At 65.8% G+C, this 57,505-nt stretch carries 48 protein-coding genes and 1 pseudogene (1 of these 49 cut by a window edge); 20 read left to right on the top strand and 29 right to left on the bottom strand.

Annotated elements, in window-relative coordinates; translation table 11 throughout:
• Positions 1-170 precede the first annotated feature (170 nt).
• Complete coding sequence (locus IV113_RS09760; protein ID WP_291083751.1) at positions 171-452, top strand: AraC family ligand binding domain-containing protein; 282 nt, start codon at positions 171-173, stop codon at positions 450-452.
• Between the two features lie 88 nt (positions 453-540).
• Positions 541-1,575, top strand: coding sequence for an endonuclease/exonuclease/phosphatase family protein (locus IV113_RS09765; protein WP_291083756.1), 1,035 nt, complete (start codon positions 541-543; stop codon positions 1,573-1,575).
• A 6-nt stretch (positions 1,576-1,581) separates the two neighbouring features.
• On the opposite strand, the gene IV113_RS09770 is transcribed toward IV113_RS09765, so the two are convergent.
• The 4 genes from IV113_RS09770 to IV113_RS09785 all read right to left on the bottom strand — a co-directional run bounded on the left by IV113_RS09770 (position 1,582) and on the right by IV113_RS09785 (position 6,772).
• Complete coding sequence (locus IV113_RS09770; RefSeq protein ID WP_291083759.1) at positions 1,582-2,793, bottom strand: tetratricopeptide repeat protein; 1,212 nt, start codon at positions 2,791-2,793, stop codon at positions 1,582-1,584.
• A gap of 69 nt (positions 2,794-2,862) precedes the next feature.
• Positions 2,863-4,410, bottom strand: a complete 1,548-nt coding sequence (locus IV113_RS09775; protein WP_291083761.1) for an ATP-binding protein — start codon at positions 4,408-4,410, stop codon at positions 2,863-2,865.
• The gene (locus IV113_RS09780; protein WP_291083763.1) at positions 4,407-5,927 is read right to left on the bottom strand and encodes an ATPase domain-containing protein; all 1,521 of its coding nucleotides are present in this window, start codon (positions 5,925-5,927) and stop codon (positions 4,407-4,409) included. Before IV113_RS09780 ends, IV113_RS09775 begins: the two co-directional genes overlap by 4 nt.
• 80 nt (positions 5,928-6,007) lie before the next feature.
• Positions 6,008-6,772, bottom strand: a complete 765-nt coding sequence (locus IV113_RS09785; RefSeq protein ID WP_291083766.1) for an enoyl-CoA hydratase — start codon at positions 6,770-6,772, stop codon at positions 6,008-6,010.
• Between the two features lie 183 nt (positions 6,773-6,955).
• On the opposite strand from IV113_RS09785, the gene IV113_RS09790 reads away from it, so the two are divergent.
• Complete coding sequence (locus tag IV113_RS09790; RefSeq protein ID WP_291083769.1) at positions 6,956-9,211, top strand: patatin-like phospholipase family protein; 2,256 nt, start codon at positions 6,956-6,958, stop codon at positions 9,209-9,211.
• 7 nt (positions 9,212-9,218) lie between these two features.
• Here IV113_RS09790 and IV113_RS09795 read toward each other — a convergent pair whose 3' ends face one another.
• The 12 genes from IV113_RS09795 to IV113_RS09850 form a co-directional block, all read right to left on the bottom strand.
• A complete protein-coding gene (locus IV113_RS09795) occupies positions 9,219-10,040 on the bottom strand; it encodes a thioesterase family protein (protein WP_291083772.1) in 822 nt (273 codons plus the stop codon).
• Between the two features lie 55 nt (positions 10,041-10,095).
• Positions 10,096-11,301 carry an acetyl-CoA C-acyltransferase gene (locus tag IV113_RS09800; RefSeq protein WP_291083775.1) on the bottom strand — a complete coding sequence of 402 codons (1,206 nt, stop codon included), beginning with the start codon at positions 11,299-11,301 and terminating at the stop codon, positions 10,096-10,098.
• A 25-nt stretch (positions 11,302-11,326) separates the two neighbouring features.
• Positions 11,327-11,761, bottom strand: a complete 435-nt coding sequence (locus IV113_RS09805) for an endonuclease domain-containing protein (protein ID WP_291083778.1) — start codon at positions 11,759-11,761, stop codon at positions 11,327-11,329.
• A 4-nt stretch (positions 11,762-11,765) separates the two neighbouring features.
• On the bottom strand, positions 11,766-14,165 hold the full coding sequence (locus IV113_RS09810; protein ID WP_291083781.1) for a 3-hydroxyacyl-CoA dehydrogenase/enoyl-CoA hydratase family protein: 2,400 nt from the start codon (positions 14,163-14,165) through the stop codon (positions 11,766-11,768).
• Positions 14,166-14,291: 126 nt separating this feature from the next.
• Positions 14,292-14,732, bottom strand: coding sequence for a DUF2147 domain-containing protein (locus IV113_RS09815; RefSeq protein ID WP_291083784.1), 441 nt, complete (start codon positions 14,730-14,732; stop codon positions 14,292-14,294).
• Positions 14,733-14,766: 34 nt separating this feature from the next.
• Positions 14,767-16,563: an acyl-CoA dehydrogenase C-terminal domain-containing protein gene (locus IV113_RS09820; protein WP_291083787.1), complete on the bottom strand. Its 1,797-nt coding sequence runs from the start codon at positions 16,561-16,563 to the stop codon at positions 14,767-14,769.
• Between the two features lie 43 nt (positions 16,564-16,606).
• Positions 16,607-17,311: a TetR/AcrR family transcriptional regulator gene (locus tag IV113_RS09825; RefSeq protein ID WP_291083790.1), complete on the bottom strand. Its 705-nt coding sequence runs from the start codon at positions 17,309-17,311 to the stop codon at positions 16,607-16,609.
• 186 nt (positions 17,312-17,497) lie between these two features.
• Entirely contained in the window at positions 17,498-18,190 is a 693-nt protein-coding gene (gene slmA, locus IV113_RS09830) for a nucleoid occlusion factor SlmA (protein ID WP_291083793.1), read from the bottom strand.
• A gap of 178 nt (positions 18,191-18,368) precedes the next feature.
• Positions 18,369-19,268 (bottom strand): acetylglutamate kinase, encoded by a 900-nt coding sequence (gene argB, locus IV113_RS09835; protein ID WP_291083796.1) that lies wholly within the window; start codon positions 19,266-19,268, stop codon positions 18,369-18,371.
• A 332-nt stretch (positions 19,269-19,600) separates the two neighbouring features.
• Positions 19,601-20,710, bottom strand: a complete 1,110-nt coding sequence (locus IV113_RS09840) for a M14 family metallopeptidase (RefSeq protein WP_291083799.1) — start codon at positions 20,708-20,710, stop codon at positions 19,601-19,603.
• Positions 20,707-21,924 carry a M20 aminoacylase family protein gene (locus IV113_RS09845; protein ID WP_291083802.1) on the bottom strand — a complete coding sequence of 406 codons (1,218 nt, stop codon included), beginning with the start codon at positions 21,922-21,924 and terminating at the stop codon, positions 20,707-20,709. The genes IV113_RS09840 and IV113_RS09845 overlap by 4 nt, the downstream gene beginning before the upstream one ends.
• Before the next feature lie 165 nt (positions 21,925-22,089).
• On the bottom strand, positions 22,090-23,241 hold the full coding sequence (locus tag IV113_RS09850) for an ABC transporter substrate-binding protein (protein WP_291083805.1): 1,152 nt from the start codon (positions 23,239-23,241) through the stop codon (positions 22,090-22,092).
• A 97-nt stretch (positions 23,242-23,338) separates the two neighbouring features.
• Between IV113_RS09850 and IV113_RS09855 the strand changes: the two genes are divergently transcribed.
• From IV113_RS09855 to IV113_RS09865, 3 genes are read left to right on the top strand one after another with little or no spacing between them, the layout of a single operon-like run.
• Positions 23,339-25,381 carry a molybdopterin oxidoreductase family protein gene (locus IV113_RS09855; protein WP_291083808.1) on the top strand — a complete coding sequence of 681 codons (2,043 nt, stop codon included), beginning with the start codon at positions 23,339-23,341 and terminating at the stop codon, positions 25,379-25,381.
• Between the two features lie 40 nt (positions 25,382-25,421).
• On the top strand, positions 25,422-26,480 hold the full coding sequence (locus tag IV113_RS09860; RefSeq protein WP_291084168.1) for an aminopeptidase: 1,059 nt from the start codon (positions 25,422-25,424) through the stop codon (positions 26,478-26,480).
• Between the two features lie 20 nt (positions 26,481-26,500).
• Positions 26,501-26,824, top strand: a complete 324-nt coding sequence (locus IV113_RS09865; RefSeq protein WP_291083811.1) for a polyhydroxyalkanoic acid system family protein — start codon at positions 26,501-26,503, stop codon at positions 26,822-26,824.
• A gap of 3 nt (positions 26,825-26,827) precedes the next feature.
• Here the strand turns inward: IV113_RS09865 and IV113_RS09870 are convergent, their stop codons facing one another.
• Positions 26,828-27,082 carry an acyl-CoA-binding protein gene (locus tag IV113_RS09870; RefSeq protein WP_291083813.1) on the bottom strand — a complete coding sequence of 85 codons (255 nt, stop codon included), beginning with the start codon at positions 27,080-27,082 and terminating at the stop codon, positions 26,828-26,830.
• A gap of 290 nt (positions 27,083-27,372) precedes the next feature.
• Here IV113_RS09870 and IV113_RS09875 point away from each other — a divergent pair, with 290 nt between their 5' ends.
• Complete coding sequence (locus tag IV113_RS09875; RefSeq protein ID WP_291084171.1) at positions 27,373-28,806, top strand: wax ester/triacylglycerol synthase family O-acyltransferase; 1,434 nt, start codon at positions 27,373-27,375, stop codon at positions 28,804-28,806.
• Positions 28,807-28,864: 58 nt separating this feature from the next.
• Here the strand turns inward: IV113_RS09875 and IV113_RS09880 are convergent, their stop codons facing one another.
• On the bottom strand, positions 28,865-29,635 hold the full coding sequence (locus IV113_RS09880) for a type III pantothenate kinase (protein WP_291083815.1): 771 nt from the start codon (positions 29,633-29,635) through the stop codon (positions 28,865-28,867).
• Between the two features lie 53 nt (positions 29,636-29,688).
• Positions 29,689-30,357, bottom strand: coding sequence for a helix-turn-helix transcriptional regulator (locus IV113_RS09885; protein ID WP_291083817.1), 669 nt, complete (start codon positions 30,355-30,357; stop codon positions 29,689-29,691).
• A gap of 183 nt (positions 30,358-30,540) precedes the next feature.
• On the opposite strand from IV113_RS09885, the gene IV113_RS09890 reads away from it, so the two are divergent.
• Positions 30,541-31,782: a HAMP domain-containing sensor histidine kinase gene (locus IV113_RS09890; protein ID WP_291083819.1), complete on the top strand. Its 1,242-nt coding sequence runs from the start codon at positions 30,541-30,543 to the stop codon at positions 31,780-31,782.
• Complete coding sequence (locus IV113_RS09895) at positions 31,782-32,768, top strand: response regulator (RefSeq protein WP_291083822.1); 987 nt, start codon at positions 31,782-31,784, stop codon at positions 32,766-32,768. The genes IV113_RS09890 and IV113_RS09895 overlap by 1 nt, the downstream gene beginning before the upstream one ends.
• On the opposite strand, the gene cqsA is transcribed toward IV113_RS09895, so the two are convergent.
• The 3 genes and pseudogenes from cqsA to IV113_RS09910 all read right to left on the bottom strand — a co-directional run.
• Entirely contained in the window at positions 32,756-34,003 is a 1,248-nt protein-coding gene (gene cqsA / locus IV113_RS09900) for an alpha-hydroxyketone-type quorum-sensing autoinducer synthase (RefSeq protein ID WP_291083824.1), read from the bottom strand. The two genes, IV113_RS09895 and cqsA, sit on opposite strands and share 13 nt — an antisense overlap.
• A 176-nt stretch (positions 34,004-34,179) precedes the next feature.
• The gene (locus tag IV113_RS09905) at positions 34,180-34,599 is read right to left on the bottom strand and encodes a rhodanese-like domain-containing protein (protein WP_291084174.1); all 420 of its coding nucleotides are present in this window, start codon (positions 34,597-34,599) and stop codon (positions 34,180-34,182) included.
• A 204-nt stretch (positions 34,600-34,803) separates the two neighbouring features.
• Positions 34,804-35,370 (bottom strand): annotated as a pseudogene (locus tag IV113_RS09910) (MBL fold metallo-hydrolase); the annotation flags it as partial.
• A gap of 228 nt (positions 35,371-35,598) precedes the next feature.
• On the opposite strand from IV113_RS09910, the gene IV113_RS09915 reads away from it, so the two are divergent.
• From IV113_RS09915 to IV113_RS09940, 6 genes are all read left to right on the top strand, one after another.
• On the top strand, positions 35,599-36,717 hold the full coding sequence (locus tag IV113_RS09915) for a TRAP transporter substrate-binding protein (RefSeq protein ID WP_291083827.1): 1,119 nt from the start codon (positions 35,599-35,601) through the stop codon (positions 36,715-36,717).
• Positions 36,718-36,776: 59 nt separating this feature from the next.
• The gene (locus IV113_RS09920; protein WP_291083830.1) at positions 36,777-37,397 is read left to right on the top strand and encodes a TRAP transporter small permease subunit; all 621 of its coding nucleotides are present in this window, start codon (positions 36,777-36,779) and stop codon (positions 37,395-37,397) included.
• A complete protein-coding gene (locus IV113_RS09925) occupies positions 37,394-39,403 on the top strand; it encodes a TRAP transporter large permease subunit (protein WP_291083832.1) in 2,010 nt (669 codons plus the stop codon). Before IV113_RS09920 ends, IV113_RS09925 begins: the two co-directional genes overlap by 4 nt.
• A gap of 137 nt (positions 39,404-39,540) precedes the next feature.
• On the top strand, positions 39,541-40,431 hold the full coding sequence (locus IV113_RS09930; RefSeq protein ID WP_291083835.1) for a PPK2 family polyphosphate kinase: 891 nt from the start codon (positions 39,541-39,543) through the stop codon (positions 40,429-40,431).
• Positions 40,432-40,472: 41 nt separating this feature from the next.
• Positions 40,473-43,766 carry a fused isobutyryl-CoA mutase/GTPase IcmF gene (gene icmF, locus IV113_RS09935; protein ID WP_291083838.1) on the top strand — a complete coding sequence of 1,098 codons (3,294 nt, stop codon included), beginning with the start codon at positions 40,473-40,475 and terminating at the stop codon, positions 43,764-43,766.
• Between the two features lie 31 nt (positions 43,767-43,797).
• The gene (locus tag IV113_RS09940) at positions 43,798-44,679 is read left to right on the top strand and encodes a diacylglycerol kinase family protein (RefSeq protein ID WP_291083841.1); all 882 of its coding nucleotides are present in this window, start codon (positions 43,798-43,800) and stop codon (positions 44,677-44,679) included.
• A 5-nt stretch (positions 44,680-44,684) separates the two neighbouring features.
• Here IV113_RS09940 and IV113_RS09945 read toward each other — a convergent pair whose 3' ends face one another.
• Together IV113_RS09945 and IV113_RS09950 are read right to left on the bottom strand one after the other, a co-directional pair.
• Positions 44,685-45,767 carry a DUF6352 family protein gene (locus tag IV113_RS09945; protein ID WP_291083844.1) on the bottom strand — a complete coding sequence of 361 codons (1,083 nt, stop codon included), beginning with the start codon at positions 45,765-45,767 and terminating at the stop codon, positions 44,685-44,687.
• 102 nt (positions 45,768-45,869) lie between these two features.
• The gene (locus IV113_RS09950; RefSeq protein ID WP_291083847.1) at positions 45,870-46,946 is read right to left on the bottom strand and encodes a right-handed parallel beta-helix repeat-containing protein; all 1,077 of its coding nucleotides are present in this window, start codon (positions 46,944-46,946) and stop codon (positions 45,870-45,872) included.
• Between the two features lie 526 nt (positions 46,947-47,472).
• Between IV113_RS09950 and rocF the strand changes: the two genes are divergently transcribed.
• On the top strand, positions 47,473-48,408 hold the full coding sequence (gene rocF, locus IV113_RS09955) for an arginase (protein WP_291083850.1): 936 nt from the start codon (positions 47,473-47,475) through the stop codon (positions 48,406-48,408).
• Between the two features lie 83 nt (positions 48,409-48,491).
• On the opposite strand, the gene IV113_RS09960 is transcribed toward rocF, so the two are convergent.
• Both IV113_RS09960 and IV113_RS09965 read right to left on the bottom strand, forming a co-directional pair.
• On the bottom strand, positions 48,492-48,791 hold the full coding sequence (locus tag IV113_RS09960; protein WP_291083853.1) for an antibiotic biosynthesis monooxygenase family protein: 300 nt from the start codon (positions 48,789-48,791) through the stop codon (positions 48,492-48,494).
• Positions 48,736-50,436 (bottom strand): choline dehydrogenase, encoded by a 1,701-nt coding sequence (locus IV113_RS09965; protein WP_291083856.1) that lies wholly within the window; start codon positions 50,434-50,436, stop codon positions 48,736-48,738. Before IV113_RS09965 ends, IV113_RS09960 begins: the two co-directional genes overlap by 56 nt.
• 189 nt (positions 50,437-50,625) lie before the next feature.
• Here IV113_RS09965 and IV113_RS09970 point away from each other — a divergent pair, with 189 nt between their 5' ends.
• Entirely contained in the window at positions 50,626-51,477 is an 852-nt protein-coding gene (locus IV113_RS09970; RefSeq protein WP_291083859.1) for a 3-hydroxybutyryl-CoA dehydrogenase, read from the top strand.
• Positions 51,478-51,597: 120 nt separating this feature from the next.
• On the opposite strand, the gene IV113_RS09975 is transcribed toward IV113_RS09970, so the two are convergent.
• Complete coding sequence (locus IV113_RS09975; RefSeq protein WP_291083863.1) at positions 51,598-52,551, bottom strand: pyridoxamine 5'-phosphate oxidase family protein; 954 nt, start codon at positions 52,549-52,551, stop codon at positions 51,598-51,600.
• Entirely contained in the window at positions 52,548-53,171 is a 624-nt protein-coding gene (locus IV113_RS09980) for a glutathione S-transferase (protein ID WP_291083866.1), read from the bottom strand. The genes IV113_RS09975 and IV113_RS09980 overlap by 4 nt, the downstream gene beginning before the upstream one ends.
• Positions 53,172-53,272: 101 nt before the next feature.
• Between IV113_RS09980 and IV113_RS09985 the strand changes: the two genes are divergently transcribed.
• Together IV113_RS09985 and gorA are read left to right on the top strand one after the other, a co-directional pair.
• Positions 53,273-54,178 carry a LysR family transcriptional regulator gene (locus tag IV113_RS09985; protein WP_291083868.1) on the top strand — a complete coding sequence of 302 codons (906 nt, stop codon included), beginning with the start codon at positions 53,273-53,275 and terminating at the stop codon, positions 54,176-54,178.
• Positions 54,175-55,590, top strand: a complete 1,416-nt coding sequence (gene gorA, locus IV113_RS09990) for a glutathione-disulfide reductase (RefSeq protein ID WP_291083871.1) — start codon at positions 54,175-54,177, stop codon at positions 55,588-55,590. The genes IV113_RS09985 and gorA overlap by 4 nt, the downstream gene beginning before the upstream one ends.
• Positions 55,591-55,647: 57 nt before the next feature.
• Here the strand turns inward: gorA and IV113_RS09995 are convergent, their stop codons facing one another.
• A complete protein-coding gene (locus IV113_RS09995; protein WP_291083874.1) occupies positions 55,648-56,889 on the bottom strand; it encodes an MgtC/SapB family protein in 1,242 nt (413 codons plus the stop codon).
• 41 nt (positions 56,890-56,930) lie between these two features.
• Here IV113_RS09995 and IV113_RS10000 point away from each other — a divergent pair, with 41 nt between their 5' ends.
• Positions 56,931-57,505: the beginning of an AMP nucleosidase gene (locus IV113_RS10000; RefSeq protein WP_291083877.1), read on the top strand. It continues 928 nt past the right edge of the window; 575 of the gene's 1,503 nt are visible here — the first part of the coding sequence; it begins with the start codon at positions 56,931-56,933; the stop codon falls past the right edge of the window.

The following is a 57,505-nucleotide window of genomic DNA, read 5'->3' on the forward strand; positions in this document are numbered from 1 at the left end:
CGCGGCCTTCGGCTTCGGTGCGGGTGGCGCGCTGCGTGGTGGGTTCGATGATCAGTAACATGTAGGACATGGCGGTCTCCAGGACGAATGTGTTGAAGCAGGCTGAGCATCCTAGCGGGATCGTCAACCCTGCGCTTGACCTGCGCCCAGGCTTGCGGAGAATCCGGCACATGAACACCACCACCTTCGAGAGTTTCCGCCAACAACGCCTCGCCGAGGGTTTCGACGAGGTGCTGGAGCGCGAATGGGCGCCTCTCACCGCGCTTGACACCCACAGCCACCCATTTGCCGCCAACGCGCTGATCGCGCGCGGCGAGATGTGGCTCACAGTGGAAGGGAACACGCGCCACCTGCTGGCGGGCGACACCTTCGAACTCGCCGCCCATGTGCCGCACGCCGAGCGCTACGGTGCTGAAGGCGCGGCCTACTGGGTGGCACGGCGCAACGCCTGAACCGCCCGGCGCCTTCCCTCATTTGAGGGAGGCATTGGTCACATGGCGGGCGCACAGTGGGTGTCTTGGCCATTGCCGGAGAGACACCATGAATCTGCGCCAGCTCAGCATCGCGTCGTTCAACCTCTACAACCTGAACGAGCCCGGCCTTCCGATGTACACCGACAAGACAGGCTGGACCCAGGCCGAGTACGACCGCAAGATCGGTTGGACCGCGCACCAGCTCCAGTCGCTGGACGCCGACGTGTTCGGTCTTCAGGAAATGTGGAACCCGGTGTCGGTGCAGCGCGCGCTGGAGTCGGCCCAGGTGGCGGCCGACTACGACCTGCTGGCGCCGCCCGGCTCCAATGGCAAGCGCATCGACTGTGGCGCTCTGGTGCGCAGGGGCCTGCTCACGGGCCAGCCCGAATGGATCACGAAGTTTCCAGACGGCTTCGTGCTGCGCTCCACCGGCGACGACCCCCAGACGCCCACCATCAGTGTGAACATCCAGGGCTTCTCAAGGCCGGTGCTGCACTTCACCATCCAGCCGCGCAGCCCGGGCCCCGAGGTGCACGTGTACGTGTGCCACTTCAAGTCCAAAGGGCCGACGCAGGTCTTCAACGAGAAGTGGTTCAAGGCCGACCCGGCGCTCTACGGCAAACACGCCACCGGCCTGGGCGCGGCCATCTCCACCATCCGGCGCACGGCCGAGGCCACGGCGCTGCGTTTCCTGTTGTCCGAACACATGAAGGGCAACGACACGCCGGTGATCGTGCTGGGCGACATCAACGACGGCCAGCACAGCAACACCGCGAACATCCTCACCGAGCAGCCGCGCTACCTGGTGGGCGAGAGCAAGGGCGGCGGTGACACATCGCTCTACACCGCGCAGACCCTGCAGGAATACCGCGACACGCGCGACGTGTACTACACCCACGTGCACCAGGACATCCGCGAGTCGCTCGACCACATCCTCGTGAGCCAGGAGTTCTACGACAACAGCAAGAAGCGCCAGTGGCTGTTTGATGGTCTGGTGATCAACAACGACCACCTGAACTTCGACGACCACAAGGCCCTGGGCACCGGCGACCACGGTGTGATCCGGGCGACGTTCAGGTACAGCCCGGCGAAGGTGGTTTGAGCGGCTTCAGGCGCTGGCCACTGGCTCCAGCAACACATACAAACCCATCACCGGCTGGCGCTGGTCTTCGCGCAGCGGCGCCTGCCAGGTCTGGCGCACGCGAAAGCCGCTGAGCGCGGCCAGACGATCGATGTAGGCCGGTGAATGGGCGTAGCGCAAGCTGGGCAGCAACTTGAGTTCGCTGCCATCGGTGGAGAGTTCGACCGAAAACGCAAAACACCCGCCGGGCTGCAGGCGCTCACGCACCGCCTCGAACACCGCGTCGAGCGCGCCCACGTAGATGAACACGTCGGCCGCGATCACGAGGTCGACCGGCTCTGTGCTCTCGCGCAGGAAGGCCAGCAGATCGCCGTGCACCACGCGTCGGTAGGCACCGCTGGCCTGCGCCTGCGCCACCATGGCCCCAGACAAGTCCACGCCCTCCACCGCCCCGGCCTGCGCCTGGATGAGCCGGCCGCACAGGCCGGTGCCGCAGCCCAGGTCCAGCACACGCTCGAAGCGCTGGCCGCTGGTGCGCAGCGGCGCCAGCAGGGTGGTGTGCGCCTGGTAGTTCAGCTGCTCGACCAGGTGGGACTGAAAGTCGTCCGCGTATTCGTCGAACAAGGCTTCCACGTACAGGGCTGGTGGATGGGCCGGCGCTGCACCGCCCTGCACGGACGAGAGGTAAAAACGGTTGAGCGTTTCGTCGGCACCGTGGGCCAGTGCCTGCTCGTAACTGCGCGCGGCTTCGGTGTGGCGCCCGGTGTCGCGCATCAGGCTGCCGCGCTGGCTCCAGGCTTCGCCCAGGGTGGGCTCGATGGCGACGGCCTGGTCGAGCGCGTGCAGGGCCTCGACGGGCTGCTGCAGGCGCATGCGGCACATGGCCAGCGACAGCCACAGTTGCCCGGTGTTCGCGCCCAGCCGAATGCCGTGTTGCAGGGCAAGCGCTGCCTCGCCCCAATGAGACAGTGCCTCGTGCGAGAGCCCGAGGGCCACCCAGGCGTCGCGGTTGGTGGGGTCGACAGTCGTGGCCTGGGTGAGCGTGTCCACGGCCTCGGGCCATTGACTCAACCGGCACTGCGTCACCCCGAGGTTGGCGAGGATGGAGGGGCGCCCTGGCACCAGGGCCAGCGCGGCCTGGTAGCGGGCGGCAGCGTCTTGCAGCCGGCCCGCCTCGAACAAGGCATTGCCTTCAACGAAAAGGGCCTTGGCTTGTTCAATGGGGTCGGTGGTGCTCATGGCGCGACACCTTACACCACCGCCCTCACCTGCTCTACTGCTGGATGGCAGTCTCGAACCGGGGTCGGGTCAGTCGGTACTTTTCAGCAGCTGTGCCAGTTCGTGGATGTCGGCCGGCTTGAGGAGATGGTGGTCGAAGCCAGCCGCCATGATGCGTTCCCTGTCGGTCGACTGGCCCCATCCCGTCAGCGCGACCAGAACGGCCCCGGCAATGGCATCGTTTGCACGGATGGCCCCGGCCAGCTCGTACCCATCCATGGTGGGCATGCCGATGTCGATGAAGGCCATGGTGGGCGGGCTGGCCGCCATGGCGATCAACGCATCCTGGCCGCCGTACGCGACCGAGGCGCTGGCGCCCATCAGACCCAGCAACTGGGCCAGCGAATCGGCAGCATCGCGGTTGTCGTCCACCACGACAATCCTGTGTCCCTTGCCTGCATCAGCCGTGACGGGAAGAGAGGTCAGTGCGTCTTGAGTGACTGCCCCGGCCACCCGCGGAAGCTCAACCGTCATCGTCGTGCCTGCACCTGTGCCCGGGCTCGAAGCGCTGACACGGCCGCCGTGCAGCTCCACGAGGCTGCGAACCAAGGTCAGGCCGATGCCCAGACCACCCTGGGCGGCACGTGAGGTGTCGCTGACCTGAACAAACATGTCGAACACGGTGTCGACCATGGCCTCCGGGATGCCGATGCCCGAGTCGGCCACTTGCACTTGCACGTTCTGCGCATCCGACCTCAGCGAAACGCTGATGCGTCCTTGGGGTGGGGTGAATTTCGAAGCGTTGTTGATCAGGTTGGCGAACACCTGCGTCAGACGGACTGCGTCGCCGTTGACGGTGCAAGGAACCGGGGGCATGTCCAGAACCAGTTCTTGCCCAGCTGCATCCAGCAGGGGTTTGCTCACATCCACGGCATCGAGCACCACGCGGTCCAGGGCAACGGCGGCCAGCCGAAGCTCGATCTTGCCGCGCGTGATGCGCGAAACCTCCATGAGATCGTCGATGAGACGCACCATGTGGCTCAGTTGCCTGTCCATCACGGCGTACAGCGATCGAGCCTTGTCCGGCCCCGGCTGCATGGTCGACAGGATGGTCAGGGCGGAGCGCAATGGCGCCAGCGGGTTGCGCAGCTCGTGCGCCAATGTGGCGAGGAACTCCGTCTTGCGCTGATCCGCCTCGTGAAGGCCCTCCAGTGTGGCCCGCAGCTGATACTGCCGCTTTCGTGCAGCGAGTGCGGTCCGCACCGAACTCACCAGCGACGAGGCCCGCATGGGCCGCTCGAGCACGGTGAGGTTGGCCAACTGTTCCACCGCTTCGGTGATCGCCATCGAATCCACACCCGTGCGCGCCACCACAATCACCGGCAGGTCCGACCACGGCGGCTGTGATCGCAAAGCCTGCATCACGCGGCCGAATCCCGGATCGTTCAGAACTTCTTCCGCAATGACCACCGCACCCGCGCCCACCGACATTTCAGTGGCGAGCCCCGGTGCATCCGCGCACGACTCGGCAACGATGTCCGAGCGCGCCAGCAGGCGGATGGCCATCACGGCGTCCTTCGCGGTGACCATCCTGAGCAGCACGCGCAACTCACTGGACTGCGCTTGCTCTTCCGTCATGAAGGTGCCGTGTCCGGTTTGTTTTCCGAACCTCCCAGAGGCACAGGCACACCCGTGAGAACGCCGCGGAACTGCCGCAAGGCGGGCCCCAGCGAGATGCCGTCAGCACCGAGCCTGAAGCTGCGGATGGTGCGCTCGTGCTGGCCCGTGCGCTTTTTCATCACGGAGATGGCTTGTCGCACTTCGCCCTCCGCCTCGAAGTACCGCAGCAGCACGACCGCATCGGCAAGATAGCTCGCATCCACCGGCGTGACCGACTGCGTGCCGAAGAGGCCCTGGTGGGCCGCGATCAGGATCGAGGCCACGCCCGACTGGCCGAGGAAGGTCAGCAGTTCGTGCAACTGGACGATCAGAAAGCGCTCATCAGGCATCGCATTGAGATACCCATTGAGGCTGTCGATCACGACCACCTGGGCATGGTGTTCCGTGACGGCCTGCCGGATCTCATAAACGAATTCACCGGGCGACAGTGCGGCGGGATCGACCTGGCGCAACCGGATGTGACCGGATTCGATGTGCTTCGCCAACGGCATGCCCATTCCTTCCGAACGGGCGCACAGGGTGGCGATGCTTTCGTCGAAGATGAACAGCGCTGCACACTCCCCCCGCTGCGCCGCCGCCAGCGCGAACTGCACCGCGACGATGGACTTCCCCGTGCCGGGCGCACCCACCAGCAGCGTGCTGGTCCCGCGCTCGATGCCACCGCCAATCAAGTCGTCGAGTTCTTTCACCCCGCTGGGCAGCTTTTCCCGGTTCACGGGTTCAACGTGTTCCGCCGCCACGAGGCGGGGGAACACGACCAGACCACCGCGTGCAATCTTGTAGTCGTGGTAACCACCCCGGAACGGCTGGCCCCGGTACTTGAGAACGATGAGGCGGCGCCGGGAGCCGCCATAGTCGGGATTGATCTGCTCCAGCCGCAGCACGGCGTGAGAAATGCTTTGAACCTGGAGGTCGTGCTCCACCGCGGTCATGTCGTCCAGCAGCAGCACGGTGCAATGGCGTCCGGCAAAGAACTGCTTGAGTGCGAGGATCTGACGCCGGTAACGCAGTGAGCTGCCGGCCAGCAGCCGCAGCTCCGACAGCGAATCAAAAACCACCCGCGTCGGGTTGATCCGGTTCACGTCCGCGAGGATGCGCTCGGTGGTCTCACCGAGCTCCACTTCGGACGGATGAAAAATCGTGTACTGCTCGTCGGGCGACAGTGCGTTTGTGCCCGGCAGCACTTCGCGGAGTTCGATGCCGGCGAGGTTCCATCCATGCGATTGCGCAACACCCTGAAGCTCTTCGGCGGTCTCCGAGAGGGTGATGTACAGCACACGTTCCCCCCGGCGCACACCCTCGGTCAAAAACTGCATCGCGAAGGTTGTCTTGCCGGCGCCGGGGTTGCCTTCAACCAGGTAGAGGCGGCCGCGTGTGAGTCCGCCCCCCAGCACATCGTCCAGGCCTGGGACGCCTGTCTGGAGCAGCGACGAGGTGTCGTCGCGGGCGGTAGAGGCACGTGTCAGGGTACTCATTCGCGCTCCGTTTCAAAGGAAGACGCACTATATCGTCTCAACCCTGGCCGGCTCGCTCTCGGCGTTTGACGGTCTCACGCTCACACCTTCGAAAAATCCGGCTTGCGCCGTTCCATGAACGCGCCAAACGCCTCCTTGGCGGCCGGCTCGCCGAGCATGCGACCGAAGCTCGCCCCTTCTTCGGCCATCACCTCCATCACCTGCTTGAGCTGGCCCTTCTTCATCAGGCGCTTGGTCTCGATCAGCGCGGTGATGGGCTTGGCGGCCATCTTGCGCGCCGCGGTCTGCGCGTAGCCGGCCACCTCCAGCGGCGGCAGCACGCGGTTGACCAGACCCACCTCGAGCGCGGCTTCCGCCATGAAGGGTTCGCCCAGCAGCAGAGCCTCGGCGGCACGGTGGTAGCCCAGCATCTGCGGCACCAGCAGGCTGCTGGCCGCTTCGGGGCACAGGCCCAGGTTCACGAAGGGCATGGAGAAGGCGGCGTTGTCGCCCGCGTAGACCAGGTCGCAATGGAACAGCATCGTGGTGCCCACGCCCACGGCCGGGCCGCACACGGCGGCGATCAGCGGCTTGGGGAACTGCGCGATGCCCCGCAGGAAGCGGAACACCGGTGAATCGGTGGTGGCGGGCGGGTTGTTGAGGAAATCGGCGATGTCGTTGCCGGCGCTGAAGATCGCCTCGTTGCCCTGCAACACGACGCAGCGCACGGTCGCGTCGTCCTGCGCGGCCTGCAGGGCGTCGGCCAGCGCGCCGTACATGGCGGCGGTGATGGAGTTCTTCTTGTCGGGGCGGTTGAACGTGAGGGTGCAGACGCCGGCTTCGGTGTGGACGAGGATGTCGCTCATGGTGGTCTCTCGGTGGGCAATGGGAAGCCGCAAATTACCACGAACGGGCGTGCTTTTCTGGGTCGTGCTCCCGAGGTCTGACGGGTGCGTGACAGCGTGTATCGGCGCAGGCTTTCAGCAGGTGCCCGCCTACACTTGGCCGCATCCCGGCGCCTGCGCGCCGCTTCCGCACACAGGTGTTTCATGCGCTCCCGTTCCATCCTTCTGATCCTCGCCACGGTGGCGACCCTGCTCGTGCCACTGCCTGCGGCCGCCCAGGGCAGCGGCGCCGGCGATCGCCCTCGCGTGGCCCTGGTGCTCTCGGGCGGCGGGGCGCGCGGCTTTGCGCATGTGGGCGTGCTCAAGGCGCTGGAGGCCGCGCGGGTGCCGGTGGACATGATCGTGGGCACCTCGATGGGCGCGATCATCGGCGGGCTCTACGCCAGCGGCATGAAGGCGGACGATCTGGAGCGCGAGATCGTCGCGGTGGATTGGGGCGGCCTCTTCAACAGCCGCGAACCGCGCCAGTTGCTCTCGCAACGCCGCAAGGAGGAAGACTTCGAGCTCTCGCCGGTGCTGCAGCTGGGCTTTCGCGACGGCGAGTTCCGACTGCCCACCGGCGCGGTGTCGAGCCGTTCACTGGAAATGCTGCTGCGGCGCTACACGCTCACAACCCGGCACCTGGAATCGTTCGACCAGTTGCCCACCCCGTTTCGCGCCGTGGCCACCGACATGGAGACCGGTCTGGCGGTGGTGATGGACCGGGGCGACCTGGCCGCGGCGCTGCGCGCCAGCATGTCGGTGCCCGGCGTGTTCTCACCCCTGTCGATCAACGACCGCATCCTGGGCGACGGCGGGCTGGTGAACAACCTGCCGGTGGACGTGGCGCGCGCCATGGGCGCCGAGGTGATCATCGCGGTGAACATCGGCACACCGCTGGCCGGGCGCGACACGCTGGGCACAGTGCTGGGTGTGACGACGCAGATGGTCAACATCCTGACCGAGCAGAACGTGCAGGCCAGCATCGCCACGCTCACGCCGAAAGACTTGCTGCTCGCGCCGCAGCTCGGCAAGCTCACCTCAAGCGACTTCGACAAGGCGGTTGAACTGGTGAAGATCGGCAACGAGTACGCACTGACCGTGAGCGAGGCGCTCGCGCGCTTCGCGGTGGACGAGCCGCGCTACGCGGGCTGGGTGAAGTCGCGCAGCGCGCAGGCGCTGGCCAACGCCGACCGGGTGGGACGGATCGGTGCCATCCGTTTTGAAGGCGTGAGCGAAGAGCGCGCACAGCGTCTGGCCAGGGCACTGGACACCGAGCCTGGCCAGAGGGTGGATGTGCCCAAACTCGAAGCCGACCTGCAGAAGCTCTCGGTCAGCGGCGACTACGAGCGCATCGACTACACGCTGAGCCGGCGCGAGGACAACGGCACGGAAGACCTGACGATCAAGCTGCGCGAAAACGCCTGGGGCCCGAACTACCTGCGTGTGGGCCTGGACCTGCGCACCGACTTCCAGGGTGAGGGTGCTTTCAACCTGCGCATCAGCCACAACCGGCACTGGCTCAACGAGAGCGGGGCCGAGTGGCGCAACCGCGTGCAACTCGGCGAGACGGTGGGCCTGTATTCCGAGATTTACCAGCCACTGGGGGTGAACAGCGAACGCTTCGTGGCAGCCTACGTGGACGCCAACATCAACAAGGTCGAGCTGTTCAGCGACGAAGGCGACGCGCTCGCGCTGGTGCAACGCCAGGGTGTGAAGGTCGGTGCCGACCTGGGCTGGCCCATCGGCCTGCGCGGCACCATTGGCGAAGCACGGCTGGGGGTGGTGGCCAGTGCGCGGCGGGCCAAGCCCGAACTGCTGTCCTCGGCAATCCCCGCCGGTGTGGGCACGGTACGCTGGACCGAGCGCGGCCTGCGCGCCGCCGTGATGGCCGATCAGCTGGACTTCGCCAATTTCCCTTCACGCGGCTACCGCGGCCAGGCCGAGCTCTCGTGGGGGCGGCGCCAGGTGGACGGTGGCGAGACCAGCGACTTCACCCGGTTGGAGAGTTCGTTCACCGCGGTGAAGAGCTGGGGCGTGCACACGTTCAACGTCGGCGGTCGCATGGCCTACACCAACCAGATCCCGCTGGCCGCCATCGACGAGTACTCGCTCGGTGGCTTCCAGAACCTCTCGGGCTACCGCACGGCGCAGGTGGCGGGCAACTACCTGCTGTTCGGCCGGCTCACCTACTACCAGCGCCTGCCCTACTCGGTGGGTGTGGCGCGTGCCTTGTTCGTGGGGGGCTCGCTGGAAGCCGGCAACGCCTGGACCGAGCGCAGCGACATCACGCTGCGGCAGTTGCGTGGCGCCGGCAGCCTGTTCGTGGGGGCGGACACCGGCATTGGTCCGCTGTATCTCAGCATCGTGAGCGCGCCGCGTGGCTACACCGGGCTCTACCTGTTTCTGGGTCGCCCCTGAACAGGCTTCATTCCTTGTAGTAGACGATCTGGTGCGTGGTGGCCAGCAACACGCCGGCCTCGTTCCAGAGCTGCGCGGTCTGGTCGAAGAAGCCGTTGCGGAACGCCTGGCCGCGCGCCTGCGCGAGCAGCCAGCCCGAACCGGTGGCGGTGTGCTCGGCCGAGCCGGCGTGGAAGTACACCGTCATCGACACCGTGCCCGTGGGCACCGGCTTGGCACGGCGCAACCAGATGCGCGGGTAGAACACGTCGGCCAATGCGCAGAGGCTCGTGAAGTCGAGCGAGCGCTGGGGTTCGTCGCGCACCCACATCTGGATCAGGCTGCTGTCGCCCTGGCCTTCCCAGACCGTGGGCAGCGCACCGGTGATGGGGTGCATGGCATAGCGCTTCACCCACGCCACCGGGCTGTCCAGCGTCATGCGCGGCACGGCGGCGGGCGCGGGCACGGCGGGCATGGGCTCGTCGTCCACGCTCCAGGTCTCGCGCCGCACGGCGGTGACGGCCGTGGCGGTGAGCACGGTGGCCGGCGCGCCGTTCGCATCGGGCTGGGTGATCTCCATCACCCAGTGCTGGGTGGAGCGGTTGGTGCGCACGGGATGCGCCGTCACGGTGAACGCACCATCGGCCAGCGCGGCTGCGTAGTTCACCGTGAGCGCAATCGGCTCGCCGAGCCGCTCGGGGTGCTGCATCACCGACTGCATCACCGTGGCCGCGGTGACGCCACCGAACGGCCCCACCATGTTGCCGTAGGCGGGCGAGGTGGCGCCGCTGTACTGGTGGGCGCCAGTGGACTGCAGCGCGACGGCTTGATCGAGAACGTGTGTGGTCATGCGACGAGTTTGCAGGATGGCGCGTGAACGCTCCGTCCTGCTTGCGACAGCACGCTCACACCCGTTCGAAAATACCCGCGGCGCCCTGCCCCATGCCGACGCACATCGTGACCATGCCGTACTTCTTGTTGTGGCGCCTGAGCGCGTGCACCACGGTGGCCGCGCGGATGGCGCCGGTGGCACCCAGCGGGTGGCCCAGTGCGATGGCACCGCCCATGGGGTTGACCTTGCTCGGATCCAGGCCCAGCGTGTTCATGACCGCGAGCGACTGCGCGGCAAAAGCCTCGTTGAGTTCGAACCAGTCGATGTCGTCCTGCTTCAGGCCGGCGTATTTCAGCGCAGCGGGAATCGCTTCGATAGGGCCAACACCCATGATGTGCGGCGGCACACCGCGCGAGGCGTAGCTGACGAAGCGCGCCAGGGGCGTGAGGTTGTAGCGCTTCAGAGCGGCCTCACTCACCAGAATCAGCGCGCCAGCACCGTCACTGGTCTGTGAGCTGTTGCCGGCGGTGACCGAGCCGCGCGCGGCAAACACGGTGCGCAGCTTGGCCAGGCCTTCCAGCGAGGTGTCGGGCCGCGCGCCTTCGTCCAGGCTCACGGTGCGCTTGGTGGTGCTCACCTCTGCGCTCTCCAGATCGACGCTGCGCTCGGTCACTTCCACCGGCGTGATCTCGTCGGTGAACTCGCCGTTCTTCATGGCCAGCACGGCGCGCTGATGCGACTGCACGGCAAACGCGTCCTGCGCATCGCGCGACACCTTCCACTGCTGCGCCACCTTCTCGGCCGTGAGGCCCATGCCGTAGGCGATGCCGTAGCTCTCCACGTCGTCGGTGTTGGTGAAGATGGTGGGCGAGAGGCTGGGCGAGTTGCCCATCATGGGCACCATGCTCATGCTCTCGGTGCCGGCGGCGATCATCACGTCGGCCTCGCCCACGCGGATGCGATCCGCCGCCATCTGCAGGGCCGAGAGACCGGAGGCGCAGAAGCGGTTGACGGTGATGCCCCCCACGCTGTGCGGCAGGCCGGCCAGGATGGCACCGATGCGCGCCACGTTCAGGCCCTGCTGCGCTTCGGGCATGGCGCAGCCGCAGATGATGTCTTCAATGGCCTTGGGGTCGAGCGTGGGCACCTGCGACAGTGCCGAGCGCAGCGCGAGGGCCAGCAGGTCGTCCGGGCGCAGGTGCTTGAACGAGCCCTTGTGCGAACGGCCGATGGGGGTGCGGGTGGCGGCGACGATGTAGGCGTCTTGAACTTGTTTCATGGCGAGGTGCTTTCGGTATTCGGTATTACTCCCTCTCCCGCGCGCGGGAGAGGGTTGGGGTGAGGGCCTGCAACGTCTGCCAGATCTTCTCCAGCACGGCAGGGGTTTCGTTCATGACTTCGTGGTTCCAGAACCGGATCACGCTCAAACCCTGGGTTTCAATCAGCGCGGTTCGCGCTTGGTCGTAAGTCTGTTGTTCGCTGTGCTGACCGCCATCGATCTCAATGACCAACCCCGCTTCAAGACAAACGAAATCGAGGATGTACGGGCCGAGTGGGCGCTGGCGACGAAACTTGAAGTCCTGAAAACGACGACCCCGGAGTTGTTGCCATAGAAGGGCTTCGGGTTCGGTGGTTCGACCACGCAGCTCTCGCGCTTTTGCCTTGGCGTCCACCCTCACCCCAACCCTCTCCCGCACGCGGGAGAGGGGGTAAGTCACGTCGGCCTCGGCGGGTTTCATGCGATCAGTTCCGCACTGGCTTGCCGGTGTTCAACATCCCCAGAATCCGCTCCTGCGTCTTCGGATGCACGATCAACGAGCAGAAGGCCTGGCGCTCCAGCGTCATCAGGTAGTCCTCGTTCACCAGCGTGCCTGGCTCCACGTCACCACCCGTCACCACGTTTGCGATCAGAGAAGCGATGTGGAAGTCGTGCTGGCTGATGAAGCCGCCGTCGCGCATGTTGATCAGGCTGCCCAGAATGGTGGCCTTGCCGTCGCGGCCGGCCACCGGGAACAGGCGCTTGTGCGGCGCGCGGTAGCCACCGTTGAACAAAGCCTTGGCTTCGTTGATGGCCACAAACAGCAGCTCATCCTTGTGCGGCACGATCACGTCGGAGTGCAGCACGTAACCGAGCTGGCGCGATTCCAGCGCGCTGGTGCCCACCTTGGCCATGGCCGCGGCGGTGAAGCCTTCGGTGAGGAAGGGCAGCAGGTCCTTGCCCGTCGAGGCCTCGGCGTTTTCGGCCGCGCGGCGCGCAATGTAGGTCAGGCCGCCGGCACCGGGCACCAAACCAACACCCACTTCCACCAAGCCGATGTAGCTCTCCATGTGCACCACGCGGCGCGCGCTGTACACGGCCAGCTCGCAGCCACCACCCAGCGCCAGGCCGCGCACGGCGGAGACCACCGGCACGTTGGCGTAGCGCAGGCGCAGCATGGTCTGCTGCATGAAGCCTTCGGCGTCTTCGATGGCGCTCACGCCCACGGCCATGAAGGCCGGCAGCATGGCCTGCAGGTCGGCGCCGGCGCTGAAGGGCTCGTCGCCCGACCAGATCACCAGGCCCTGGTATTCCCGTTCGGCCAGGTCCACGGCGGCCATCAGACCTTCGCACACCTCGGGGCTGATGGCGTGCATCTTGGTCTTGATGCTGGCGATCAACACCTGCTCGTCCAGTGTCCACACGCGGATCGAATCGTTCTCTTCAATCGTGCTGCCCGCGGTCTCGAACTTCGGGCCGGCTTCGCCGAGCAGCAGCTCGGGGAAGTTCTGGCGCTGGTACACCGGCAATTGCAGACGGGCCTGAAACTCGCTCTTGGTCGGGTTCCACGAACCTTGCGCGGTGTGCACACCGCCGGCCTCGGCCACCGGGCCCTTGAACACCCACTCGGGCAGCGGCGCTTTGGAGAGCGCCTTGCCGGCGTCGATGTCTTCCTGGACCATCTTCGCCACTTCCAGCCAGCCAGCCTCTTGCCACAGCTCGAACGGGCCCTGCTTCATGCCGAAGCCCCAGCGCATGGCCTGGTCCACGTCGCGTGCGGTCTCGGCGATGGTCGCCAGGTGCACAGCGGCATAGTGGAAGCTGTTGCGCAGAATCGCCCAGAGGAACTGACCTTGCGGACCTTCGGCATTGCGCAGCAGTTTCAGGCGCTCTGCGGCCGGGCGCTTGAGCATGCGACCATAGACCTCGTCGGCCTTCTCGCCGCCGGGCACGTATTCGCCGCTGGCGAGATCGAAGCGTAGGATGTCGCGCCCGACCTTCTTGTAGAAACCGGCCTTGGCCTTCTGACCCAGGTTGCCGGCGTCGATCAGCGCCTTGAGCACAGGCGGCGTGCCGAAGCTGCCGTAGAACGGGTCGGTCTCCAGGCTCAGGTTGTCCTGCAGCGTCTTGACCACGTGGGCCATGGTGTCCAGGCCCACCACGTCGGCGGTGCGGAAGGTGCCGCTGCTGGCGCGGCCCAGCCGCTTGCCGGTGAGGTCGTCGACCACGTCGTAGGTCAAGCCGAAGTTTTCCACCTCTTTCATCGTGGCCAGCATGCCGGCGATGCCGATCCGGTTCGCGATGAAGTTGGGCGTGTCCTTGGCGCGCACCACGCCCTTGCCCAGGCCGCTGGTCACGAAGCTTTCCAGATCGTTCAGGATCTGCGGCTCGGTGGTGGGCGTGGCAATCAGCTCCACCAGCGTCATGTAGCGCGGCGGGTTGAAGAAGTGGATGCCGCAGAAGCGCGGCTTGATCGCCTCAGGCAGCACCTCGGAGAGTTTGGTGATCGACAGACCCGAGGTGTTGGACGCGACGATGGCGTGCGGCGCAATGAAGGGCGCGATCTTCGTGTACAGGTCGAGCTTCCAGTCCATGCGCTCGGCGATGGCCTCGATGATCAGGTCGCAGTCCTTCAACTGATCCATGTGCTCTTCGTAGTTGGCCTGACCAATCAGGTCGGCATCGGCCACCACGCCCAGCGGTGAGGGCTTGAGCTTCTTCAGGTTCTCGATCGCGCGGGTCACGATGCCGTTCTTCGGGCCTTCCTTGGCAGGCAGGTCGAACAGCACAACCGGCACCTTGACGTTGACCAGGTGCGCGGCGATCTGCGCGCCCATCACGCCTGCGCCGAGCACGGCGACTTTCTTCACTTGAAATCGGTTCATTCGTTGAGTTCCTTTACGCGCCATGCAACGCGCGAGGGGTGTTGATCGAGGGATACCGCGGAACCGGCTTTGCCGGGCCGCAGGTGTCGCCCCCTTGAGGGGGTCGCGCGAAGCGCGGCAGGGGTGTCATTCCACCCTTATCCAGACCTGGGTGCGGTAGAACGGGCCGATGTAGCCGCGCATTTCCAGCTTCTTGCCGTCTTCGACGGGTTTGAGGCGCGTGCGGTAGACCTTGCCGTTGTTCGGGTCGACGATGTCGCCACCGTCGTACACGGTCTTGTCGTCGGCGCTCTGCTTGAGGTTGCGCAGAATGGTCATGCCCAGCACGGGCTTGTCCTTGCGCTCGTCGGTGCACTTGTCGCACACCGCGTCCTGTTTGCTGGTCGGGTCGAGCAGCTTTTCGATCGTGCCGCTGTAGACGCCGTTGTTTTCCTTGATGCGCACCAGGGACTTCTCTTTCTTCGAGTCGTCGTCAATCGTTTTCCACAGGCCCACGGGCGACATCTGCGCGAACGCGGACAGCGATGCCAGCGACAGGGCGAGGGTGCTCACAACGGTCTTGATCATGGAAGTCTCCTGGTGGTTGTTGGGAATCGCGTGTTTACGCCAGGGCGGCGTCGGTGTCCATCAGCACTTTTGAACCCGAGCGCGCGGTGCGCATCAGCGTCGCGGTCTCGGGGAACAGCTTGGCGAAATAGAAGCGCGCGGTCTGCAGCTTGGCCACGTAGAACGGGTCGGTGTTGCCGGCCGCGATCTCGCGCAGCGCCACCTGCGCCATGCGGGCCCAGAAGTAGCCGAACACCAGGTGACCGGCCACGCGCAGGTAGTCGACCGCTGCAGCGCCCACCTCGTCTGCGTTCTGCAAGCCCTTGAATCCGATCTCGGTGGTGAACTTGGTGATCTGCTCACCGAGGATGGCCAGCGGGTTGATGAACTCGGCCATCTTTTCGTTGACGCCCTCTTCCATCACCAGCGCCCCCACCAGCTTGCCGAATTTCTTCAGCGTGGCGCCGTTGTTGCCCAGCACCTTGCGGCCCAGCAGGTCCAGGCTCTGGATGGTGTTGGTGCCTTCGTAAATCATGTTGATGCGGGCATCGCGCACGAACTGCTCCATGCCCCATTCCTTGATGTAGCCGTGGCCGCCAAACACCTGCTGGCACTGCGTGGCCGCGTTGTAGCCGTTGTCGGTCAGGAAGGCCTTGGTGATGGGCGTGAGCAGCGAGAGCATCTCGTCGCTGTCCTTGCGCACCTTCTCGTCCGGGTGGTGGTGCGCCTTCTCCAGCAGCACCGAGCAGAAGATGGCCAGCGCGCGGCCACCTTCGGCGTAGGCCTTGGCGGTGAGCAGCATGCGGCGCACGTCGGGGTGCACGATGATGGGGTCGGCCGCCTTGTCCTTGGCCTTGGGGCCGGTCAGGCTGCGCATCTGAATGCGGTCTTTCGCATAGGCCAGCGCGTTCTGGTAGGCCACCTCGGTCAGGCCCAGCGACTGGTTGCCCACGCCCAGGCGGGCGGCGTTCATCATCACGAACATGGCCTGCATGCCCTTGTTGGGCTGGCCCACCAGGGTGCCGATGGCGCCGTCGATGACGATCTGCGCGGTGGCGTTGCCATGGATGCCCATCTTGTGTTCCAGGCCCCCGCAGTAGATGCCGTTGCGCTCGCCGACCGAGCCGTCGGCCTTGGCGTGGAACTTGGGCACGATGAACAGGCTCACGCCCTTGATGCCGGGGGGCGCGTCGGGCAGGCGGGCCAGCACCAGGTGGATGATGTTGTCGGCCATGTCGTGCTCACCGGCGCTGATGAAGATCTTGTTGCCGGTGATCTTGTAGGTGCCGTCGGCCTGCGGCTCGGCCTTGGTGCGCATGAGGCCCAGGTCGGTGCCGCAGTGCGGTTCGGTCAGGCACATGGTGCCGGTCCATTCGCCGCTGGTCATCTTGTGCAGGTAGGCGGCCTTCTGCTCGTCGGTGCCGTAGGTGTGCAGCGCGGCGTAGGCGCCGTGCGTCAGACCGGGGTACATGGCCCAGGCCTGGTTGGCCGAGTTCATCATTTCGTACATGCACTGGTTCACCACCAGCGGCAGGCCCTGGCCGCCGAACTCGGGGTCGCAACTCAGCGCCGCCCAGCCACCGTCCACATAGGTCTTGTAGGCTTCCTTGAAGCCCTTGGGCGTGGTGACTTCGTGCGTCTTCTGGTCGAGCTTGCAGCCTTCGGTGTCGCCGCTGATGTTCAGCGGAAAGATCACCTGGGATGCGAACTTGCCGCCCTCTTCCAGCACCGCGTTGATGGTGTCGGCGTCGATCTCGGTGTGTGCCGGAATGGACTTGAGGTCGTCGGTGACTTTGAGCACTTCGTGCATCACAAACTGCATGTCTCGCAGGGGCGGGTTGTAAACGGGCATGGGGAAACTCCTGTGCTGGGTTTGTGAAAAGGCGAAAAGGAAATCAGCCCTGCGTGCGTGCGGAGGCTGGGGTTTTGGTGGTCTTGCGCGCGATTGGCGCGGGGGCGCTCCCGAAGCGGGTCACGATGTTCTCGAACGCGCGCACGGCGCGGCTGGCCGAGTCGGGGCTGCGCAGGAAGCGGGCCTCGTAGTGCAACGCCAGGATCAGCGCGTGGATCTCGAACGCCATCTGCGCCGCGTCGGTGTCGGGTGCGAGGTGGCCTTCTTCGATGGAGATCTCGACCGCGCGGCGCATGGCGGAAAGCCAGGTGTTGACCGAACTCGCCAGCGCGTCGCGCACCGGGCCGGGCCGGTCGTCGAACTCGACCGCGCCGCTGATGTAGATGCAGCCCGAATCGATCTCGACCGAGGTGCGCTTCATCCAGTTGTCGAACAGCATGCGCAGGCGCGGCAGGCCACGCGGTGCGTTGATGGCGGGGTAGAACACCTCTTCCTCGAAACGCGCGTGGTACTCGCGAACCACCGAAATCTGCAGTTCCTCGCGCGATCCGAAGTGGGCGAACACGCCCGACTTGCTCATCTGCATCACCTCGGCCAGCGCGCCGATCGACAGGCCTTCCAGGCCGATCTGCGTGGCCAGACCGAGCGCGGCATCCACGATGGCGGCTTTGGTCTGCTGGCCCTTCTGCAAAGGCTTGTGGGCCGATGCGTCGGATCGCGGGCGGCGGGTGATGGGGTTCACGCTCATGCGGGTCGGTCCTGATGAAGAGGAGGGGCAAAAAAAGACGACCGCTCGAATAATCGAACGGTCGTTCTATTTTTACCGCAAAAGCCGCTTCACGCGCAAACACGCTGCGCTTTGAGGCCATTTGTTTAGGTGCGAAGCCCTAAAAGACACACCACGGCACCGAGCCATGGTGGACGCTGCAGTTGCTCAGAGCCGGCCGACGGGCAGCAGCAGCGCGAGGCTGTGCTCGAGGCTCTCGCTGGGCGAGCGCTTGAAGCCGCTGCGCGCGAAACGCTGCAGCCGGCCCACGCAAAAGGCCGTGATGACCGACGCATCGGCCTGAGCGTCCACCGTGGGTGTGGCCACGCCGGCCACCACGGCCGATTCACGCAGGTTCTGCCGCAGCACCGATTCGATCTTGTCGAAGAACAGGTTCATGCGTTGTTGCAGGCGGTCGTTTTCGAACACCAGTGCGTCCCCCACCATCACACGCGTCATGCCGGGGTTCTTCTCGCCGAACTGCAGCAACAGCGTGACGAGCTTGCGGCAGCGCGCGTTGGCATCGGGTTCACGCTCGCCGAGCTGATTGACCAGGCCGAACACCGACTGCTCGATGAATTCGATCAGGCCTTCGAACATCTGGGCCTTGCTGGCGAAGTGGCGGTAGAGCGCGGCTTCGCTGACTTCGAGCCGTGCCGCCAGGCCAGCGGTGGTGATGCGCTCGGCACCGGGCTGCTCCAGCATGGTGGCCAGCGCTTCCAGGATCTGCACCCGGCGCTCGCCAGGTTTGGGCCGCTTGCGACCGGTGCCCTCGGCATGCGCAGCGGCTTCGATCACGCTGGCCGCTTCAAGCGCTGCGGCGTCTTCCGGGGAGGGAGACTCGGGGACATTGGAGGTCATGGGCAGGCGGTCCGATCGGTGGGGCTGATGGGTGCTGATGGCCGCAGTGCCGGCCCTGGTGCGTCTTCCTGTTACGAATTTTCGCACATCGCCGCAGCGCCACGAACCCAACGGGGGCGGGGTACCCGATGTCAGTGGGTGATCGCACTCCGCACCCTTCGACGGCGCGCCCCTGGGGTCAGTGACTTTTGATCATGGTGCCGAAGGGCTCGTTGCCGAGCACCTCCAGCAGGAGCGCGTGCGGTACCCGCCCATCAATGATGTGCACTGCGTTCACGCCGCTCTTGGCCGCGTCCAGTGCGCCGGCGATCTTGGGGATCATGCCGCCGGAGATGGTGCCGTCTTCCACCAGTTCGTCGATGCGGCGCGGCGTCAGTTCGGTGAGCAACTGGCCGTCCTTGTCGAGCACGCCGCGGATGTTGGTGAGCATGAGCAGCTTCTCGGCCTGCAGCACGGTGGCGAGCTTGGCGGCCACCACGTCGGCATTGATGTTGTAGCTCTCGTTGTTCTCGCCAAAGCCGATCGGGCTGACCACGGGAATGAACTGGTCGTCCTGCAAGGCCTTCACCACGCTGGGGTCGATGCTGACGATGTCGCCCACCTGGCCCACATCGTGCTCGAGGTTCGGGTCTTTCTGGTCGGTCATGCGCAGCTTCTGCGCGCGGATCATGGCGCCGTCGCGCCCGGTCAGTCCCACGGCCTTGCCACCGGCCTGGTTGATCAGGCCCACGATGTCCTGCTGCACCTCACCGGCCAGCACCCACTCCACCACCTCCATGGTCTCCGGGTCGGTCACGCGCATGCCCTGGATGAACTGCCCCTGCTTGCCCAGGCGCTTGAGCAGCGTCTCGATCTGCGGTCCGCCGCCGTGCACCACCACCGGGTTGATGCCCACCAGCTTGAGCAGCACCACGTCCTCGGCGAAGTCCTGCTGCAGGGCCGGGTCGGTCATGGCATTGCCGCCGTACTTGATGACCATGGTCTTGCCGTGGTACTTGCGGATGTAGGGCAGCGCCTGGGCGAGGATCTCGGCTTTGTCGCGGGGGGAGATGGTGGTGACGTCTGGGGGGGTGGTCATGGCTTCTTTGCTTTGTGCGGTTTCGAAATTGTAGGCCTCGGTTGTGATGTTTTTTCTTGCGTGGCAGGCCAGAAGGGAAGTCCGATTCCCATCCCGATTCCGCTTGTTGCCGCGTGGCCGGGCTGAGCAGCGCAGGGGCGCTCGGACAAAGGGGCGCGCACTGTTTGAGCGCAGCGAGTTTGCGCGCACCCCGAGCGAACCGAGCAGCGCAAGGAAGCCCGCAGGGCCCCGGACTTCGGCTCGCCTTTCTTTTGCTTACTTTTCTTTGGCGAAGCAAAGAAAAGTGAGTCGGCCGCCGGGCCGAGACCCGGCTAGCCACGACAGAAACAACATCACGACGAAGAAGAAGAGGCAAGCCCAGAAACGGCCTGAAACAAAACCTGCCGAGCCTGCACAACAACCCGCGCCTTCCACTCATCCGTGTCCACATAAAAAGCCGCCAACACCCGAGCCTTGATCGCAGCACGCAAGGCCTCGGGCGCTTCGGGGTGCAGGTGCAGCCAGTGGTCCCCACGCAGCGCGTCGATCACCTCTTCGATCGGCACCGTGCCGTACTCCATTGCGATGCCGGTGTACTGCGCCTGCGGGCATTCTTCGTACGCGGCGCTCCACATCAAGCCGGTCAACAGGGCCGACGTCGACGAGCCGTCGTAGATGGAGGTCACCGGTGTCTGTCCACCGCCGCCCCACCATGCTCGAGCACGCTCCAGCGCCACCGCGTCGTCGCGGCAGGCGCAGATGCGCTCGCCCAGCCCGCTCTCGCCCAGCCCGGTGTGCAGGTCGATCCACGCGAGGTGGCGGGCCTGCCTGCAGTGACGGCGCAGCACGTCTCGCAAGGTGCGGTTGCTCCAGGTGGCATCAACACCGCCATAAAACAGGCCATCGGCAAACGCATGCTGCCCCTGAGACACGGCGGCCTGAAAGCGGGTCAGGCCGTGGGTCTGGATGTGGGCCCCGATGGCCGCGACGTTGTCGGGCCCCGGCGGCCATTGCTTGGGCAACAACAGCTCGTGCAGTTCCGCATAGGCCTCGTTGGCGGGCAGCGGTTGGCTGAAGTCCTGGAAGTTGCGGTTCAGGTCGACGTTCTCGTGCGTGACGCGGCGCACCCACGAAAAACCGTGCGGGTTGAGGGCGTGGATGTAGAGCACAGCCACGCCAGCGGCCCGCGCGTGTTCGCGCCATTCTGCGTCGTGTGCGGCGAACACCTGCACACCCGAGCCGCAGTAGCCCTCCACACCATGGCAGGCACTGCTGACGATCAGCAGCCGCTCCGCGGATGGGTCGCCATCGAGCGCCACATCCATCGCGAGCACTTCGCCATCGCGACCCGGCAGGGGATGGTTGTGGCTGGAGATCGCCATGCCTGCGCTGGCGGCCGCTTCCAGAAACTTCACCCGGGCCCGGGCGTACGACGGGGAGAACGCGTCGGCTGGTGCGATCAAGCAGCGGCCCCCGGGCGCGGGGTGCCCAACCACTTTTCGGCCAGCTGCACCCAGTAGGTGGCGCCCAGCGGAATCAGGTCGTCGTTGAAGTCGTAGCTGGGGTTGTGCAGCATGCAGGGGCCGCCGCCGTGACCCATTTCGCGGTGCGCGCCGTCGCCGTTGGCAATGAAGGCGTAGCAGCCTGGGCGGGCCTGCAGCATGTAGGCGAAGTCTTCCGCGCCCATCGTGGGCTCCTGCTCCACCACACGATCGGCACCCACGATGTCGGCCATGACCTCGCGCGCGAACGCGGTCTCGACGGCGTGGTTGATGGTGGGCGGGTAGTTGCGTTTGAACTGGAATTCGACCGTGGCGCCGAAGGCCGCGCTGGTGTGCTCGGCAATCTCCTGCATGCGGCGTTCGATCATGTCGAGCACCTCGTAGGTGAAGGTGCGCACGGTGCCCTGGATCTCGCAACTGTCGGGCACCACGTTGGTGGCCTCGCCGGTGTGGATCATGGTGACCGAGATCACGCCGGCGTCCACCGGCTTCTTGTTGCGCGAGATGATGGTCTGGAAGGCCATGACCATCTGGCAGGCCACCGGCACCGGGTCGATGCCGTTGTGGGGGAGTGCGGCGTGCGCGCCCTTGCCGCGGATGGTGATGTGGAATTCGTTGCTCGACGCCATCACCGGGCCGGCACTGGCAGCGAAGGTGCCCACCGCCATGCCTGGCCAGTTGTGCATGCCGAACACCGACTCCACCGGGAACTGCTCGAACAGACCGTCCTTGATCATCTCGCGCGCGCCGCCACCGCCTTCTTCGGCCGGCTGGAAGATCAGATAGACCGTGCCGTCGAAGTTGCGGTGCTTGGCAAAGTGCTGCGCTGCGCCGAGCAGCATGGCGGTGTGGCCGTCGTGGCCGCAGGCGTGCATCTTGCCGGCGTGCTGGCTGGCGTGGGCAAAGGTGTTGTGCTCCTGCATGGGCAGGGCGTCCATGTCGGCGCGCAGGCCGATGGCACGACCGCTCTTGCCGCCGTCGCGCCCGTGCACGATGCCCACCACACCGGTGGTGCCCATGCCGCGGTGCACGGGAATGCCCCATTCGGTGAGTTTGTCCGCCACCACATCGGCGGTGCGCACTTCCTTGAAACAGAGTTCGGGGTGTGCGTGGATGTCGCGGCGCACGGCCGCGATGCTGGCGGCCTGCGTGAGGATGGAGTCGATGAGTTTCATGAGGACCTTTGCGTGCCGTGACAGGGGCATCGAAAACAAAAGGTCATGGTACCGAAGAGCTGCATGCGCCGAGGCTGCGCAGGAGACACCCCCATCAACATGCGGGCCACTTGACCTGGTTGGTGACGATCAAGTGATCACCACGCGAGGACGAGGCAAGCCCGCCTATCGGCGAATGCGACCGTCTTCGGTCAGCAGCGTGAGTTCAACAAACCGGGAGCCGGTGTGTTTTGTCGGTCCGAAGTCCAACGGGAACCCGCCCAGATTCACGTTCTGCATGCCTTGCACGGCGTTGATGAAGCCCTCGCGCGTGAGCGCCCTCCCCGCGCGGCGCACACCTTCGGTGAACACCTTGGCCGCCACGAAGCCTTCCATGCCCGAGTAGTTGGGCTCGATGCCGCGCTTCTCCTTGATGGCCGCCAGGTACTCGCCTGAAAGCGGTGTGGCCGGCGTGTAGGGGAAGGGCATCACCTGGCTCACGGACACACCACGGGCCTCCGCCCCGAGCTCGTCGATCAGGGCCTGGGTGCCGACAAACGAGACGTTGTAGAAGTTGCCGTGGAATCCGGCACGGCGCGCCTGCCGCACAAAGGTGGCCACCGCCTTGTAGGCCCCGATCTGCACGATGGCCTCGGGTTTCTGGGCCAGGATGTCCTTCACCGCCTGCTCCACATCGATGGTGTTGCGCTCCACCGTGCCCAGGGCCACGGGCTCCATGGTCATGGCGGTCATGGCCCGGGTCACACCCTCCAGACCGGTCTTGCCGTAGGCGTCGTTCTGGTAGAAGACCGCGATCTTCTTGATGCCGGTGGAGGTGATCTGGCGAACGATGGCGGCCGTCTCGTCAAAGTAGGAGGCGCGCACATGGATGGCGTAGCGGTTGAACGGATCGCGCAGTGCCTGTGCACCGGTGAACGGTGCGAAGAACGGCACCTTGGCGGTGGTGGCCAGCGGCAAGGCGGCCAGGCTCGTGGGCGTGCCGATGTAGCCAAACAGGGCGAACACGTCATCCGCAATGAGCTGGCGGGTGTTGGCGACACAGCGCTCGGGCTCGTAGCCGTCGTCCAGCCGTTTGATCTCGATCGTGCGGCCCTGGACGCCGCCCTTCGCGTTGACCGTGTCGAAGTAGGCCTGCGCCCCCAGATGGAACTGCAAGCCCAGCTGCACGGCTGCACCGGTGAAAGGTGCGGACTGCCCCAGGACGATGCGGGCGTCGGTCAAGGCGGAGCTCTGCGCGCTGGCGGAGGCGCCCCAGGAAGCCAGAGCCCCCGAGCCGACCAGCTTGCACACTTGGGATAGGGCTTCACGACGCTGCATGCGGATACTCCTGATATGCTGATTTGGACACCGAGCAGGGTAAAGCAAGCGCCCTGCCATCCCCCACGTCCCGACTCCTTTTGGCAACACCCATCCGATGAACACGACTGCGCTCACGATCCGCGGTGCCTGTCCCCACGATTGTCCGGACACCTGTTCCCTGGTCACCACGGTGGAGAACGGCGTGGCCGTGCGCGTGCAGGGCAACGCCGAGCACCGACACACCGACGGCGTGCTGTGCACCAAGGTGTCGCGTTACACCGAGCGCACCTACCACCCTGAGCGCCTGCTGCACCCGCTCAAACGCACCGGCCCCAAGGGCAGCGGGCAGTTTGAACGCGTGAGCTGGGATGAAGCACTGGATGCGATTGCCGACCGCCTGAAAACCATTGCCACCCGAGACCCGCAAGCTGTTCTGCCGTACAGCTACGCCGGCACCATGGGGCAGGTGCAGGGTGAAGGCATGGCCGCGCGCTTTTTCCACCGGCTCGGCGCCTCGTTCCTGGACCGCACCATCTGCGCATCGGCCGGCGGCGAGGCGCTGGTGCAGACCCTGGGTGGCAAGGTCGGCATGAAGGTGGAGCACTTTGCGGCCTCGAAGTTGATCCTGATCTGGGGCAGCAACTCCATCGGCAGCAACCTGCATTTCTGGCGTCTGGCCCAGCAGGCCAAGCGCGACGGCGCCCGTCTGGTCTGCATCGACCCGCGGCGTTCAGAAACCGCCGAGAAGTGCCACGAACACATCGCCCTGCGCCCGGGTACCGACGCGGCGCTGGCGCTCGCGCTCATGCACCAGCTCATCACGCACGACTGGCTGGACCACGACTACATCGCGCAGCACACGCTGGGCTGGGAAGGCCTGCGCGAGCGCGCGCTGCGGTGGCCGCCCGAGCGCGCGGCGAACGTCTGCGGCATTCCGGTGCAGCAGATCACCGATCTGGCGCGCGCCTACGGCACCACGAAGCCGGCCGCCATCCGCCTGAACTACGGCATGCAGCGCGTGCGGGGCGGCGGCAATGCGGTGCGCGCCATCGCCTGCCTGCCCGCGCTGGTGGGTGCCTGGCGGGAGTCTGCGGGCGGCCTGCTGCTCTCCAGCTCGGGCCTGTTCCCGGTTGACCGCGCGGCGCTGCACCGGCCCGACTTGCTGGCCGGCAGAAGCCCGCGCACGATCAACATGAGCACCATCGGCAACGATCTGCTCCATGAAGGTTCGGCCGGCTTCGGCCCGAAGATCGAGGCGCTCATCGTCTACAACAGCAACCCCGTGGCGGTGGCGCCCGAATCCGGCAAGGTGGTGCAGGGCTTCCTGCGCGAGGACCTGTTCACCGTGGTGCTGGAGCATTTCAAAACCGACACCGCCGACCACGCCGACATCATCCTGCCGGCCACCACGCAGCTCGAACACTGGGACATCCACACCAGCTACGGTCACACCGACGTGCTGCTCAATCGCCCGGCCATCGCACCCGTGGGCGAGGCGCGCACCAACACCGACATCTTCCGCGCGCTGGCCGCGCGCATGGGTTTTGACGATCCGTGTTTTCAGGACGACGACGAGACCCTGTGCCGCACCGCATTTGGCAACACGGTGGATTTCCAGCAACTGCTCGACCAGGGCTTCACCACCCTGCCCGTGCCTGAAGCACCGTATGCCAACGGCGGTTTCCCCACGCCCTCGGGCCGCTGCGAATTCTTCAGCGCGCGCCTGGCCGCGCAGGGCATGGACGGCCTGCCCGACCACCTGCCCAACCACGAACTGCAAGGCTCGTCGCCGGCCTACCCGCTGGCCATGATCTCGCCACCGGCGCGCAACTTCCTCAACTCCAGCTTCGTCAACGTGCAGAGCCTGCGCGACATCGAAGGCGAACCGCTGCTGGAAATCCACGCCGACGACGCAGCCCTGCGCGGCATCGAGAGCGGCCAGATGGTGCGCGTGTTCAACGACCGCGGCGAATACCGCTGCAAGGCCAAGGTGTCGACGCGGGCACGGCCCGGCGTGGTCAACGGCCTGGGCATCTGGTGGCGCAAGCTCGGACCCTCGGGCACCAACGTCAACGAAGTCACCAGCCAGCAACTCACCGACATGGGTCGCGGGCCAGTGTTCTACGACTGTCTGGTCGAAGTGGCCAGCGTGCCCTGAGGCCACCGTGAAGCAGCTGCCGGCACTCGCATTCGCGGCCATGCTGAGCGCCGGCTGCGCAACCAACACGACCGGCGTGGGCTACTACTGGCAGTCGGTCAGCGGGCATCTGAAAATGTTGCAGGCCGCGCGCCCGGTCGACGACTGGCTGGCTGACGACGCTGTTCCGTCCGGGCTCAAGGAACGGCTGGAGAAGGCGCGGCGCATCCGCCAGTTCGCGGTGAGCGAGCTGGCCCTGCCCGACAACGCCAGCTACCACCGCTACGCCGACCTGCAGCGGCGCGCCGCTGTCTACAACGTGGTGGCCGCGCCCGCGCTCTCGCTCACACTGGAGACCTGGTGCTTCCCGGTGGCCGGTTGCGTGGGCTACCGCGGCTACTTTCTGGAGTCGGACGCACGGGCCTTCGCCGACAGTCTGGATGAGGCACTGGAGGTGGCCGTTTATCCGGTTCAGGCCTACTCCACCCTCGGCTGGATGAACTGGGCCGGCGGCGATCCACTGCTCAACACCTTCATCACCTACCCCGAGGGCGAGCTGGCTCGCTTCATCTTTCACGAACTCTCGCACCAGGTGGTCTATGTGCAGAACGACACCGCCTTCAACGAGTCGTTCGCCACCACGGTCGAGCGGCTGGGCGCGGCACGGTGGCTCAACCGGTCAACCGACCAGGCCCGCGCCGACTACGCCACCTTCGACAACCGCCGCCGGGCTTTCCGCGCCCTCACCCGCTCGACCCGCGAGCGTCTCAAGGCCATCTATGAAGATGTCCACCTGCTGGACGACACCAAGCTGCAACGCAAAGCCGTCGCCATGAGGGATTTCCGGCAACAGTACGAGCGCCTGAAAGCCGGCTGGAACGGTTACGCCGGTTACGACCCCTTTGTGGCGGTGGCCAACAACGCCAGCTTTGCAGCGCAGGCGGCCTACGACGACTGGGTGCCTGCGTTTGAAGCGCTGTTCGAGCGCGAGGGCCGCGATTTCACACGGTTTTATGATGCGGTGCGCGCACTGGCCGATCGCCCGAAAGAAGAGCGCCAAGCCGCCCTGCGAGAGCTGGCGCCCACCGCCTGGGCAGCCACCCACCACGACCGCCCCTGACAACAACACGCGAGACACACATGGCCGACATCCACATCGAACGCGATCACCAACTCGGCATGGGCGCTGCGCGCAAGCTCGCCTGGCGCTGGGCGGAACAGGCCGAGAACGATTTCGACATGAGTTGCACCTATGAAGAAGGTGACGACTGCGACGAAGTGCAGTTCACCCGCTCGGGCGTGAGTGGCACGCTCAAGGTATCGGCGGACAAGTTTGAGCTCGATGCGCGCCTGGGCTTCCTGCTGGGCGCCTTCAAGGACCGCATCGAGAGCGAGATCGTGAAGAACCTCGACGAACTGCTGGCGGCGAAGAAGCCGGCCGCCAAAAAGAAGAAGGCTGGCTGACGCTCAGCTCAGGCTCTGGACGAGGTCGATGTACTGCTGCATCGCATCATCTTTTTCGGTGCCCTTGAAGCCGTTCCACGCGTCCCACTTGGCGCGACCGACCATGTCGCCAAAACCGGGCTTCTTGCCTTCCACATCTCCTTCGGCGGCTTGTTTGTACAAGGCGTAAATCTTCAGGAGAGTGGCGTTGTCGGGCCGCTCGCTCAGGTTCTTGGAATTCGCCACCGCGGCTTCGAATAGGGACTTGAGATCGGCCATGAATGCTCCTGTTGTTGAATGAATGGCCCGGCAGGCGCGCCGCGGGCTAAGGGCTCTCCCGCTATCTTACGGTTGGCGGCCTCTGCACAATAGGGCCACAACCCAAGACCCGCCCAGCCACCCGAGGAGCATCCATGGTTCAACGCGTTGCCGCCCGCAGCGGCACCCCGGCGGTGCGCGCCAGTCGCCCTGCCACTCGCCGCCCGAACGCCATCAACGGCGCCGCGGCTGGCGTGCTGCCAGCGGTGAAGCAGGCGCTGTCCAGCACGCTCGGGCTGGAAGGCGAGCGCATGAGCAAGGTCGACACGGCCTGGCTGCGCATGGATTCACCGTCCAATCTCATGATGATCGTGGGCGTCTGGATCCTCCAACCGGGCATCACCATCGAGTCCTTGAACGAACGGGTGCGCGAGCGTCTGCTGCCCTACCGCCGCTTCGTGCAGCTGGCGCGCGAAGACGCCACGGGTGCGCAATGGATAGCCGACGCCGACTTCCGCCTTGACCGCCATGTGGTCACGCACCGGCTCTCGCAAACCGGCGCGCAAAGCGAACAGGATGCCCTGCAGGCCCGCGTGGCCGAACTCGCCATGCAGCCGCTGGACCGCCAGCACCCGCTGTGGCGCTTCGAGCTGATCGAACAGTACGGTGGCGGCTCGGCGCTGGTCGCGCGCATCCACCACTGCATTGCCGACGGCATTGCGCTCATCAGCGTGATGATGAGCCTGGTCGACGGCGGCGGTGCACCGCCGCAGCGCAAGGACCGCAAGACGACCAAGCCCGGCCTGGACGGCGCCGAAGACTGGGTGGTCGACACACTGATCCGGCCGTTCGGCGATCTCACCGCCAAGGCGCTGGAGGCGGCTGGTGGCAGTGCCGCCAAGTCGTTTGCCATGCTGGCCTCCCCCCAACAGAGCCTGACCGACTCGCTCGGCCAGGCGGTTGATCTGGCGCGCATGGGTGGTCAGCTCGCCAGCGATCTGGCCGCACTCGCGCTCATGCCCGACGACTCGCCCACCCGGCTCAAGGGACAACCGGGCAACACCAAACGCGTGGCCTGGTGCGAACCGATACCGCTGGACGAGGTGAAAGCCATCGGCAAGGCACTGAACTGCTCGGTCAACGACGTGCTGCTGGGGTGCGTGGCCGGCGCCATCGGTGCTTACCTCCGAAGCCTGGGCGACGATCCCACCGGCCAGGAGATCCGCGCCATGGTGCCGATCAACCTGCGCCCGATGGAAGACGCCTGGAAACTCGGCAACCGGTTCGGGCTGGTGCCGCTGGTGCTGCCCATCGGTTGCACCAACCCGGTCGAACGTGTGTTCACCGTGCGCTCGCGCATGAACAATCTCAAGGGCAGCCTGCAACCCCTGCTGACCTTCGGTTTGCTCTCGGTGGCGGGCTTGCTGGTCAAGCCCGCGCAGGACGCCATGCTCAGCCTGTTCGGCCGCAAGACCACCGCGGTGATGACCAACGTTCCGGGCCCGGCCACCAAGCTCAAGGTCTGCGGCTCCACGCTGGAGCAAACGATGTTCTGGGTACCGCAGACCGGCACGGTGGGCCTGGGGGTGTCGATCCTGAGCTACGGTGGCGGCGTGCAGTTCGGTGTGATCGCCGACACCACCCTGTGCCCCGAACCGCAGCGGATCATCGACGAGTTCGAGCCCGAATTCCGGCGCTTGCTCACCCTCACCCTGATGCTGCCCTGGGGTGAAGCCAAGGCATAGCGCCCCCACGCTGCGCCTTGGGGCGGCCGGGCGCCGGATCGGTCTGCCCCAAGGGACTTCACGCGGTGGTCAAACGGCGCGACGCCATCTCCAGCAGCCCGTCAAAGATCAGGCCTTCCACCAGCTCGACCTGAAGGGCCATGCTGGGAGCCATCTTCCAGCCAGCGCCGCCGGTCATGAAACACACGGGTTCATCGCCGCAATGGCGGCGCAGGTTGTCCACCATGCGCTGCACCGCGCCGGCAATGGCGAAGGTGCCGCCGCTGGTGAGCGCGTCGCTGGTGTTGGTGGGGAAGTCACGCACCTCGCCGGTGGGCACGTGCAGGCCGGCCGTGCCGGACTCGAGCGCGCGCAGCATGATGCCGTGGCCGGGCAGGATGATGCCGCCCAGAAAACGCCCGTCGGTGTCGATGGCTTCCACCGTCACCGCGGTGCCCACCATCACCACCACACAAGGCCGCGCCAGGCCTCGCGAGACCAGGCGCTGGCGCGCACCGATGATGGCGACCCAGCGGTCCGAACCCAACCGTGCCGGGTGGTCGTAGCCGTTGATCACCCCCGCTTCTGCATTGCCGGAGACCACCCACTGCGGGGTCACGTCCCACAGTTCAAGCTGCTCTTCAACCCGGCGTTTGACTGCATCCCCCGCCACCACACAGCCCAACACCCACTGCGGGGCGCCCAGGTCGGCCCAATCACCTTCGGCCAGGGTTTCGATGTTTTCGAGAAACTGCGCACCCTGCGCGATCAGGCGTGAACCGGATCGCGGCTCCTCATACAGGGCCCATTTCAGGCGGGTGTTGCCAACGTCCAGGGCCAGAAAAGTCATGCGCGGATTATGACCACGGCAACCCCGGGGGGTTTGCGCACTGCAGCATCGGACTAAATCAGACCTATCCAACAGGCGCGCTGCACAGCCGCCAGCTTGTTGTCGGTCTTGAGCTTGCCCATGGCGTTGGCCAGGTGGTAGTTCACCGTGCGTTCCGAACAATCCATGCGAACGGCGGTTTCGCGCGCCGTCAGCCCTTCAAACGCCATGTTCAGGCTTTCCAGCTCGCGGGGGCTCAAGCCCACGCGAGCTTCGGCGATGGCACGGCGCAACATGGGCCAGATATTGAAAGCCGACCAGGCCAGCGCGGCCGCTTCGGAGCGATCGGCAAACGCCCGGGGGCTGAACATGAAACATTCAAAGGCGCGACCGGCGGGCAGGCTGAATGCCACGCGCACCAGTGTCTGGTAACCGTGTGCGAGCCACAGGCGGCGCCAGCGACTGGACTGTTCAAAAACGGATTTGGAGATGTCTTGCCAGGCCACGAGGGGCGCATCACTTTCGCGCCAACTGGCACCAAAATCGCGGCTGTCGGCCAAGGCCTGGGCGGCCGAGAGCAAGCGAGGGGGGTGCACCGCCAGCACCTCGCGCTCGTCTCTTCCGCCGGTGGGCGCCGGACCCAGCACCATGACGGCCTCAACGCCCTGATCATGCAGTGCGCAGACCCAGTCGGCCAGGATGCTGTCCAGGCTGACACTGTCAAAGTTGACAGGTAAGGTCATGGTTTGAAACAGCCTGTTGCACAGACAATGGGGTACGTGTTTGGGCAGCCGGTGCGGGCAACGGGTGCTCGACGATCAAAGGAGTACATATTGCCTCTGGACCGGTTGAGGTTGCACAGCGCCAAGGCGCGACTGTGGAGGTGGTTGCTGGACGAGGTGGTCCATGCACCCCTGGAACCCATTTTGCACCCATCCCGTGCACGGTTGCAGTACTTGGGTGCGTTCACCATTCTCGGCCATATCGCCTTTGGCTGGATCTGGATCGACCTGTTGCCGCAGCCCTACGAAAGCGTGCCTACCCGACTGGCCATGGCCAGCCTGGGCATCCCGCTGCTGTTCGGCATGATCAATCGGGACCTCACCTCCAAGGCCACGATCTGGATCTTTTCCCTGGCCAGCTGGTTGCAGTTACCGATGTTCTTTTCCTGGATGTACTGGCTCAACGACGGCAACGACGTCTGGCTGGCCAGCGTGTCCTGCATGCTGGTGATCTACTACCACCTCACCGACTGGCGGGTGGCCACATTGGGTGTTGTCGCGGGAGCGGGGCTCAGCCTGGGGCTGACACAGATGCTGGGAATACCGCTGACGGAAGCCGCCACACGGCCCGATCATCTGGTCGTGCTGGCCTTCGCATGGGGCGCGGCCGTGATGCTGGGGGCCTCCAGCGCCAACTTGCGCCGCACGCGCCTGATCAACACGCTCAGCACCATGGGCGTGATGGCGCATGAGCTGCGCACGCCGCTGGCCACCGTCCACCTGATGGGCGACGTGCTGCGCAACCTGTCGCAGCACGACTTGCCGGAGGCCAAACAGAAAAGGTTCGACGAGCTGGCCACCCGGTTGCAGAACCTGGTGCGCAGCATGAACCGGCAGATCGATACCCAGATATCGAATGCACAACTGATTCGACTGCCCCGCGACAAGTCCTCGATCCGCGCGGCCGAACTGGTGCAGGACGTGGTGCTGCACTACCCCTACCGCTCGTCCAGGGAGCGAGATTGTGTTCAGGTGCACATCCAGCAGGACTTTCACTTCGTTGCCTCCCGCCAGCTGTTCTCCCAGGTGCTCACCAATCTGATGAAGAACGCGCTGCACGCGCTGGCCTCGGCCAGCAATGCACCCAGTCCGGGCGACTTGCGGCTGGACGTGGGTGTGCACCACGGCAAGGGCCGCATTGCAGTATCTGACGACGGAATCGGCATTGCCCACGAACAGCAGACGAGAATCTTCGAACCGTTCTTTTCCACGCTGGCAGGTGCTGGCAACGGCCTGGGTCTGACGTTCTGCAAAAACGTGGTGGAAGCGGCGCAGGGAACTCTCAGCGTGCATTCGGAACCCGGCGTGGGCGCGGTGTTCATGATCGATCTTCCGATCCCGACCCCGACTCCCGCGACTTCATCCTCCCACTCGCTGACAACCTGATGGCACTGACGATCCCCTTATTCCACCGTCCTGGCAGCATCCTGTTTCTGGACGATGACACCGACTACCTCGACATGCTCGGTATGGTGATTCCGACGCATTGGCAGGTGGAACTGTTTTCGCGCCCGTCTGGGTTTGCGCAGCGCATGCAGCAGGAGCCTGCCCGGTGGGAAGCCGACGCCATGCTGCAGTTGCAGATGATCGAACGCTGGCGCCAGGGGCAGGCGCTGCTGCCGCAGATCCTGCGCTACTGGTCGGTGAACCCGGCGCGCTACCAGTTGGTGAAGACCTGCGTGGTCGACTACGCGATGCCCGGCACCGACGGCTTGAAGGTGCTCAACACCCTGCTGGACTGGCCCGGCTCACGCGTGCTGCTGACCGGCCAGGCCGACGAGCAGATCGCGATCCAGGCCTTCAACAACGGACTGATCGACCAATTCGTGCCCAAACAGACGACCGACATCACGCGCCACCTGATGGGTGTCTTGCGCAAGCTCATGCACGCACCCCACCCCCGCCTGAACACGCTGTGGCGCGGCGCGCTGCAGCCGTCGCAACAATCGCTGCTGCAGATTCCTTCCATCGCGCAGGCCTTGCAGACCTTCGCCAGCCAGAACTGGGTTGAATACGCCGTGCTGGGTGAGCCGTTTGGCCTGATCGGCCTGGACGGCGTGGGCGACGCACACTGGCTGCAGCTGGAGCCCACCAGCAGCCTCGCCGACCTGGCGGAACTGGCTGGCTCGGCCGGCCTGGGGTTCGACGTGGTGCGCGCTGTGCAGGCGGGCAACCAGCTGGCGGCCGTGGAACTGCACCAGCAGCTCAATCTGAGCGGACCGGTGCGCACTGCGCCGGCTTTCAGCCTGGGTGAGGACAAGCTGATCACGGCGGCGGTGTTCTCACTTGACGCCACGGACCTGCCGCATCCCATCTACGGCTACCGGCGCTTTCTGGACGCCGAAGGCCACCGCAGCGTTCAGGACAACTGAGCGCAGGCCGCGCGGGCGCGCCGCGCAATTGGCCAGTCCCACGGCTTGACCACCGGCGCCAACTCACGCGCCACGGCGGCCACATGGTCGAGCTCGGCATCGGTGAGCGCTGCGTGCAGCGTGAGGCGCACCATGGTGCGGTTGCGGCTGGTGGCCGGCGCACAGAACACCGCACCAAACACATCCCGCTCCTCCAGCAGATCGCGCAGCACCATGGTGGCGGGTTCGGTGCCAGCCTCCAGGGCGATGATCTGTTCGGTGCCTTGGTGGATCGGGTAACCCAGGTCGCTGAGCATGCCGCGCAACTGGCGCGTGTGGGCATGCAGGCGCGCGCGCTCGGTGTCGCTGCGGCGGATCACCTCCAGCGTGGCGTCCAGTGCGGCAATCTCGTGCGGCAGCAAGCACGAGCTGAACATGTTGGGGTAGCTGGTGCTCAGCACGTAGTTGCGCATGGCCGCGGGCACGCTCAGGAAACCGGCGCGTCCGGCGAACGCCTTGGCCAGGCTGGCGGTGATGAAGTGCACCCGGTGGCTCAAACCGAGCTCGGCGCACAGGCCCGCGCCCTGCGGGCCGTGCGTGCCCAGGGAATGCGATTCGTCCACCAGCGTCATGCAGCCCCAGCGCTCGGCCACCTCCACCACCTGCACCAGAGGCGACACGGCGCCCGTGGTGCTGTAGATCGAATCCACCACGATCACACCGGCGCCGTGGCGCTGCACCAGCCGCTCCAGGTGTTCGGCGTCGTTGTGACGGAACGGGTGGGTGGTGGCCCCGGCGCGGCGCGCACCTTCCCACAGCGAGGTGTGGGCCAACGTGTCCATGTAGATCACGGTCTTTTCGTCGGCGATCGACTGCAGCAGGCCCAGATTGGCCGCGTAGCCCGACTGGCAGATGAGGCCGTCTTCCTGACCCAGCATGTGGGCGAGTTTGAGTTCGAGCTTGCGCGCGGGGTGTTCGTCAAGCAGGAACACGCCGGACTGGATGACGAACTCGGAGTCGGTCTTGATCGACAGCGTCTGCGCTTGAACGATCTCGGAATGGCCGGTGAGGCTGAGGTAGTCGTTGCCGTTGAGCCGCACCGCGCCGGGACCCGCCTCTCGGCCATGCAGCAGTGAGCGCCCGCTCCAGAGCGTGTCCCAACGGGTGGTGAATTCGCGCTGAATGCGCCCCGCCAGATGATCGGAGATCGGGGGGCTGGAGGGTGCCTTTTCCCGAGAGCAGGCCAACGACGTCATGGAGCAATCCTTTTGGAATGGAAAACCCCATTGAAAAAGAAATTCGTGAAAAAACACACGAACCCTGTCAGCCCTGACAGGGGTAGTGACGCTTTCTTCTCAAATTGCAGGCAAGTCGCGCGACCAGCGGTGGCCGACCAACTGCCTGGTAGCAGGGACCTCGCGCGCTTCAGCGCTCAGTTCTGGCGCCAGGGCAGCGCCCGGTGTCGCCAGCCACCTTGCTGCCCGCGGTGCGCATGCGCATCCGGATCACCCTCGAATCCCTCCAGGATGTTGTAGGCCTCCAGGCCGAGTTCGGTGGCGCGTTTGGCAGCGGCGATCGATCGCACGCCGCTGCGGCACAGCAACACGATCTTTTTGTCGCCGGCTGCCTGACGCACCTGCGCGTCGAAGTCGGGGTTCATCGCCATGCCGGGCCACTGCTTCCACGCCACCGGCACCGCGCCGGGCACGAAGCCGACCCACTCGCGCTCGGCATCGGTGCGCACGTCCACCAGCACAGCCTCGCCGGCCTGCACCCATTGCCACGCCAGTTGCGGCGTCACATCGCCCGCGTAGCTGCCCGTGTGCGGGCCGGCCGCGGGCCGGGGCTCCATGAACAGGACGCCGCCCGCGTCGTGACGCTGTCCCGACATGAGATTGGCAGGCACGGCCTCGTCGATGCGTCGGGGTTTGGGCAGATTGAGCGACTCCATCAAGGCGATGAACTCGGACTCGCTCTTGCCCGCGACACGTTCGTTGTGCTTCTTCTCGGCGCCGATGGTGGAGTGGTGACGACCGTGGTAGTCGTGTCCGGGCCAGACGGTGGTGTCCTCCGGCAGATTGAACAGCACCTGGGTGATGCTGTGAAAAAGGTCTTTTGCACTGCCCGACTGGAAATCGGTGCGGCCACAACCGCCGATGAGCAGCGTGTCGCCGGTGAACACGTGGTGCCTCCAGACCAGGCTCATGCTGCCGGCGGTGTGCCCCGGGGTGTGCAATGCACGCAGCACTTCCCCGCCAAAACTCAGCGTGTCGCCGTGCGCAAGCTGCACGCCGGCGGTACCGATGCCGCAACCTTGGGGCGCTGCCGTCTTCGCCCCTGCCAGTTCGGCCAGCTTGCCGGCGCTGGTGATGTGGTCCGCATGAGCATGGGTTTCCACCGTCCAGACCAGTTTCAGGCCGTACTCGCGCAGCACGGCGAGATCGCGCTCGATCTGGTCATCCACCGGGTCGATGATGAGGGCGTCGCGGGTGATCTGGTCGAACAGCACATAGGTGAAGGTGCTGGAGGCTGGATCGAAAAGCTGGATCGGTTTCATGGCGCATAGCATGCCACTGCCCGGACTCTGTGGATTGACCCAAGTCGAATGCGACGTTGTTAGCATGCAAACTTGCACCGGACTTACACCCTGCTGACGCAGCGGTTTTTTGCACACGAGATGCCCGACTCAAACAACCGCCACACGCACTTCGAGAGGCTTTTCGTACACCATTTTTACCCTATGGCAGGCGCAACGTCAGACAAAGGAATCATGGTCGGTGAAAACCCTGTCGAGGGGGGCGAGCTGCGGGCCGCATGATGAACGACCTCAACCCAGACTGGAGACAAACACATGTCAGACAAGAAAACCGTGACATCACGCCGCGGCATGCTGAAGGGCGCGGCCGTTGCGGCAGGCGCCATGTCGGTGCCGATGATTGCGACCGCACAGACCACGTCGCTGCGCTTCCAGAGCACCTGGCCCTCCAAAGACATCTTCCACGAGTACGCCCAGGACTTCGCCAAGAAGGTCAACGACATGGCGGGCGGCAAGCTCAAGATCGAAGTGCTGCCGTCGGGCTCCGTGGTGCCGGCTTTCCAGCTGCTCGAGGCAGTGGCCAAAGGCACGCTGGACGGCGGCCATGGCGTCGTGGCTTACCACTACGGCAAAAACTCGGCGCTCGCCCTGTGGGGTTCCGGCCCTGCGTATGGCATGGATCCCAACATGGTCCTGGCCTGGCACAACTACGGCGGCGGCAAGGCCCTGCTGGAAGAAATCTACGCCAGCCTGAACCTGGATGTGACCTCCTTCCTGTACGGCCCGATGCCCACCCAGCCACTGGGCTGGTTCAAGAAGCCTGTGGCCAAGGTGGCCGACATGAAGGGCCTGAAGTTCCGCACCGTGGGCCTGGCCGTTGACGTGTTCACCGAAATGGGCACCGCGGTGAACCCGCTGCCCGGGGGCGAGATCGTGCCCGCGCTGGACCGCGGCCTGATCGACGCAGCCGAGTTCAACAACGCATCCTCGGACCGCCTGCTGGGCTTCCCCGATGTGGTGAAGAACTGCATGCTGCAGAGCTTCCACCAGTCGGGCGAGCAGTTCGAAATCCTGTTCAACAAGACCAAGCTCAATGCCCTGCCGGCCGAGCTGAAGTCCATCGTCGACTACGCCGTGCAGGCGGCCAGTGCCGACATGAGCTGGAAAGCCATTCAGCGCAACTCGCAGGACTACATCGAGCTGAAGAAGCAAGGCGTGAAGTTCTACAAGACCCCCGACGCGATCCTGCGTGCGCAGCTCGAAGCCTGGGACAAGACCATCGCCAAGAAGGCTGGGGAAAACGCCATCTTCAAGAAGGTGCTGGATTCGCAAAAGGCATTTGCCCAGCGCGCCGGCCAATGGCAAAACGACTACATGGTCGATTTCAAGATGGCTTACAACCACTACTTCGGCAAAGGCGCCAAGAAGTCCTGATCGGACTTAGCTGTACTCGGGGCGCCTGCAGGCGCCCCTTTCTGTTTCTGGAAATTCACATGCAAAAGTTGTTACTGGCGGTGGACCGCCTCTCCACCTGGTTCGGCAAGGCCTGCGCCTGGACCGTCATCGGACTCACGCTGTTGATCACCTGGGAAGTGTTCTCCCGCTATGTGCTCAACACACCTCACGCCTGGGTGCTTGATGCCCAGATCATGTTGTACGGCGTGCTGTTCATGAGCGCGGGTGCCTACACGCTGGCCAAGAGTGGCCACGTGCGCGGTGACGTCCTTTATGGCTTTTTCAGCCCGCGCACTCAAGCCGGGTGGGACCTGGCCCTTTACATCCTCTTCTTCCTGCCCGGCATCGTGGCCCTGACCTACGCCGGGTGGTTCTTTGCCAACGAATCACTCGCCATTCGCGAGCAGACCTTCAACGCCGATCCGCTGCCGGTCTACCCGTTCAAATTCGTCGTGCCGATCGCCGGCGCCTTCCTGCTGCTGCAGGGTTTCGTGGAAATCATCCGCTGCGTCATGTGCCTGCAGACCGGCGAGTGGCCCAAGCGTGAGGAGGACGTGGAAGAAGTGGACGTGGACAAACTCAAAGAAATGGTGAACGTGAAAGATGCCGACATTGATGCGCTGGACAGCCTCGTGGTGAAGCAGGGAGGCCAGCCATGAAGATTCGCAAGGAACTGTGGTTCGGCTTCTCGCTGATGGCGCTCATCGGCTCGGCCGCACTCACCATGGTGTTCAGCGTGGACACCATGACCAACGGTCACTATGGCCTGCTGATGCTCTCGCTGGTGGTGGTTGCCATCATGCTGGGCTTCCCCACCGCCTTCACCCTCATGGGCATGGGCATGATGTTCGCGTTCTTCGCCTACCACTCGGGCACACAGACCGCGGGCGGCGCCATGCAGCAGACGCTGGACCTGATGGTGCAGCGCGCGTTCTCGGTGATGGGCAACGACGTGCTGATCTCGATCCCGCTGTTCGTGTTCATGGGCTATCTCGTGGAACGCGCCAATCTGATCGACAAGCTGTTCCGCAGCCTGCACCTGGCCCTGGCCCGTGTGCCGGGCTCGCTGGGTGTGGCCACGCTGGTGACTTGCGCGGTGTTCGCCACCGCCACCGGCATCGTGGGTGCGGTCGTCACGCTCATGGGTTTGCTGGCCCTGCCGCAGATGCTGCGCGCCGGCTACGACGTGCGCCTGTCGGCCGGTGTCATCACCGCTGGTGGCTGCCTGGGCATCCTGATCCCGCCCTCGGTGCTGTTGATCGTGTACGGCGCCACCGCCGGCGTGTCGGTGGTGCAGCTGTATGCAGGTGCCTTCTTCCCCGGCATCATGCTGGCCGGTCTGTACATCCTGTACGTGATCATCATGGCCAAGATCAAGCCGGCTTGGGCGCCGCCGCTCACCGCAGCGCAGCGCTTCGTGCCGCTGCCGGCGCCGCTGACGGCCATCGGTGCCACCGGCGACGGCTGGGCCGTGTCCAACCTGATCAAGGCACTCAAAGGCCGGCGCAACCAGGACGTGTCCGCCAAGTACCTGCTGGGCCAGTTGGGCATCGCACTGCTGCCAGCGATCCTGTTCGCCGCCGTGGCCTTCGCCAGTTACCAGAGCGCCACCACCGTGGTGCCGGTGGAAACCTACGAAGAGCTGCAGCCCATGGGCGCTGGCGCCAACGTGGACGAGAACACCAGCGAAGGTGGTCTGGCCGAACCCGAAGCCGAAGAAGGCGGTCTGGCTGAACCCCCATCCGACGACGCGGTGGCCGAGCCACCGGGTGCACAGGAAGGCGCCGTGGCCGAACCACCCGGTGCCGAGAAAGAGGCTCCTGCGGCTGGCGCGGCACCCGATGCCGTGGCCGAGCCGGCTGCTGCTGCAGCTCCCGCAGGTGAGGCCGCAGAGCCTGCTGCCACCACCAAGCCAGCCTCCATGAGCTTCTGGATCGGCCTGGCCGTGGGTCTGCTGGCCATGGTGATCTTCTACGCCATCCTGAGCTTCACGCGGTTGGAAGTCTTCAAGATGCTGCTCTCCAGCTTCTTCCCGCTGCTGGTGCTCATCCTGTCGGTGCTGGGTTCGATCGTCTTCGGTCTGGCCACGCCCACGGAAGCGGCAGCGGTGGGCGCCTTCGGCGGCTTCCTGCTGGCGGCGGCCTACCGACAGCTCACCTTCAGTGTGGTCAAGGAAAGCGTGTTCCTCACGGCCAAGACCAGCGCCATGGTGTGCTGGCTGTTTGTGGGCTCGGCCATTTTCTCGGCGGCCTTCGCGCTGCTGGGCGGGCAGGAACTGGTCGAGACCTGGGTGCTGAGCATGAACCTGTCCAAGACCGAGTTCCTGATCTTGTCGCAGGTGCTGATCTTCATCCTGGGCTGGCCGCTGGAGTGGACCGAGATCATCGTGATCTTCATGCCCATCTTCATCCCGCTGCTGGACAACTTTGGTGTGGACCCGCTGTTCTTCGGCCTGCTGGTGGCGCTGAACCTGCAAACCGCCTTCCTGAGCCCGCCCGTGGCCATGGCGGCCTTCTACCTCAAGGGCGTGTCGCCCAAGCACGTGACGCTGAACCAGATCTTTGTCGGCATGCTGCCTTTCATGGGCATCCAGATCCTGGCCATCGTCCTGCTCTACCAGTTCCCGGCCATCGGCATGTGGCTGCCACAGGTGCTCTACCGCTGATCCAGCGGGCAGCAACCATGCAGAACCAGGGGCGCGCAAGCGCCCCTTTTTTTGCCGATACGCGGTAACATTACGTTTACGTAAACGTCAACCAAACGGGCCCGCAAGAAAGTGCCCGTGCACCGAACGGAACCCCCATGCCCAGCACGACCGACGCCGCCCTGCCCTTCCCCGCCCGTGCCATCCTGGCCGGCAAAGGCAGTCCCTGGCAGGACTGGCAGGTGAGCCCCGGCAACGGCAGCAAGAAGGCCAAGGGCGTCTCACTCAAGTCGTTCAAACCCGACGCCAAGCCGTTTTCCAGCGGCAGCAAGTCTGCTGACCAGGCGGCCCTGGCCATCCTGGCCGAAGAGCTCGACGCGCTGCAGAACCTCTTCCATGCCGACGGCCGCTACAAGCTGCTGGTGATGCTGCAGGGCACCGACACCTCGGGCAAGGACGGCACGGTGCGTGGCGTGTTCGCGCGCACCAGCCCGCTGGGCGTGCACACCGTCGGCTGGAAAGCGCCCACCGAGGCCGAGCGCGACCACGACTACCTCTGGCGCATCCACCAGAAAGTCCCGGGCGCCGGCGAGATGATGATCTTCAACCGCAGCCATTACGAAGACGTGCTGGTGCCTGCGGTCAATGGCTGGATCACGCCGCAGCAGACGCTGCAACGCTACGAACACATCAAGGATTTCGAGCGCCTGCTGGCCGAGACCGGCACGGTGATCCTCAAGTTCATGCTGCACATCGGCAAGGACGAGCAACGCGAGCGCCTGCAGGAGCGGGTGGACGATCCCGAAAAACACTGGAAATTCAGCCTGAGCGACCTCGACGTGCGCAAGCAATGGGATGACTACCAGAGCACCTACGAAGCCTTCCTCAACGCCACGAGCACCCCCTGGGCACCCTGGACCGTGGTGCCGGCCGACTCCAAGACACACCGCAACCTGATGATCGCCACCATCGTGCGCGACACGCTCAAGGCGCTGGACTTGCGCTTTCCGCCCGAAGACCCGAAGCTGTCCGGCCTGAAGATCGCCTGACGCCTGCCACCCCTTTTCCGCTACCGACCCAGAGACACACCATGAGCAACCTTGCCGCCGAATACCAGGCCCTGGCCAACTACCGCCCCACGCACAAGGTGCGCTTCGTCACCGCTGCGAGCCTGTTCGACGGGCACGACGCGGCCATCAACATCATGCGGCGCATCCTGCAGGGCATGGGCGCCGAGGTGATCCACCTGGGCCACAACCGCTCGGTGGACGAGGTGGTGACCGCCGCGCTGCAGGAAGACGCGCAGGGCATCGCGATCAGCTCTTACCAGGGCGGTCACGTGGAGTACTTCAAGTACATGGTCGATCTGCTCAAGAGCCGCGGCGGTGAACACATTCAGGTGTTTGGCGGTGGCGGTGGCGTGATCGTCCCAAGCGAAATCCGCGAGCTGCAAGAGTACGGCGTGACCCGGATCTACAGCCCGGAAGACGGGCAAAAGATGGGCCTGGCCGGCATGATCGGCGAGATGGTGATGCGTTGCGACCGCGACCTCAGTCCGTACGCGCCGACGTCGCTGGCCGCCATTGAAGGTCAGGGTGAGATGAACTGGCGCGCGCTGGCCCAACTCATCACGGTGCTGGAAAACGGCAACGCGGATGCAGCCATCGTCGCTGCCTTGCGCGAGCAGGCAAAAACGAAGAAGGTGCCCGTGCTCGGCATCACCGGCACGGGTGGCGCGGGCAAGTCCTCGCTCACCGACGAACTCATCCGCCGCCTGCGGCTGGACCAGGACGACAGCCTGCGCGTGGCCGTGATCAGCATCGACCCGTCGCGCCGCAAGAGTGGTGGCGCCCTGCTGGGCGACCGCATCCGCATGAACGCCATCAATCCGTGGCAGCAAGGTCAGCGGGTCTACATGCGCAGTCTGGCCACGCGCGACTTCGGCAGCGAGATCAGTGCCGCCCTGCCCGACGTGATCGCCGCCTGCAAGTGCGCCGGCTTCGACCTCATCGTGGTCGAGACCTCGGGTATCGGCCAGGGCGACGCGGCCATCGTGCCGCACGTGGACGTGCCCATGTACGTGATGACACCGGAGTTCGGCGCGGCCAGCCAGCTCGAGAAGATCGACATGCTGGACTTCGCGGCGTTTGTGGCCATCAACAAGTTCGACCGCAAGGGCTCGCTCGACGCCTTGCGCGACGTCTCCAAGCAGGTACAGCGCAACCAGGAAGCCTGGAGCACGCCGCCGGACCAGATGCCGGTGTTCGGCACCATGGCCGCGCGTTTCAACGACGACGGCGTGACCGCGCTTTACCAGGGCCTCAAGGCGCGCCTGGGTGACATCGGCCTGCCGCTCAAAGAAGGTCGCTTGCCCACCGTGAAGGTCCGCCACAGCACCAACCAGACGCCCATCGTGCCGCCGGCGCGCACGCGTTACCTGGCCGAGATCAGCGACACGGTGCGCGGCTACAAGAAGAAGGCGATCGAGCAGGCCAAGCTGGCGCGCGAGATCCAGCAGCTGTCTGAGACCGCACGCATGCTGCGTGTGGAAAAACCCGAACGCTCGCGCGCCGCCGAAGCCGTGATCGACCTCGCTCAGGTGCGCGAGCTGGATCAGGACCCGGCCGCACGCAAGCTGCTCACCCAGTGGCCCGACATGCAGAAGGCCTACGCGGGCGACGAGTACGTGGTGAAGATCCGCGACAAGGAAATCCGCACCGCGCTCACCACCAAGAGCCTCTCGGGCACGACCATCCGCAAGGTCGCGCTGCCCAAGTACGAGGACCACGGCGAAATTCTGAAATGGTTGATGCTGGACAACGTGCCGGGCAGCTTCCCTTACACCGCCGGCACCTTCGCCTTCAAGCGCGAAGGTGAGGACCCGACCCGCATGTTCGCCGGTGAGGGCGATGCTTTCCGCACCAACACACGCTTCAAGCTGCTCTCGGCCGGCACACCGGCCAAGCGCCTGTCCACCGCATTCGACTCGGTCACGCTCTACGGCAACGACCCCGATCCGCGCCCCGACATCTACGGCAAGGTCGGCAACTCGGGTGTGAGCATCGCCACGCTGGACGACATGAAGGTGCTCTACGGCGGCTTCGACCTGTGCCACCCGGCCACCTCGGTCTCCATGACCATCAACGGCCCGGCGCCCAGCATCCTCGCGATGTTCATGAACACCGCGATCGACCAGAACCTGGAGAAGTTCGAGCTTGAGAACGGCCGCGCGCCCACCGACACCGAGGCCGCCAAGATCCGCGAGTGGGTGCTGGCCAATGTGCGCGGCACGGTGCAGGCCGACATCCTGAAGGAAGACCAGGGCCAGAACACCTGCATCTTCTCGACCGAGTTCTCGCTCAAGGTGATGGGCGACATCGCCGAGTACTTCGTGCACCACGACGTGCGCAACTTCTACTCGGTCTCCATCAGCGGGTATCACATCGCCGAGGCCGGCGCGAACCCGATCAGCCAGCTCGCGTTCACGCTCTCCAACGGCTTCACGTTTGTCGAGGCGTACCTGGCGCGCGGCATGCACATCGACGACTTCGCACCCAACCTGTCGTTCTTCTTCAGCAACGGCATGGACCCGGAGTACACCGTGCTGGGCCGCGTGGCGCGGCGCATCTGGGCGGTGGCCCTGCGCGACCGCTATGGCGCCAACGAGCGCAGCCAGAAGCTCAAGTACCACGTGCAGACCAGTGGCCGCTCGCTGCACGCGCAGGAGATCCAGTTCAACGACATCCGCACCACGCTGCAGGCGCTGATCGCGATCTACGACAACTGCAACACGCTGCACACCAACGCCTTCGACGAAGCCATCACCACGCCGACCGAAGAGTCGGTGCGCCGCGCGATGGCGATCCAGCTCATCATCAACCGCGAGTGGGGCCTGGCGAAGAACGAGAACCCCAACCAGGGCGCCTTCATCATCGACGAGCTCACCGAGCTGGTGGAAGAAGCCGTGCTGCAGGAGTTCGAGAAGATCGCCGAGCGCGGCGGCGTGCTGGGCGCGATGGAAACCGGCTACCAGCGCGGCAAGATCCAGGACGAGTCCATGCACTACGAGATGCTCAAGCACACGGGCGAGTACCCGATCGTGGGCGTGAACACCTTCCGCAATCCGCACGGCGACGCGACACCCGACACGCTGGAGCTCGCACGCTCGACCGACGAAGAGAAGCAGAACCAGCTCAAACGCCTGGCCGAGTTCCACGCGCTGCACGCGGGTGAATCGCCCGCCATGCTGCAGCAACTGCGCCAGGCCGTGATCGAGAACGGCAACGTGTTCGAGGTGCTGATGCAGGCGGTGCGCGTGTGCTCGCTCGGCCAGATCACCTCGGCCCTGTTCGAGGTGGGCGGCCAGTACCGCCGCAACATGTGAGCACCATTTGAGAGCGGGCGCGAAGCGCTGCGTGCTGCTCAACCCGCACGCCCATGGCGGGCGGGCGGCGGCCTTGTTGCCCACGCTGCAGGCCGCCCTGCCGCCCGACGTGTCCCTGCACGCGCCGCGAGACGTGGTGGATGCACTGGCCTTGCTGGCGAGCCTGCCGGCGCGCAGCCGGGTCGTGGCGGTGGGCGGCGACGGCACGCTCAACCGCTGGTTGCCAGCCCTGTTGCACAACGACCTGGAGCTGGGCGTGGTGCCTGTGGGCAGTGGCAACGACGTGGCGCGCTCACTCGGCCTACGCGGCCGCGCGCCACTGGCCGCCCTGGTGCACGCCCTCAACGCCGACACGCGCCCGATGGACGTGGGATGTGCCGAATGGCGCGACCCCCATGGCCGCGAGTACCGGGCCTTGTTTCTCTCCAGCTTCACCGCCGGCTTCGACTCCGCCGTGGTGCTGCGCACGCTCACGGGCCCACGCTGGCTCGGCGGCGTGCCGCGTTACCTGTGGGCCACGCTGGCCGAGCTGGCCCATCTGCAGACCTGGACGCTGGACGTCACGGCCAACGGCAAACACCTGCACAGTGGTCCGGCTCTCTTCGCCTCCAGCATGAACACATCCACCTTCGGCAGCGGCATGCCCGCCACGCCGGCGGCGCGCACCAACGACGGTCTGCTCAACCTGCTGCTGGCCGGGCCCTTCGGTCGTCTGGGCACGCTGGCCATGTTGCCGCGCCTGCTCACCGGCACGCACCTGGGCCACAGCCGCATGCGCACCCGGGCGTTTGAAACGCTCTCGGTGATCAGCAACACCGACCTGCCGCTGGCCGCCGACGGCGAGTTCCTCGGCTACGCCCGGCACTTGCGGTTGAGCGTGCTGCCGGGTGCGTTGTCGGTGGTGGGGATTTAGGGCCTTCAGGCAGACGCTGTCAGCGGCAGATTGAGCAGCAGGTTCTGCGGCTTGATCTTGAGCAGTCCTTCGGCGTTCATGGCCAGCCCCAGGTACACGGGCTTGCCGCGCACGTCGGCGCGCATGTCCTGCGGATCGTCGAAGCTCAGGCGAAACAGGCTGATCAGGCGCTGCTGCCGTTCGGGCTCCACTTCCCGGTCGAGGTACAGGTCGTTGAGCAAGGCGGTGGATTCAGCGTCCAGCCCCAGGTGCCAGCGCCACGCCGTGTCTTCCACCCGTGATTCGGGCTGCACCTGCACGGCCACACCGTGGAAATGCCGCACCCATTTCTGCAGCACCACCGCCAGCGCCTTCAAACCCGACTGCGAACGGTTCATGGTGAGCGTCAGGCCGTGCGAGAGCTCGCGCTGGATCTCGTGGGTGAGGTCGAGCACGAAGTTGAAACGCCCGTTGCCCGAGCGGCTGGCCAGGTAGCGAACGGCGTTGTCGTCACCCAGCACCTCGATCTGCACCTCGGGAATAGTCGCGCCACTCTGCATGAGCAGACGACCCACCGCGCCGAGGCCCCCGGTTTCGTTGAGCATGTCCAGCACCTCGCTGTCACCGCTGAGCACGCGACCGTCCTGCACCCGCACACGCTGGCGGCGAAACAGCATCTCGGCCGCGCGCCACTGCCAGGCATCGTCCTCACCATCCAGCAGGTTGCAGACCATGGCCTGCACCACCAGATCGAGGAACAGCGGCGGGATCTGGATCGCGCCGGCCTTGAAGAAACCGGCGTAAGCCGCCTCCAATGAGCCGGCTGCGATCACCGCATCGCGAAAGCCCAGGAACAGACGGTGGTTGGCGCGGGCATCGGCGTCCTCAAAAGCATCGAGCTCGTGCTGCGCCACGGAGCGCGTGGGCGCCTCCATGAGCGAGGCATGCAGCGCCTGCTCGGCTGCGCAAGACTCCTCGACCAGCGCCAGTTCGGGCCGCTGCAGCCACAGGCGCCAATAGCCGTCGGTGGGCACCAGCCAGCCGCGCGGATCGCGCGTGAGGTGCTCAAAGCCGCAGGGGGTCCAAAGGGGAGAAGCGTGGGAGGGCATGACATCCACCCGCAGCGCGTGGGCGGGTCTCGCAGGAACACAAGGGGCCTGCATTGTCGTTCACCCGCCGGCGCGCCCGGGCCACGGACGCGCCCTTCGACCTCAAGGTGCCGATTGCAGCGCCCCCGCCTTGCGAGCACCGCTGACGGCGCGCAACTGCAACGGCCGGGGAGCATCGCGCACGTACGAGGCATCCAGCACGCTTCCCAAAGCCAGCAAGGCCTGCAAGCTGGCGTTGGGCCAGAAGTTCGGGCTGGCGATGTTGGTGGCCCCGGGGATCTGGCTGGCCAGAGCGGTCACGTTGCCGGTCTGCACGGCGTTGCCGGTGGCGGCGCCCAACATCAGCGTCTGATTGCCGGTACCGGCAAAGATGTTGCCCTTGAGCACGATCGAGTGGACCGCGGTGCGGATGTTCATGAAGGCGCCGCCGGAGCGGGTGATGGCCATCGTGTTGTGTGTGAGTTCCAGCGTGTTCGTGGAGTGCATCAGCGCCCCGCCATAGTTGATGGCAGCGGGGTTCTGCGCAAGGGGTCCTTTGTGGAACAGATTGCCGCGCAAGACCACCCGCCCGCCCTCGGAAAAGTCCGCCAGGTAGCTGGAGCTGCCGGTGGGGCCGTCCATGAGGTAGCTGTTCTCGATGACCGACTCGCGCGCCCGGCTCTTGAGGTTGTGACCCACCGCGGCCTCATGGAAATAGCTGCCGGTGACGGTGAGGCTGTCGATTCTGCCCACATACAGGTTGTGCCCCAGACCACCAGCCACCACGCTGCGCGCGAATTCGGAGTTTTCAATGATCAGGCTGCTGCCCTCGGTGTTGCCGGTCAGGAGGCCGTTCTCGTTGTCAAAAAATCCGCTGTTGCGCACCCGCAGCCAACCCGTGTGTTGGGCGCGGATGCCCGCCCCGTTGCGCGAGGTCACGCGGGAGTCGCGGAACTCGATGCTGTCGATCGTGGTGTTGGCGCCCACCACCACCCAGATGCCCTTGCCGTTGGCGGCCTTGCCGTCGGCAAACAACCGTGCCCGGCCACCGACGCCACAAATGGTGAGATTGTTGCTGCGCCAAATGGCGACATCACCGCGGTAGTCCGCGGCCGCGATGCGGATCACGTCGCCGTCGCGGGCCACCGCGGCTGCCGCACTGGGCGCAGCATAGGTCTGACCGACGCCAACGTTCAGCACCCGGCCCGGGGCTGTGTCGCAAGCGGTTCCTGTAGAAGGCAATGGTGCAGGTTGTGGAGCTGGAGCAGGTTGTGGAGGCGCTGGCTGGAGCACTTGCGCAGGGGCCTGGACCGGTTGGAGGACAAGGGTCGAAGCGTTGTTGCCCGGGGTAGCAGCATCAGCGTCACCGCCACCACATGCCCCCAAGGTGACGGCGACGGAGACAAGGCAGGCGTAGCGGTGCGATTTTTTCATGGGGTGAAGCATCTCGTGTGGGTTGTTCGAAGGGGCCAAGTTTGGAGGCTTCTGCGCAAACCATCGCGTCAGGAGGTTCGCGGATGTAACGGCCGTTGCAACCATCCAGCATGGCTCTGGTACCGTGCGTCCAGCGTCGCTCTCTATGACAATTCCCCCGTTGATAAGCACCAAGCGGACACAGTTCATTACCAACTTACACCCCAAAGGCAAGCTCATCGCCCCAGGCGGCAGCCTGTCGATCTACAAGAATGCCCCTTCTTGCAAAGCCATTTCATTGAGAGTACACAAAATGGAAAAGCACATCAGCCTCATCGGCGTCCCCACCGACATCGGCGCTGGCGCGCGCGGCGCCTCCATGGGCCCCGAAGCCATGCGCGTGGCCAACCTGGCCAGCGTGCTTGAAAGCCACGGTTTGAACGTGATCGACCGCGGCAATCTCAGCGGACCACCCAACCCCTGGCAACCGCCCACCGACGGTTACCGCCACCTGCCCGAAGTGGCAGCGTGGAACGAGACCCTGCACCACGCGGTGCACGCCGAACTCGCGCTGGGGCGCATGCCCATCGTGCTGGGCGGCGACCACTGCCTGGGCCTGGGTTCGATCAGTGCGGTGGCGCGGCACTGCCGCGAGCAAGGCAAACAACTGCGCGTGTTGTGGCTCGACGCCCACGCCGACTACAACACCGCAGCCCTCACGCCCAGTGGCAACATCCACGGCATGCCGGTGGCCCTGCTGTGCGGCCACGGTCCGGCGCTGCTCACCGGCATCGGCGGCACCACGCCAGCCATCGACGCCAGCGTGGTGCGCCAGATCGGTATCCGCAGCGTGGACGCCGGCGAGAAGCGCCTGGTGCACGAGGCCGGGCTGGAGGTGTTCGACATGCGCTACATCGACGAGATGGGCATGCGCCATACGATGGAGCAGGCGCTCTCGGGCATGGACGACAACACTCACCTGCACGTGAGCTTCGACGTGGACTTCCTCGACCCCGACATCGCCCCGGGCGTGGGCACCACGGTGCCCGGCGGCCCCACCTACCGCGAGGCGCAGCTGTGCATGGAAATGATCGCCGACACCGGACGGCTGGCCTCCATGGACGTGATGGAACTCAACCCGGCACTCGACGTGCGCAACCGCACGGCGGAGTTGGCGGTGGATTTGATCGAAAGTCTCTTTGGCAAGTCCACGTTGATGCGAACAGCACCTCCGGCGCGCGTGACTTGATCAAGGATGCCGTGAAACTGGCTCTGCCAGGCCACAGGCATCGCCCCTGGGGGGTGACGCGCGCAGCGCGGCGCGGGGGGGATTCAACTTTTGCCTACCAATTCGAGGTGCTCGACCACCGGCGGTTGCGCGAAGAACGGACCGACGATGGCGCGCCACTGGGGGAACAGGTCGGAGCCCCGAAAGCCCACGGTGTGGTCTTCCAGCGTGTCCCAATAAATCATCAGCAGGTAGCGGCCCGGCGTCTCGATGCTGCGGTTGACCTTGTAACCCTTGAAGCCTTTGGCCTGAGCAATGACGGTGCTCACGCCACGCAGGATGGCCTCCTCAAACGCCGAGCTCTTGAGGGGGTCGATGCGGATGTCCGCGTGTTCGAGAATCATGGTGTTGTTCCTGGAGTGATGAAGCAGCTAGGCGGTCTTCGAGAATCATATCGGTGGCCTTTTCGGCCATCATGATCACCGGCGCATTGGTGTTGCCGCCCACCACGGTGGGCATCACCGAGGCATCCACCACCCGCAAACCCGCCACCCCTTGCACCCGCAGGCGGGCGTCCACCACGTCCATCGGTCCCGGCCCCATGCGACAGGTGCCCACCGGGTGGTAGATCGTGTCGGCATGGTTGCGCACGAACTGCTCGATCTGCCCCTCGCTCTGCGCCAGCGCGGAGGTGGCCGACTCGGTGCCCCCGTGGCGCGCGAGGGCCGGCTGCAGCAACAGCCGGCGCATCACCTGGAAACCGCGCACCAGGCGCGCGGTGTCGTCGGGGTCCTGCAGGAACGCCGGGTCGATGAGGGGTGCCACCTGCGGATCGGCGCTGGCCAGGCGCAGGCTGCCCCGGCTCCTGGGTCGCAGCAGGCACACGTGACACGAATACCCGTGGCCCAGCACCGACTTGCGGCCGTGGTCCACCAGCTTGCCCACCACGAAGTGCAGCTGCAGGTCGGGGATGGCCTCATCGGGCGAACTCTTGATGAAACCGCCGGCTTCGGCGAAGTTGGTGGTGAGCATGCCGCTGCGTTGGCGCCGCCATTCAAAAATGCCTCGCACGGCCCTCCACAGGCCGCCTGGCGTGAGGCCCAGCAGGTCTCGCACCTTCGGCGCGTTGACCACGATCACCACGTCCACATGGTCGTGCAGGTTCGCGCCCACGCCGGGCAGGTCCAGCACGGACGCGATGCCGTGTTCGCGCAGGTGCTCCGCCGGGCCCACGCCCGAGAGCATGAGCAGCTGAGGCGAGCCGAATGCACCGGCGCTGAGCACGACCTCGCCACCGTCGTTCAAGCGCAGGAGCTGCATGGGCCCACGCCCGCCCTCGCCGCGGTATTCCACCCCCACCGCGCGCGGAGGATGGGCGCCGGTGTCCATCACCACGCGAGTGGTCAGGGCGTTGGTGATCACCTGCAGGTTGGGCCGCTGCAGGTGCGGCGTGAGGTAGGCCTTGGCGGCGCTGAAGCGTTCACCGTTCTTGTGCGTGACCTGGTAGGCGCCCACGCCTTCCTGCTCCGGCCCGTTGAAGTCGGTGTTGTGCCGGTAACCCGCCTGCTGGCCGGCTTCGATGAACGAGGCCAGGAAAGGGTTGGGGCTGCGCAGATCCATCACGTTGAGCGGGCCGCCCTGGCCGTGCAGCGCGTCGGCGCCGCGCTCGTTGTGCTCGGCGCGCTTGAAGTACGGCAGCACGTCGGCGTAAGACCACCCCGGGTTGCCCTGGGCCGCCCAAGCGTCGTAGTCGCTCGCGTGGCCGCGCGCGTAGATCATGGCGTTGATCGAACTGGAACCACCCAGCACCTTGCCACGCGGCTGATAACCGCGCCGACCGTTCAGGCCGGGCTGCGGCACGGTGTTGAAACCCCAGCCATTCATTTCGAACTTCGCGATCACCGCCAGGCCCGCCGGGCAATGGATCAACACGCTGCGGTCGGGGGGGCCGGCCTCGATGAGGGCGACACGGATGGTGGGGTCTTCGCTCAGGCGGCCCGCGAGCACGCTGCCGGCCGATCCGCCGCCAACGATGATGTAGTCGAACATGGGGTGTCTCCGTCGTGTGTGGCGCACGCCAAACCGTGCGCGACAATCTCGGAGCAAGTTAGCACAGGGGTTTCGGCGCAGGTAGGCAGTGACGCCTAGGAAACCGCCTGCGGCGACGCCCTCGCGACGCCGGCGCAAACCGCCGATCGCCCCCAGATCCCCACCCACTTCCGCAGGAGCATCCCCTTCATGAACAGCATTCAAACCGTCGGCATCATCGGCTCGGGCACCATGGGCAACGGCATCGCGCAGGCCTGCGCCACCCGAGGCATCCGCGTGGTGATGGTCGACATCGCACAGGCCGCGGTCGACAAGGGTCTGGCCACCGTCGCCGGCAGCCTGGACCGGCTGATCAAGAAAGAGAAGATCACCGCTGCCGACAAGGACCAGGCGCTCTCGCTCATCAAAGCCTCGACGAACTACGACGACCTCAAAGGCGCGCAGCTCGTCATCGAAGCGGCCACCGAGAACGAAGGCCTGAAGGTCAAGATCCTGCAGCAGCTCGACGGCCTGCTCGCCCCCGAGGTGATCGTGGCGACCAACACCAGCTCGATCAGCATCACCAAGCTGGCCGCCGCCACGCAGCGCCCCGACCGCTTCATCGGCATGCACTTCTTCAACCCGGTGCCCATGATGGCGCTGGTGGAGATCATCCGCGGCCTGCAGACCAGCGACGCCACGCACGACGCGGTCAAGGCCCTGGCCGAAGCGCTGGGCAAGACGCCGATCACGGTGAAGAACGCGCCCGGTTTTGTGGTCAACCGCATCCTGGTGCCCATGATCAACGAGGCCTTCTTCGTGCTGGCCGAAGGCATCGCCACGCCGGAAGACATCGACGCCGGCATGAAGCTGGGCACCAACCAGCCCATCGGCCCGCTGGCCCTGGCCGACATGATCGGCCTGGACGTGTGCCTGGCGGTGATGAACGTCTACATCGCCGAGTTCAACGACAGCAAGTACCGCCCCGCCCCGCTACTCAAGGAAATGGTGGCCGCCGGCTACCTCGGCCGCAAGACCGGGCGCGGCGTCTATTCGTATTGACCCCCCGCGCCGCTTCGCGGCACCCCCTGAAGGGGGGCGATGCCCTGTGGCCCGGCGGAGCCGGTTCCACGGCATCTCTGGGTTGGGGCACGCGCTCCGTGGCTGCGGGTGCTCGCCGCGTTATCGAGAAGACCAGCTCCCCAGGCCGGCGAGCTGCGGCGACGGTTCGGACGGCCCCCAGCGCAAGGGCAATCCGCCCTGCACCCGCCGCACGTGCGTCACCCGCATGCGCAGCAGGCGCAGGGCGCCGTCGAAGGACGCGAGTTCGGCACCGTCCCACAGCACCTGGGCCTGCACCGCGACATACAGCAGGTCGCCGCGATCGAAATCCACGAACAGCAGACCCGCCGCGGGGTGCACGGCGATGTTGCCCAGCGTGTTGAAGAAGTGGTTGCCCATGAAGTCGGGCACGGTCAACACCTCGCCCTCCAGCTTCACGAAACCCGGTGGGCCGCCGCGGTGCGACACGTCCACCCCATGCCGCGCTTCTCCGCCCGGGGCTGTTGCCTGCGGATGCGCGGTGGCAATGAAGAAGGTGTCGGCCGCGCGGATCAGTTCGCGCGATGCTTCGTCGAGGCCCGGACCCTCATAGGCCAGGTGACCCGCGGGCGCCTCGGGTGTCCACACCGGTTCGCGCGCCTGGATGTACTTCGGGCAGTTGCCGAAGCTCTGGCCGACCTCGACCGCGAACCCACCGTCTTCCAGCCGCGCCGTGCCGTTCATGCGGTTGCGCCGACGCGTGTGCGGCTGGATGCCGAGCAGGCCCAGTGCAGCGCCGTCGTGCAGCGTGGTGTTGAGCGGGTCGTGCGGCAAGGGCCGGGCGCGGATCTGCAGGTGCGTCGGATCGGGCGAATCCATGAAGCCGGGCGCGCCCGCGACCACGCTGGCCCAGGGCTGGCCTCCGGCGTCCACGCTGCCCACCACCAAGAAGGGCAGCAGGCCGAAGAATTCGCGGTGCTGGTCGGGCATGTGATCGCGCATCACACGCGGGCCGATCTGCGCCATGTGCGCCTGCACGCCGGCCCGCGCCTGCAGGGCCTGCTCGCCGGCGTGGAAGGCCGGGTGGCTGCTCACGCCGCCAACCCCACCGGTGACTTGAGCATCGGCACGAAGCCCGGCAACGCCTCGATGCGCGCCAGCCAGGCGCGAATCGCCGGGTAGGGCTGCAGCGAGACCAGGCCCTCGGGTGCGCGCGCCACATAGGCGTAGTGCGCCAGATCGGCCAGGGTGGCGCGCTCGCCAACAAGAAACGGCGGGCGCCCGAGTTCTCCCTCCATCAACCCGAACAGTCCCTCGGCGCGCGCAATCGCCTCTTTCGGGTCGGTGGGCAAACAGAACAGTTGCACCACGCGCGCGCTCGCCGGCCCGAAAGCCAGTGGGCCGGCGGCCAGCGACAGCCAGCGCTGCACACGCGCCGCGCCCACCGGGTCGCGCGGCAGCCACTGGCCCGGCGCGTAGCGGCCCTCCAGGTAGACCAGGATGGCGTTCGAATCGGCCAGCGTCAGTTCACCGTCGCGCAGCACCGGGATCTGGCCCAGCGGGTTCATGGCGAGGAAGCTGGGCGCTTTGTGCTGCTTCTGAGCGAGGTCGACGTCGATGCTCTCGAAAGGCAAGCCGAGCATCGAGAGGAACAGCTCGACGCGGTGACAGTGGCCGGAGATGGCGTTGCGGTACAGCTGGAGGGCGGGTTTCATGGGGGCTCCTGGTTGGTGAGGCCGCCATCTTGTTTGCTGCAACCGAATTCACCAATATCCCCAGGCGCACATCACTGCTCCATAAATCGGTTTAATGGCCCATGGACAAACTCCGTGCCATGGGCACCTTCGTGCAGATCGCCGACGCCGGCAGCCTCACCGCGGCGGCCTGGGCCATGGGCACATCGTTGCCCGCGGTGGTGCGCTTGCTCGCGGCCTACGAAGCCCATCTTGGCGTGCGACTGTTCAACCGCACCACGCGCCGCATCTCGCTCACCGAAGACGGTCGCCGCCATCTGGAGAGCTGCCGCCACTTGCTGAGCGCAGTGGACGATGCCGAGGTCGAGCTGAAAAACAATGCCGCCGAACCCACCGGCCACCTCACCATCACCGCACCGGTGCTGTTCGGCCAGATGCATGTGGCGCCCATCGTCACGCGCTTCGTGCAGCAGCACCGCCAGATGCGCTGCCGCGTGATGCTGATGGATCGGGTGGTGAATCTGCTGGAGGAAGGGGTCGACGTGGGCATCCGCATCGCCCACCTGGAAGATTCCAGCCTGGTCGCGCTGCCCCTGGGCGAGATCCGCCGCGTGGTGGTCGCCAGTCCCGCATTCCTGCGCGAGCAGGGAGCGCCGGCGCATCCGAACGAGCTGCTCAAGGCCAACTGCGTGCGCCTGGTCGGGTACTCGCCCACCTGGGGCAGCTTCCGCGACGGCGGCAAAACGCTCAAACTCAGCGTCAGCGGCAACCTCGAGTTCAACCACATCGCGCCCGCCGTGCAGGCGTGCGCCGCGGGCGCGGGCTTCGGCCAGTTTCTGTCGTACCAGGTCGCGCCGCTCCTGAAGACCGGAGAATTGCAGACCGTGCTGGAAGACTTTGAGGACGCTCCGCGCCCGATCCATGTGGTGTACCCCCACGCCCGCCTGCTGCCCGCGCGCACGCGGGCCTTCATCGATTTCATTCGCCAGGAACTCAAGGGCTTCGCGCCCGGGAACAACCAACCATGACCACGTCCACAGCTTCATTCGACTTTGACCTTTTCGTGATCGGCGGCGGCAGCGGCGGCGTGCGCGCCGCGCGCATGGCTGCGCAGCGCGGCGCGCGCGTGGCGCTGGCCGAGGTGCTGGGCACCGACGGCCTGGGCGGCACCTGCGTGAACGTGGGCTGCATCCCGAAGAAGCTCTACAGCTATGCGGCGCACTATGCTGAATCCTTCGAAGAGTCGCACGGCTTCGGCTGGGAGGGTGAGAAACCCACTTTCAACTGGGCCACGCTGAAGGCCAACCGCTCGAAAGAGATCACGCGCCTCAACGGCGTCTACGGCAACCTGCTGCGCGGCTCCGGCGTGACCGTGTTCGACGCCTTCGCGAGCCTCACCGGTGCACACGGCATCGCGCTGGCCACGCTGAACGCCGACGGTTCACCCGGTCACCAGGAATTCACTGCGAAGCACATCCTGATCGCCACCGGCGGCACGCCGCACGTGCCGCACTTCATGGGGCACGAACACGTCATCACGTCCGACGACATCTTCGACCTCGAACCGTTTCCAAAACGGCTGGTGGTGGTGGGCGGGGGTTACATCGCCAGCGAGTTCGCCTCCATCTTCAACGGACTGGGCGCGAAGGTCACCCAGCTCTACCGGGGCGAGCAGATCCTGCGCGGCTTCGACGACGAGATCCGCCACTTCGTGGCCGCCGAAATGATCAAGGCGGGCGTGGACCTGCACCTCAACGCCGGGGTGGTGGACATCCGCAAGACTGGCGATGGCCTGCGCGTGGAATGTGAAGGCGGTGCCCTGGTGATGGCCGATGCCGTGCTGTACGCCACCGGCCGCGTTCCCAACGTGAAGGACATGGGTCTGGAGACCGTGGGCGTGGTGCAAGGCGCCAAGGGAGAGGTCGTCGTCAACGAGCGCTACCAGACCAACGTGCCGTCCATCTTCGCGGTGGGCGACGTGACCAACCGCGTGCAGCTCACGCCGGTGGCGCTGGGCGAGGCCATGGTGGTGGTGGACCAGTTGTTCGGCCCGGCGGCTGGCAAGGCAGCGCGCAACATGGGCTACGAGTTCATCCCCACCGCGGTCTTCACCCACCCCAGCATCGGCACGGTGGGCCTCAGCGAGGCCGACGCGCGCAAGCAGTATGGCGACGTGACCGTCTTCCGCAGCGAGTTCAAGGCACTCAAACACACGCTCTCGGGCAGCACCGAGCGCACGCTGATGAAGCTGGTGGTGGAGACGAAGACCGACCGCGTGGTGGGCCTGCACATGGTCGGCGCCGAGGCCGGCGAGATCGTTCAGGGCTTTGCGGTGGCCCTGAAAGCCGGCGCGACCAAGGCGGTGTTCGACAGCACCATCGGCATCCACCCCACGGCGGCCGAAGAGTTCGTGACGATGCGCGATCCTGTGAAGGTCTGAAGTTGATCCCGTTCACCCTGAGCCTGTCGAAGGGCTCTCGTGGTGCCGCCCAGCGCTTCACAGCACGAACAGCAACCCCATCACCAACGCCGTGTGCCCCCACAAACCAGGCAGAAACCACAGCGCATACATTCGCCCGCCCACCAGCGCGGCGGTCACGCTCTTGCTCAAGGTGTGCACCGCCAGCGCCCCCACCACGGCCTGGTGACCGATGGGCGCGGGTGGCCCCGAGCTGAACACCGCCGCCAGTGCCGAATGCAGATCGGCCAGCGCACCGAGCAGGCTGCCCACGATCAGGCCGGCCTCGCCCAGCCACAGCGTGAGCGCGTGCACCAGCACCTGGATGCCCGCGAGCAGCGCCGCCACCGCAGCGGCACCCGCCAGGCTGAACATGCGCTCGTCCTGCTCCACAGCCACAGGTGCCGCTTCTGACGGCGCGCCGCGCACCAGCCACAGCCCGCAGGCCAGCGCCATCACCGCGCCACCCAGCGCCGGCCACACCAGGTGCACCAGCCAGGCCGGTTGCACGGCAGCGGCCACCAGCAGCAACTGCAGCTGGGTCGACACACAGCTGAGCAGCGCACCGCCGGCCATCAGCCGCGCACCGCTGCGGCCTTCTCGCACAGCCAGGCCGAGCGTGGCGATGGTGGCCGTGCTCGACACAAAACCCGAGGCCAGGGCCGAGAGCGTCACCGCGTGTCGGGCCTGCAGCAGCCGGCGCGCCAGGTGGGCAGCGGCCTGCACGCCCAGCAGCAAGGCGAGCAGCTGGACGATTTCTTGCGGGTTGAGCGTGTTGCCCCACAAAGGCCTGTCAGGCACCAGTGGCAAGGCCAGCAGCACCAGCGCAGCGAGCAGGATGCCGTCGCGCACCTCGGCGGGCCGCAACCAATGCCGCACGAACTCATGCAGACGCTCGCGCCCGGCGAGCAGGGCGGTGAGTCCCACCGCCGTGCCGGCGGCCAGTGGCAGGCTCCAGGTGCACAGCACACCGATCAGGTAGGTGAGCAGCAAGGCCACCTCGGTGGTCACGCCCGGATCGTCGGAGCGGTCGCGAAAGTAGGCCACCACGCCCAGCGCGGCCACGAACACCGCGCCCGCCACCACCAAGCCAGTGACCTGCGTGAGCGCCGCAACTGCGCCGGTGACGCAAGTCAGGGCAAAGGTGCGCAGACCCGCGAGCGCCCTGCCCGGTCCCTCGCCCTTGCGGCGCTCGCGCTCGATGCCGATCAACAGGCCGCAGCCCAGCGCCGCGGCCAGCGTGGCGGCGGCCTGGGACAGATCGGGGATGGCAAGGCTCATCGTGTCATGCGGGGTCATCGGTGCAAGGCCACAATAAGCCCATGCACAAGACACCCGACTTTACCGCTCCGATCTTTCTGAACGACCCGGCCGCCGCCCTGCGCCAGGTGCAGCGCATCTACCACGACAACGTCGAATTCCTGCGTCAGGCCATGCGCGATTTTGTGGGTGGTGGCGACTTCACCCACGCCCGCGTGCGCGCCTGCTACCCCTACGTGAGGCTGCACACGCACAGCGTTTCGCGCCAGGGCAGCAGCAGTCTGCCCATCAGCCGACTGAGCTACGGCTTCGTGGCCGGCCCGGGCCGCTTCGAGACCACCCTCACCCGCCCAGACCTCTACGGCGACTACTACCTGGAGCAGTTCCGCCTGCTGCTGGCCAACCACGGCGGCGAACTCGAGGTGGGCACCAGCACGCAGCCCATTCCGATCCACTTTTCGTTCGCCGAACACGATCATGTGGAAGGCAGCCTGGACGTGGCGCGCCGCGCCTTCATGCGCGACGTGTTCGACCTGCCCGACCTCACCGCCATGGACGACGGCATCGCCAACGGCACGCACGAGCCCCGACCCGGCGAAGCGCATCCGCTCTCGCTGTTCACCGCCCCGCGGGTCGA

It is taken from the genome of Hydrogenophaga sp. (genome assembly GCF_018780385.1).
Classification (GTDB): domain Bacteria; phylum Pseudomonadota; class Gammaproteobacteria; order Burkholderiales; family Burkholderiaceae_C; genus Hydrogenophaga.

Excerpts from the sequence above, each read along its gene's own strand:
- IV113_RS09930 (WP_291083835.1), top strand. The coding sequence starts at position 39,541 with ATGCCCAGCACGACCGACGCCGCCCTGCCCTTCCCCGCCCGTGCCATC.
- IV113_RS09970 (WP_291083859.1), top strand. The coding sequence starts at position 50,626 with ATGAACAGCATTCAAACCGTCGGCATCATCGGCTCGGGCACCATGGGC.
- IV113_RS09800 (WP_291083775.1), bottom strand. The coding sequence starts at position 11,301 with ATGAAACAAGTTCAAGACGCCTACATCGTCGCCGCCACCCGCACCCCC.
- IV113_RS09945 (WP_291083844.1), bottom strand. The coding sequence starts at position 45,767 with ATGCCCTCCCACGCTTCTCCCCTTTGGACCCCCTGCGGCTTTGAGCAC.
- IV113_RS09810 (WP_291083781.1), bottom strand. The coding sequence starts at position 14,165 with ATGAACCGATTTCAAGTGAAGAAAGTCGCCGTGCTCGGCGCAGGCGTG.
- IV113_RS09820 (WP_291083787.1), bottom strand. The coding sequence starts at position 16,563 with ATGCCCGTTTACAACCCGCCCCTGCGAGACATGCAGTTTGTGATGCAC.
- IV113_RS09880 (WP_291083815.1), bottom strand. The coding sequence starts at position 29,635 with ATGACTTTTCTGGCCCTGGACGTTGGCAACACCCGCCTGAAATGGGCC.
- IV113_RS09825 (WP_291083790.1), bottom strand. The coding sequence starts at position 17,311 with ATGAGCGTGAACCCCATCACCCGCCGCCCGCGATCCGACGCATCGGCC.
- IV113_RS09995 (WP_291083874.1), bottom strand. The coding sequence starts at position 56,889 with ATGAGCCTTGCCATCCCCGATCTGTCCCAGGCCGCCGCCACGCTGGCC.
- IV113_RS09865 (WP_291083811.1), top strand. The coding sequence starts at position 26,501 with ATGGCCGACATCCACATCGAACGCGATCACCAACTCGGCATGGGCGCT.
- IV113_RS09790 (WP_291083769.1), top strand. The coding sequence starts at position 6,956 with ATGCGCTCCCGTTCCATCCTTCTGATCCTCGCCACGGTGGCGACCCTG.
- IV113_RS09815 (WP_291083784.1), bottom strand. The coding sequence starts at position 14,732 with ATGATCAAGACCGTTGTGAGCACCCTCGCCCTGTCGCTGGCATCGCTG.
- IV113_RS09765 (WP_291083756.1), top strand. The coding sequence starts at position 541 with ATGAATCTGCGCCAGCTCAGCATCGCGTCGTTCAACCTCTACAACCTG.
- IV113_RS09780 (WP_291083763.1), bottom strand. The coding sequence starts at position 5,927 with ATGAGTACCCTGACACGTGCCTCTACCGCCCGCGACGACACCTCGTCG.
- IV113_RS09980 (WP_291083866.1), bottom strand. The coding sequence starts at position 53,171 with ATGAAACCCGCCCTCCAGCTGTACCGCAACGCCATCTCCGGCCACTGT.
- IV113_RS09855 (WP_291083808.1), top strand. The coding sequence starts at position 23,339 with ATGAACACGACTGCGCTCACGATCCGCGGTGCCTGTCCCCACGATTGT.
- IV113_RS09870 (WP_291083813.1), bottom strand. The coding sequence starts at position 27,082 with ATGGCCGATCTCAAGTCCCTATTCGAAGCCGCGGTGGCGAATTCCAAG.
- IV113_RS09760 (WP_291083751.1), top strand. The coding sequence starts at position 171 with ATGAACACCACCACCTTCGAGAGTTTCCGCCAACAACGCCTCGCCGAG.
- IV113_RS09965 (WP_291083856.1), bottom strand. The coding sequence starts at position 50,436 with ATGTTCGACTACATCATCGTTGGCGGCGGATCGGCCGGCAGCGTGCTC.
- rocF (WP_291083850.1), top strand. The coding sequence starts at position 47,473 with ATGGAAAAGCACATCAGCCTCATCGGCGTCCCCACCGACATCGGCGCT.
- IV113_RS09905 (WP_291084174.1), bottom strand. The coding sequence starts at position 34,599 with ATGGAGCCCCGGCCCGCGGCCGGCCCGCACACGGGCAGCTACGCGGGC.
- IV113_RS09960 (WP_291083853.1), bottom strand. The coding sequence starts at position 48,791 with ATGATTCTCGAACACGCGGACATCCGCATCGACCCCCTCAAGAGCTCG.
- IV113_RS09925 (WP_291083832.1), top strand. The coding sequence starts at position 37,394 with ATGAAGATTCGCAAGGAACTGTGGTTCGGCTTCTCGCTGATGGCGCTC.
- argB (WP_291083796.1), bottom strand. The coding sequence starts at position 19,268 with ATGACCACCCCCCCAGACGTCACCACCATCTCCCCCCGCGACAAAGCC.
- cqsA (WP_291083824.1), bottom strand. The coding sequence starts at position 34,003 with ATGACGTCGTTGGCCTGCTCTCGGGAAAAGGCACCCTCCAGCCCCCCG.
- IV113_RS09895 (WP_291083822.1), top strand. The coding sequence starts at position 31,782 with ATGGCACTGACGATCCCCTTATTCCACCGTCCTGGCAGCATCCTGTTT.
- IV113_RS09850 (WP_291083805.1), bottom strand. The coding sequence starts at position 23,241 with ATGCAGCGTCGTGAAGCCCTATCCCAAGTGTGCAAGCTGGTCGGCTCG.
- IV113_RS09845 (WP_291083802.1), bottom strand. The coding sequence starts at position 21,924 with ATGAAACTCATCGACTCCATCCTCACGCAGGCCGCCAGCATCGCGGCC.
- IV113_RS09885 (WP_291083817.1), bottom strand. The coding sequence starts at position 30,357 with ATGACCTTACCTGTCAACTTTGACAGTGTCAGCCTGGACAGCATCCTG.
- icmF (WP_291083838.1), top strand. The coding sequence starts at position 40,473 with ATGAGCAACCTTGCCGCCGAATACCAGGCCCTGGCCAACTACCGCCCC.
- IV113_RS09775 (WP_291083761.1), bottom strand. The coding sequence starts at position 4,410 with ATGACGGAAGAGCAAGCGCAGTCCAGTGAGTTGCGCGTGCTGCTCAGG.
- IV113_RS09770 (WP_291083759.1), bottom strand. The coding sequence starts at position 2,793 with ATGAGCACCACCGACCCCATTGAACAAGCCAAGGCCCTTTTCGTTGAA.
- IV113_RS09875 (WP_291084171.1), top strand. The coding sequence starts at position 27,373 with ATGAGCAAGGTCGACACGGCCTGGCTGCGCATGGATTCACCGTCCAAT.
- gorA (WP_291083871.1), top strand. The coding sequence starts at position 54,175 with ATGACCACGTCCACAGCTTCATTCGACTTTGACCTTTTCGTGATCGGC.
- IV113_RS09860 (WP_291084168.1), top strand. The coding sequence starts at position 25,422 with ATGCTGAGCGCCGGCTGCGCAACCAACACGACCGGCGTGGGCTACTAC.
- IV113_RS09915 (WP_291083827.1), top strand. The coding sequence starts at position 35,599 with ATGTCAGACAAGAAAACCGTGACATCACGCCGCGGCATGCTGAAGGGC.
- IV113_RS09795 (WP_291083772.1), bottom strand. The coding sequence starts at position 10,040 with ATGACCACACACGTTCTCGATCAAGCCGTCGCGCTGCAGTCCACTGGC.
- IV113_RS09785 (WP_291083766.1), bottom strand. The coding sequence starts at position 6,772 with ATGAGCGACATCCTCGTCCACACCGAAGCCGGCGTCTGCACCCTCACG.
- IV113_RS09920 (WP_291083830.1), top strand. The coding sequence starts at position 36,777 with ATGCAAAAGTTGTTACTGGCGGTGGACCGCCTCTCCACCTGGTTCGGC.
- IV113_RS09805 (WP_291083778.1), bottom strand. The coding sequence starts at position 11,761 with ATGAAACCCGCCGAGGCCGACGTGACTTACCCCCTCTCCCGCGTGCGG.
- slmA (WP_291083793.1), bottom strand. The coding sequence starts at position 18,190 with ATGACCTCCAATGTCCCCGAGTCTCCCTCCCCGGAAGACGCCGCAGCG.
- IV113_RS09985 (WP_291083868.1), top strand. The coding sequence starts at position 53,273 with ATGGACAAACTCCGTGCCATGGGCACCTTCGTGCAGATCGCCGACGCC.